The 57,671-nt window shown below is 68.7% G+C and carries 49 protein-coding genes and 1 pseudogene (2 of these 50 cut by a window edge); 23 read left to right on the top strand and 27 right to left on the bottom strand.

The genetic code is table 11. The features are described from left to right. The 3 genes from K7711_RS17875 to K7711_RS17865 form a co-directional block, all read right to left on the bottom strand. Positions 1-192, bottom strand: the beginning of a protein-coding gene (locus K7711_RS17875) for a class I SAM-dependent methyltransferase (protein WP_222970551.1). 492 nt of this gene lie to the left of the window's left edge; 192 of the gene's 684 nt are visible here — the first part of the coding sequence; its start codon is at positions 190-192; the stop codon falls past the left edge of the window. A gap of 68 nt (positions 193-260) precedes the next feature. After that, complete coding sequence (locus K7711_RS17870) at positions 261-623, bottom strand: MmcQ/YjbR family DNA-binding protein (protein WP_222970885.1); 363 nt, start codon at positions 621-623, stop codon at positions 261-263. Between the two features lie 57 nt (positions 624-680). Continuing rightward, positions 681-1,592, bottom strand: a complete 912-nt coding sequence (locus tag K7711_RS17865) for an LLM class F420-dependent oxidoreductase (protein WP_222970550.1) — start codon at positions 1,590-1,592, stop codon at positions 681-683. 154 nt (positions 1,593-1,746) lie between these two features. Here K7711_RS17865 and K7711_RS17860 point away from each other — a divergent pair, with 154 nt between their 5' ends. Next, positions 1,747-4,059 (top strand): LuxR C-terminal-related transcriptional regulator, encoded by a 2,313-nt coding sequence (locus tag K7711_RS17860; RefSeq protein WP_222970549.1) that lies wholly within the window; start codon positions 1,747-1,749, stop codon positions 4,057-4,059. 3 nt (positions 4,060-4,062) lie between these two features. On the opposite strand, the gene K7711_RS17855 is transcribed toward K7711_RS17860, so the two are convergent. Continuing rightward, complete coding sequence (locus tag K7711_RS17855) at positions 4,063-4,584, bottom strand: DinB family protein (protein ID WP_222970548.1); 522 nt, start codon at positions 4,582-4,584, stop codon at positions 4,063-4,065. A gap of 125 nt (positions 4,585-4,709) precedes the next feature. On the opposite strand from K7711_RS17855, the gene K7711_RS17850 reads away from it, so the two are divergent. Next, positions 4,710-5,741 carry a glycoside hydrolase family 172 protein gene (locus K7711_RS17850; RefSeq protein WP_235747360.1) on the top strand — a complete coding sequence of 344 codons (1,032 nt, stop codon included), beginning with the start codon at positions 4,710-4,712 and terminating at the stop codon, positions 5,739-5,741. Between the two features lie 28 nt (positions 5,742-5,769). Here K7711_RS17850 and K7711_RS17845 read toward each other — a convergent pair whose 3' ends face one another. Next, positions 5,770-6,774, bottom strand: a complete 1,005-nt coding sequence (locus tag K7711_RS17845; RefSeq protein ID WP_222970547.1) for a GlxA family transcriptional regulator — start codon at positions 6,772-6,774, stop codon at positions 5,770-5,772. A gap of 71 nt (positions 6,775-6,845) precedes the next feature. Between K7711_RS17845 and K7711_RS17840 the strand changes: the two genes are divergently transcribed. Then, complete coding sequence (locus tag K7711_RS17840; protein ID WP_222970546.1) at positions 6,846-8,291, top strand: MFS transporter; 1,446 nt, start codon at positions 6,846-6,848, stop codon at positions 8,289-8,291. Here the strand turns inward: K7711_RS17840 and K7711_RS17835 are convergent. From K7711_RS17835 to K7711_RS17820, 4 genes are all read right to left on the bottom strand, one after another. After that, positions 8,252-8,722 (bottom strand): thioredoxin family protein, encoded by a 471-nt coding sequence (locus K7711_RS17835; RefSeq protein ID WP_222970545.1) that lies wholly within the window; start codon positions 8,720-8,722, stop codon positions 8,252-8,254. The genes K7711_RS17840 and K7711_RS17835 overlap by 40 nt on opposite strands. 100 nt (positions 8,723-8,822) lie before the next feature. Next, positions 8,823-9,353 (bottom strand): SRPBCC family protein, encoded by a 531-nt coding sequence (locus K7711_RS17830; RefSeq protein ID WP_222970544.1) that lies wholly within the window; start codon positions 9,351-9,353, stop codon positions 8,823-8,825. Positions 9,354-9,491: 138 nt separating this feature from the next. Next, on the bottom strand, positions 9,492-10,970 hold the full coding sequence (locus K7711_RS17825; RefSeq protein ID WP_222970543.1) for an FGGY-family carbohydrate kinase: 1,479 nt from the start codon (positions 10,968-10,970) through the stop codon (positions 9,492-9,494). A gap of 230 nt (positions 10,971-11,200) precedes the next feature. Beyond that, positions 11,201-12,046, bottom strand: a complete 846-nt coding sequence (locus K7711_RS17820) for a glycoside hydrolase family 32 protein (protein WP_222970542.1) — start codon at positions 12,044-12,046, stop codon at positions 11,201-11,203. Positions 12,047-12,142: 96 nt separating this feature from the next. Here K7711_RS17820 and K7711_RS17815 point away from each other — a divergent pair, with 96 nt between their 5' ends. Next, on the top strand, positions 12,143-12,319 hold the full coding sequence (locus K7711_RS17815; protein ID WP_222970541.1) for a hypothetical protein: 177 nt from the start codon (positions 12,143-12,145) through the stop codon (positions 12,317-12,319). 3 nt (positions 12,320-12,322) lie between these two features. Here the strand turns inward: K7711_RS17815 and K7711_RS17810 are convergent, their stop codons facing one another. Next, positions 12,323-12,805 carry a hypothetical protein gene (locus tag K7711_RS17810; RefSeq protein WP_040820301.1) on the bottom strand — a complete coding sequence of 161 codons (483 nt, stop codon included), beginning with the start codon at positions 12,803-12,805 and terminating at the stop codon, positions 12,323-12,325. A gap of 144 nt (positions 12,806-12,949) precedes the next feature. On the opposite strand from K7711_RS17810, the gene K7711_RS17805 reads away from it, so the two are divergent. Continuing rightward, positions 12,950-13,831 (top strand): alpha/beta fold hydrolase, encoded by an 882-nt coding sequence (locus tag K7711_RS17805; protein WP_222970540.1) that lies wholly within the window; start codon positions 12,950-12,952, stop codon positions 13,829-13,831. A gap of 89 nt (positions 13,832-13,920) precedes the next feature. On the opposite strand, the gene K7711_RS17800 is transcribed toward K7711_RS17805, so the two are convergent. After that, positions 13,921-15,096 carry a PDDEXK family nuclease gene (locus K7711_RS17800; protein ID WP_235747359.1) on the bottom strand — a complete coding sequence of 392 codons (1,176 nt, stop codon included), beginning with the start codon at positions 15,094-15,096 and terminating at the stop codon, positions 13,921-13,923. A 527-nt stretch (positions 15,097-15,623) separates the two neighbouring features. Here K7711_RS17800 and K7711_RS17795 point away from each other — a divergent pair. From K7711_RS17795 to K7711_RS17785, 3 genes are all read left to right on the top strand, one after another. Beyond that, a complete protein-coding gene (locus K7711_RS17795) occupies positions 15,624-17,732 on the top strand; it encodes a RecQ family ATP-dependent DNA helicase (RefSeq protein WP_222970882.1) in 2,109 nt (702 codons plus the stop codon). A gap of 238 nt (positions 17,733-17,970) precedes the next feature. Continuing rightward, positions 17,971-18,951 carry a non-homologous end-joining DNA ligase gene (ligD, locus tag K7711_RS17790; protein ID WP_372460152.1) on the top strand — a complete coding sequence of 327 codons (981 nt, stop codon included), beginning with the start codon at positions 17,971-17,973 and terminating at the stop codon, positions 18,949-18,951. Positions 18,952-18,992: 41 nt separating this feature from the next. After that, positions 18,993-19,922, top strand: a complete 930-nt coding sequence (locus K7711_RS17785; protein ID WP_222970539.1) for a D-isomer specific 2-hydroxyacid dehydrogenase family protein — start codon at positions 18,993-18,995, stop codon at positions 19,920-19,922. Positions 19,923-19,933: 11 nt separating this feature from the next. On the opposite strand, the gene K7711_RS17780 is transcribed toward K7711_RS17785, so the two are convergent. After that, a complete protein-coding gene (locus K7711_RS17780) occupies positions 19,934-20,440 on the bottom strand; it encodes a pyridoxamine 5'-phosphate oxidase family protein (protein WP_218008755.1) in 507 nt (168 codons plus the stop codon). Positions 20,441-20,586: 146 nt separating this feature from the next. Then, the gene (locus K7711_RS17775; protein WP_222970538.1) at positions 20,587-21,081 is read right to left on the bottom strand and encodes a DUF4254 domain-containing protein; all 495 of its coding nucleotides are present in this window, start codon (positions 21,079-21,081) and stop codon (positions 20,587-20,589) included. Positions 21,082-21,446: 365 nt separating this feature from the next. Between K7711_RS17775 and K7711_RS17770 the strand changes: the two genes are divergently transcribed. The 3 genes from K7711_RS17770 (at position 21,447) to K7711_RS17760 (ending at position 23,673) form a co-directional block, all read left to right on the top strand. Beyond that, on the top strand, positions 21,447-22,151 hold the full coding sequence (locus K7711_RS17770) for an ESX secretion-associated protein EspG (RefSeq protein ID WP_222970537.1): 705 nt from the start codon (positions 21,447-21,449) through the stop codon (positions 22,149-22,151). Between the two features lie 84 nt (positions 22,152-22,235). Then, a complete protein-coding gene (locus tag K7711_RS17765; RefSeq protein WP_040820295.1) occupies positions 22,236-22,610 on the top strand; it encodes a hypothetical protein in 375 nt (124 codons plus the stop codon). 52 nt (positions 22,611-22,662) lie between these two features. After that, the gene (locus tag K7711_RS17760; protein ID WP_222970536.1) at positions 22,663-23,673 is read left to right on the top strand and encodes a hypothetical protein; all 1,011 of its coding nucleotides are present in this window, start codon (positions 22,663-22,665) and stop codon (positions 23,671-23,673) included. A 416-nt stretch (positions 23,674-24,089) separates the two neighbouring features. On the opposite strand, the gene proB is transcribed toward K7711_RS17760, so the two are convergent. The 9 genes and pseudogenes from proB to K7711_RS17715 all read right to left on the bottom strand — a co-directional run. Continuing rightward, complete coding sequence (proB, locus tag K7711_RS17755; RefSeq protein ID WP_040820388.1) at positions 24,090-25,190, bottom strand: glutamate 5-kinase; 1,101 nt, start codon at positions 25,188-25,190, stop codon at positions 24,090-24,092. 203 nt (positions 25,191-25,393) lie between these two features. Next, entirely contained in the window at positions 25,394-26,854 is a 1,461-nt protein-coding gene (gene obgE, locus K7711_RS17750; protein WP_222970535.1) for a GTPase ObgE, read from the bottom strand. A gap of 629 nt (positions 26,855-27,483) precedes the next feature. Then, positions 27,484-27,750, bottom strand: coding sequence for a 50S ribosomal protein L27 (gene rpmA / locus K7711_RS17745; RefSeq protein ID WP_067665147.1), 267 nt, complete (start codon positions 27,748-27,750; stop codon positions 27,484-27,486). An 82-nt stretch (positions 27,751-27,832) separates the two neighbouring features. Beyond that, positions 27,833-28,144 (bottom strand): 50S ribosomal protein L21, encoded by a 312-nt coding sequence (rplU, locus tag K7711_RS17740; protein ID WP_040820290.1) that lies wholly within the window; start codon positions 28,142-28,144, stop codon positions 27,833-27,835. 342 nt (positions 28,145-28,486) lie between these two features. Beyond that, positions 28,487-32,035 (bottom strand): translation initiation factor IF-2 N-terminal domain-containing protein, encoded by a 3,549-nt coding sequence (locus K7711_RS17735; protein WP_222970534.1) that lies wholly within the window; start codon positions 32,033-32,035, stop codon positions 28,487-28,489. A 588-nt stretch (positions 32,036-32,623) separates the two neighbouring features. Next, the gene (ndk, locus tag K7711_RS17730) at positions 32,624-33,040 is read right to left on the bottom strand and encodes a nucleoside-diphosphate kinase (protein ID WP_222970533.1); all 417 of its coding nucleotides are present in this window, start codon (positions 33,038-33,040) and stop codon (positions 32,624-32,626) included. 233 nt (positions 33,041-33,273) lie between these two features. Continuing rightward, positions 33,274-33,663 (bottom strand): DUF4233 domain-containing protein, encoded by a 390-nt coding sequence (locus tag K7711_RS17725; protein WP_222970532.1) that lies wholly within the window; start codon positions 33,661-33,663, stop codon positions 33,274-33,276. After that, positions 33,660-35,033: a bifunctional tetrahydrofolate synthase/dihydrofolate synthase gene (folC, locus tag K7711_RS17720; RefSeq protein WP_222970880.1), complete on the bottom strand. Its 1,374-nt coding sequence runs from the start codon at positions 35,031-35,033 to the stop codon at positions 33,660-33,662. Before folC ends, K7711_RS17725 begins: the two co-directional genes overlap by 4 nt. A 170-nt stretch (positions 35,034-35,203) precedes the next feature. Beyond that, a pseudogene (locus K7711_RS17715) lies at positions 35,204-37,882 on the bottom strand (valine--tRNA ligase); the annotation flags it as partial. 439 nt (positions 37,883-38,321) lie between these two features. On the opposite strand from K7711_RS17715, the gene K7711_RS17710 reads away from it, so the two are divergent. Next, on the top strand, positions 38,322-38,693 hold the full coding sequence (locus tag K7711_RS17710; RefSeq protein WP_222970530.1) for a hypothetical protein: 372 nt from the start codon (positions 38,322-38,324) through the stop codon (positions 38,691-38,693). A gap of 10 nt (positions 38,694-38,703) precedes the next feature. Here the strand turns inward: K7711_RS17710 and K7711_RS17705 are convergent, their stop codons facing one another. Both K7711_RS17705 and K7711_RS17700 read right to left on the bottom strand, forming a co-directional pair. Next, positions 38,704-39,687 (bottom strand): diacylglycerol kinase family protein, encoded by a 984-nt coding sequence (locus K7711_RS17705; protein WP_308014804.1) that lies wholly within the window; start codon positions 39,685-39,687, stop codon positions 38,704-38,706. After that, on the bottom strand, positions 39,684-41,261 hold the full coding sequence (locus tag K7711_RS17700; protein ID WP_222970878.1) for an FAD-binding oxidoreductase: 1,578 nt from the start codon (positions 41,259-41,261) through the stop codon (positions 39,684-39,686). The genes K7711_RS17705 and K7711_RS17700 overlap by 4 nt, the downstream gene beginning before the upstream one ends. Positions 41,262-41,413: 152 nt before the next feature. On the opposite strand from K7711_RS17700, the gene K7711_RS17695 reads away from it, so the two are divergent. From K7711_RS17695 to K7711_RS17685, 3 genes are all read left to right on the top strand, one after another. After that, positions 41,414-42,034 carry a TetR/AcrR family transcriptional regulator gene (locus K7711_RS17695; RefSeq protein ID WP_222970529.1) on the top strand — a complete coding sequence of 207 codons (621 nt, stop codon included), beginning with the start codon at positions 41,414-41,416 and terminating at the stop codon, positions 42,032-42,034. Between the two features lies 1 nt (position 42,035). Beyond that, on the top strand, positions 42,036-43,577 hold the full coding sequence (locus K7711_RS17690; RefSeq protein ID WP_222970528.1) for a glycerol-3-phosphate dehydrogenase/oxidase: 1,542 nt from the start codon (positions 42,036-42,038) through the stop codon (positions 43,575-43,577). Between the two features lie 117 nt (positions 43,578-43,694). Then, entirely contained in the window at positions 43,695-44,330 is a 636-nt protein-coding gene (locus K7711_RS17685; protein WP_308014803.1) for a DinB family protein, read from the top strand. Positions 44,331-44,367: 37 nt separating this feature from the next. Here K7711_RS17685 and K7711_RS17680 read toward each other — a convergent pair whose 3' ends face one another. Next, entirely contained in the window at positions 44,368-45,165 is a 798-nt protein-coding gene (locus K7711_RS17680; RefSeq protein ID WP_222970527.1) for a VOC family protein, read from the bottom strand. Between the two features lie 167 nt (positions 45,166-45,332). On the opposite strand from K7711_RS17680, the gene K7711_RS17675 reads away from it, so the two are divergent. Together K7711_RS17675 and K7711_RS17670 are read left to right on the top strand one after the other, a co-directional pair. Further along, positions 45,333-46,022, top strand: coding sequence for an SDR family NAD(P)-dependent oxidoreductase (locus tag K7711_RS17675; RefSeq protein ID WP_222970526.1), 690 nt, complete (start codon positions 45,333-45,335; stop codon positions 46,020-46,022). A 62-nt stretch (positions 46,023-46,084) separates the two neighbouring features. Continuing rightward, positions 46,085-47,113 carry an S-adenosylmethionine:tRNA ribosyltransferase-isomerase gene (locus K7711_RS17670; RefSeq protein WP_222970525.1) on the top strand — a complete coding sequence of 343 codons (1,029 nt, stop codon included), beginning with the start codon at positions 46,085-46,087 and terminating at the stop codon, positions 47,111-47,113. Positions 47,114-47,209: 96 nt separating this feature from the next. Here K7711_RS17670 and K7711_RS17665 read toward each other — a convergent pair whose 3' ends face one another. Beyond that, positions 47,210-47,647: a MarR family winged helix-turn-helix transcriptional regulator gene (locus K7711_RS17665; RefSeq protein ID WP_222970524.1), complete on the bottom strand. Its 438-nt coding sequence runs from the start codon at positions 47,645-47,647 to the stop codon at positions 47,210-47,212. A 100-nt stretch (positions 47,648-47,747) separates the two neighbouring features. On the opposite strand from K7711_RS17665, the gene K7711_RS17660 reads away from it, so the two are divergent. After that, positions 47,748-49,181 carry an MFS transporter gene (locus K7711_RS17660; protein ID WP_222970523.1) on the top strand — a complete coding sequence of 478 codons (1,434 nt, stop codon included), beginning with the start codon at positions 47,748-47,750 and terminating at the stop codon, positions 49,179-49,181. A gap of 78 nt (positions 49,182-49,259) precedes the next feature. Beyond that, entirely contained in the window at positions 49,260-52,523 is a 3,264-nt protein-coding gene (locus K7711_RS17655) for an arabinosyltransferase domain-containing protein (protein ID WP_372460151.1), read from the top strand. Between the two features lie 137 nt (positions 52,524-52,660). On the opposite strand, the gene K7711_RS17650 is transcribed toward K7711_RS17655, so the two are convergent. Continuing rightward, positions 52,661-53,101, bottom strand: coding sequence for a hypothetical protein (locus tag K7711_RS17650; RefSeq protein ID WP_222970522.1), 441 nt, complete (start codon positions 53,099-53,101; stop codon positions 52,661-52,663). Positions 53,102-53,373: 272 nt separating this feature from the next. On the opposite strand from K7711_RS17650, the gene K7711_RS17645 reads away from it, so the two are divergent. From K7711_RS17645 to K7711_RS17630, 4 genes are all read left to right on the top strand, one after another. Then, complete coding sequence (locus K7711_RS17645; protein ID WP_222970875.1) at positions 53,374-55,677, top strand: FdhF/YdeP family oxidoreductase; 2,304 nt, start codon at positions 53,374-53,376, stop codon at positions 55,675-55,677. A 75-nt stretch (positions 55,678-55,752) separates the two neighbouring features. Continuing rightward, positions 55,753-56,655, top strand: a complete 903-nt coding sequence (fdhD, locus tag K7711_RS17640; RefSeq protein WP_222970521.1) for a formate dehydrogenase accessory sulfurtransferase FdhD — start codon at positions 55,753-55,755, stop codon at positions 56,653-56,655. A 63-nt stretch (positions 56,656-56,718) separates the two neighbouring features. After that, positions 56,719-57,093, top strand: a complete 375-nt coding sequence (locus K7711_RS17635; protein ID WP_222970520.1) for a nuclear transport factor 2 family protein — start codon at positions 56,719-56,721, stop codon at positions 57,091-57,093. Positions 57,094-57,193: 100 nt separating this feature from the next. Continuing rightward, on the top strand, positions 57,194-57,671 hold the 5' portion of the coding sequence (locus K7711_RS17630; RefSeq protein WP_222970519.1) for a hypothetical protein. Its footprint extends 56 nt past the window's final position; only the first 478 of its 534 coding nucleotides appear in the window; it begins with the start codon at positions 57,194-57,196; its stop codon lies beyond the right edge, outside the window.

Below are 57,671 nucleotides of genomic sequence, written 5' to 3'. Positions count from 1 at the left end.
GCCGAGCACGTCGTAGCCGAGGGAGGTCAGTGCAATGGTGTGCTCACCCGCGCCGCACCCGGGATCCAGGACACGACCACGGATCCAGCCCTCCCGCTCCAAGGCCAGCACCTGCGGCTGCGGCTCCCCGATCACCCAGGGGGCGGTGTCGTTGTCGTAGACGGTGTTCCAGGTCTCTGCGGACTGAGTCATGAGTCCAGCCTGCAACCTCAACCACGGTAGAGGTCAACCGATCGTGGACGAAATTGTCTCCGAGCAGTTCAGAGCCTGTTCTCGGCCAGCCAGCGCTTGGCCCGCGTCGCCGAGGCCCGGGACAACCAGGCGTCCTGCACGACCTCGCGCAACTCGTCCAGGTGCAGTTCGCCGAGCCGGCCCGCGCGGACCAGGACCGAGGAATGCCCGTCGAAATGCGCGGTGCTGAACCAGGGCGACTCCTGATCCTGCACCAGTGCCAGCTTGTCGGACTCGGAGGGAACCCAGATCACGATCACATCCGGATAGCGGTCCCCGGCGTCCGGATCGACCGCGTCCGGGCGCGGGGTCCGGAAGAAGATGAACGACTTGCGCCCGACCTGATAGATCGGATTCTCCTGCGGACCGTACTCGACCGTGACGTGCGGCATGGCCAGCGCCAACTCGTGCACGTCCTCGACCCGGGCGCGCCGTGATCGGGGCACGGGTCAGTCCGCCAGCCCGGTGAGCAGGGCTCGGGTGCGGACCGCCTCCTCGCCGCCGACGAAGACAGCGCCGACGAATTCGGTGGCGCCTGCGTGGAAGATGGACCGAATGCGTTCGGCGACATACTCTTCCGAACCGATGATGGCCAGATCCGCCGGGCCCTCGGCGCCTTCGCGATCCATCATCGCCCGGTACGAGGGCAGCGAACCGTAGGCGGCGTAGACCTTGGCCGCCTGCTCCCGGGCGCCGTCCACGTCATCGGTGACGCACACCGGCAGCGGGCACACCACACGCGGTGCGGGGCGTCCCGCCTCGGCCGCGGCGGCCGTGATCGCCGGTGCGACGTGATCGCGAACGGTCGCCGGACCCGTCATCCACAGCACGGTGCCGTCGGTGACCCGGCCCGCGAGTTTGAGCATCGCCGGACCCATCGCGGCCAGCAACACCGGCACCGATCCCTCGTTCGGCACCGACAGCGCCAGATTGGCCTTCACCGTCTCGCCGGCGAAAGAGACCGGCTTGTTCTCCAGCAGCGGCATCAGCACCGACAGGTATTCGCGCATGTGCCGGGCCGGGCGTTCGAAGCTGTACCCGAACATGTTCTCGATCACGATCTTGTGCGACAGGCCGAGACCGAGCGTGAGCCGCCCCGGACCGACCGCGAGCGCTGTCGTGCGCGCCTGCTGGGCCAGCGCGCCGGGATGACGCGGATAGCTCGGCACGACGCCGGTGCCGATATCGATCCCCGGCACCTGACTGCCCGCGACGGCCAGCGCGGTGAGCGCGTCCACGCCGAAGATGTGCGTCATCCAGGCGGAGTTGAAGCCCTCGTCCGCAGCGCGGCGCAGCTCGTCGGTCAGGCCGCGCAGGCCCTCGGGCCCGGTCGGTTCGTTCAACAGGATGCCGATACGCACAGCGGGCCTCCTCGGTCGTCGGATGCTTCTCGCTCGTGGCCCGCACCGGCGCCGACCACGCATCGGCAAGCCTATGCCCGCCGGATCGGTGGCCCGCAGCCGGTTCGCCGCGAGGTCGATTCGAGCGATCCGGGCACGCGCTAGTGTGGCGGATATGGCGCGGCGTGTCAGCGGGAACCTTCCCGCCGAGGTCACCAGCTTCGTCGGCCGCCACGACGAACTGGCAGCCGCGAAGCGTCTGCTGTCGACCACGCGAGTGCTGACGCTGCTCGGGCCGGGCGGCGTCGGCAAGACGCGCCTGTCGCGTCGACTCGGCGCATCGGTCGGACGGGCCTTCCGCGACGGGGTCTGGGTGGTCGAACTCGCCGACGTGCGGGATCCGGATCTGGTGACGCTCAGCGTCGCCGAGGCGCTGCACCTGGGCGACGACACCAGCGATCCGCTGCCACGACTGCTGAAATTCCTCGCCACTCAGCGAATGCTGCTGGTCCTGGACAACTGCGAGCACCTGATCGACGCCTGCGCCGAACTGGTCGAGCGCATCGTCACCGCCACCCCGGCGGTGCAGGTGGTCGCGACCAGCCGTGAGGTGCTCGGTATCGCGGGCGAACAGGTGATGCCGGTGCCGCCGCTGCCGGTCGGTGGCCAGCCCCGCGGACGCGAGGAGCCGGGCGGCGACAGCGATGCGGTGCGGCTGCTGGTCGAGCGGGCCGGTGCGGTCGATCCCGGTTTCACCAGCACCACCGCCAACCGCGCGACGCTCGCCGCGATCTGCCGTCGTCTGGACGGGATGCCGCTGGCACTCGAGTTGGCGGCCTTGCGTTTTCGCGTCTTCACCCCCGCGCAGATCCTGGACCGTCTCGACAACACGATGACTCTGCTCAGCGCCGGTCCGCGCACCGCGCCGCGCCGTCAGCAGACCATCGAGGGCGCGATCCGCTGGAGCTATCAGCTGTGCACCGACGCGGAACAGACGCTGTGGCAACAACTCTCGGTCTTCGCCGGTGGGCTGGACATCGATGCCGCAGAGGCGGTGTGCGCGCTGTCCGCCGAGGGGCAGGATCTCGTCGGCGCACTCACCGGACTGGTCGACAAATCGGTGCTGCTGCTGCGTCAGGACGACGAGAAGGCCAGATATTCGATGCTGGAACCGATTCGGCAGTTCGGCCATGACCGGCTGATCGAATCCGGCACGGAGGCGGCTGTGCGGGCGCGCCATCGCGACCACTATCGACGGCTGGCATTGCGCGGACCGCGCGCCTACTGCAGCTCCGAGGATGTCGCCTGGTTCCGGGACCTGTCCCGCGAACACGCGAATCTCCGTTCGGCCCTGCAATTCTCGATGTCCGATGCGCCGCGCCTGGCCCTGGACACCGCCACCGCGCTGCGCCCGTACTGGGAGCACTACCGGTTCCTGTCCGAAGGCCGCCGCTGGCTCACCGACGCCCTGATGCGCACCCCGACGACGCCCTCGCGCGAGCGGGCACGCGGTCTGTCCTCGGCAGCGTCGCTCGCCGCGCTGCTGTCCGATCGCGAATCCGCGGCCGGATTCGTCGAAGAGAGCCTGGCGCTGGCGACCGAACTGGGCGCGGCGGACGTCCTCGCCGAGAACCGGCTGGACAGCGCCTTGATCGCATTCACCGACGGCGACACGCGGCGCGCGCTGACGATGGCCGAGCAGGCCGCCGCACTGGCCCGCGACGCCGGGCACACCACCACCGAAATGGACAGTCTCTCTTTCGGATTCATGTGCGCGACCTTGCTCGAGGACGACCGGTCGACCACCATCGCCGAAACCCTGCGAGCGTTGACCGAACGGCACGGCGTGCACCTGCTGGGCGGCCTGGCGCTGTGGACGGTCGGGGTCGATCATTGGCGGCACGGCAATCAGGAGGCGGCCGCGGCGTACATGAGTCGCGCGGTGGAGATGTTCGCCGAATTCGACCGATGTATCTGGCTGGCTTCGGCATTCGACGGTATGGCCTGGTCGGCGGCGGCCCGCGGCGATATGGTGCGCGCAGCACGGCTGATGGGCGCGGCGCAGACCCTACAGCGCGACACCGTGCGCCTGGCCCACGCCATCGCCACCGCGGTCGGTGAGAAGGTACGTGTCCAGGTCCTGGAAGAATTGGGCGAGAAGGGATTCCGCGAGGCGTACGACAGCGGCGCGGCCCTGACGCTGCCGGCCGCCATCGACTACGCGCTGGGCCGCACCGCCGCCCCCGCGCAGACCGAGCCGAGACCATTGCGCGCCGAACCGGTCGACGATGCGGCCGTCGACGTGCTCACCCGCCGGGAGAAGGACGTCACCCGGCTGGTCGCGGCCGGTCACAGCAACAAACGCATCGCCACGGATCTGGTGATCTCGGTGCGTACCGCCGAAACCCACGTCGAGCACATCCTGACCAAACTCGGCTTCACCTCCCGCACCCAGATCGCCGCCTGGGCCCGCGATCACGGTCTGTGAGAGTTATTCGCCGGTCACACCGTCGATCCGTTCGCGCAGCAGGTCGGCATGGCCGTTGTGGCGGGCATACTCCTCGATCATGTGCAGGTAGATCCAGCGCAGGCTGATCTCGCGACCGGTGCGCGGGTGGACGAAGGTGTAGTCCAGCGCGAGCGGGGCGACCGCGGCGTCGCACTGGTCGATCTCGTTGCGGTACAGCGCGAAATCGTGTGCCGCGTCGGCGGTGTCGACGTCGTCGAAATCGCCGTCCTGGTTCTGCTCGGTGGTGTGCTGGTATGGCACGTCCTGCGCCGCCGCACGTTTGCGGAACCAAGCTCGTTCCACCTCGGTCATATGCCTGACCAGGCCCAGCAACGTCATCGAGGATGGTTCGACACTGCGGATCACCAACTGTTCGGCGGTCAGGCCACGGCATTTCCACAGCAACGTCGCACGATGGTGATCGAGCCTGTTCTGCAGCATCGAACGCTCGTCCCCCACCACGAGTTGCGGCGAACGCGCTGTCTCCGGGGCGGTCCACGTCATCCCCCGAGGCTAAGCGGCCGGTCGTCGCGGCGAAACCGAATTCCGTAGCGCCCCGACGCGCCGAGCACGGACCACCGGCGGAGCCGATCCAGCCCCGCGAGCACCGGTGGCATGCAAAAATCACAATGGTGCACGAGATATGGCGGATCGATCAGGCCCGGACCCGCTCCATCAGCCCGGAGAACCCGACCGGCGCACCGGGCGGGGGCGGGCGCGCCACGGAGGGCACCGGCGCGCATGCGGCCGCGGAGCTGGGCGTCGGCTGGAAGATGTCGCCGTCGATCGATCTCTCGCCCGGCGAAACCGCCACCCTGGCCGACGTTTCCGGCCCCGGCGTGGTCCGGCACTTCTGGCTGACCACCGACCGCGCGGTGCTCAACGAGATGACGCTGCGGGTGTACTGGGACAACGATGCCGAACCAGCCATCGAGGTGCCGCTGGGGTCGTTCTTCTGCAACGCCTGGGAAGAACTGGCGCAGGTGAATTCGGAGATGGTGGTGGTCGCCCCGGCGGGCGGGCTGAACAGCTTCTGGCCCATGCCGTTTCGCGCGCACGCCCGCTTCACCCTGCACAACGGCGGCGATCGCTCGGTGCCGGTCTACTACCAGATCACCTATCTGGAAGAGGATGTGCCGCGCACCGCGGGCTATCTGCACGCATGGCGGCGGCTGAGCAATCCGCTGGGCAATCCGGCGATTCACACTGTGCTGGAGGATATTCCGGGACCGGGTCGCTATGTCGGCACCTATCTGGCGATCGTGCCCAACGCGCCGGGCTGGTGGGGTGAGGGCGAGATGAAGTTCTATCTCGACGGCGACACCGAATACCCCACCATCTGCGGCACCGGCACCGAGGATTTCTTCGGCGGCGCATGGAATTTCGACATGCAGGACGCCTACCACACCTACTCCACGCCCTATCTCGGCCTGGTGCAGGTACTGCCGCCGGACCAGATCTACCAGCCGCAGCAGCGTTTCGGCATGTACCGCTGGCATGTGCGCGACCCGATCTGCTTCGACCGGAGTCTGCGCGTCACCCTGCAGGCGCTCGGCTGGCGTGACGGCGGCCGGTATCTGCCACTGGAGGACGCCGAGGTCGCGACCACCTCGTGGTGGTATCAACACCGGTCGGTCACCGGGCGACGCCACCGTCTCTGAATCGGAATCCGCTGCCCGGCAGTGAAATTCATGATCGGGAGTCGGCGGTGACCACCTCGTGCCGGTGGGAGCGGTGCGAGCGCCGGTACTCGCTGGGCGAGATGCCGACCTCCCGGCCGAAGTGCGCGCGCAGGTTGGCCGCACTGCCGAGGCCGCAACGTCCGGCGACGACGTCCACCGAGAAGTCGGTGGCCTCCAACAACTCTCGCGCCCGGATCAACCGCTGGGTGAGCAGCCATCGCAGCGGTGTCGCACCGAGTTCGGCATGGAAACGCCGGGCCAGGGTCCGCTCACTCATCCCGGCCCGCTTGGCCAGATCGCCGACGGTGAGCGGAGTGTCGAGCCGTTCCAGCGCCCATTGCAGGGTCGCGGTGAGACCGGGATCGGTGGCCTGGGCGGGCACCGGCGCGGCCAGGAATTGGGCCTGGCCGCCCGCGCGATGCGGCGGGACGACCAGATTCCGGGCGACGGCATTGGCGATGCGTGAGCCGAGATCCTTGCGGACCAGGTGAATACACAGATCCATCCCCGCCATCGTGCCCGCGCTGGTGAGGATGCGGCCGTCATCGATGTAGAGCACCGACGGGTCGACGTCCATGCCGGGAAACCGGTCCAGCAGGACATCGACGTGCTTCCAGTGCGTGGTCATCCGCCGGCCGTCGAGCAGTCCCGCCGCGGCCAGTACGAAGGCTCCCGAGCACAGCGCCACGATCCGCGCCCCGCCCGCATAGGCCGCGCGCACGGCCTCGACCAGCTCGGCGGGCGGATCCTGCCGGACGTTCGGCGTGCTGGGGACGATGACGGTGCCGGCGGTGAGCAGGTCGTCGTAGTCGTAATCGGTGAGCGTGACGAACGGATCGCGAAGTGTCGCATGCCGAGTCCCGCGCGGGCCGCACAGCCGCAGGTCGTACCAGTCCGCTGCGTCGACACCGGGCGGCGGTTCGAAGAACACCTGATACGGAATCGCCACCTCGAACATCGGCTGCCCGGGAGCGACGGCGATGGCGACGGTCCGCTCGCGACGATCGGTCATGTCGGTAATCTAGCGCATATTGTCGATTCTGCCACTGGCTGCGCTTGGTTCGTGACGGGATAGTTGCACCCATGACTGTTTCCGCCAGTGTCAATGGGCTTGCACGAGTCGAGTTCGTGCCCCTGTCCGCATCATCGCGCCGATGGCGGGTGCTGGCGGTCGCGGCCGTCGCCCAATATCTGGCCATCCTGGATCTGTTCGCCGTCACGGTCGCCTTCCCCACCCTGCAGACATCCTTCGGCCACGCCTCGGCGAGCACCGTGTCCTGGGTGCTCAACGCCTACACGATCGTCATGGCCGCGCTGCTGGTTCCCGCGGGCCGTCTCGCCGACGACACCGGCCGCAAACGCGGATTCCTGCTCGGCATAGCGCTTTTCGGGCTGTCCTCGATCGCCTGCGCGGCCGCGCCCGGCCTGGGCGCGCTGATCGCCGCCCGCATCGTGCAGGCCGTGGCCGCGGCGCTGCTGGTACCGACCGGTCTCGGACTCGTACTGCCCTCGTTCGACAGGCGCGAACACCCGACCGTGATGGGCATCTGGACCGCGATCGCCGCCGCGGGCGCGGGCAGCGGACCGGTGATCGGCGGACTGCTGCTGCAGGCGGGCTGGCGCTGGATCTTCCTGCTCAACATCCCGTTCACGGTGGCGGCCTTCGTATTCGGGCTGCGCGTATTGCCCGATATCCGCGGGCAGAAGGGACGGAAACTCGACATGTTCGGCGCGGCACTGATTCTCGCCGCCACCGCCGCCCTGACCACCGTCTTCGTGCAGGCATCGGACTGGGGATACACCTCGCCCGCCACGATCGGCACGCTCCTGGCCGCGCTGGCGCTCGCGGGCGTTTTCGGCTGGCACGTGCGACGTCACCCGGATCCGGTCGTGAGCCCGGCTGTCCTGCGGCACAAGATGTTTCGCATCGCGACGGCCGGTGTGTTCGCCTACTACCTGGCCTTCGCCGCGCTGATCCTGGAGGGCACCCTGTTCCTGACCCGGCAGTGGCACTACTCGCAATTGGCCGCGAGCCTGGGCATCGCGCCAATCCCGATCAGCTGCCTGCTGCTCTCACCGCTGTCCGGACGCCTCGTGGCCCGGTTCGGTGCGCGGACCTGCGCGGCGCTGGGTGGGGCGACCATCGCGCTGGGCGCGGCATGGTGGATCCTCACGGCCGGAATCACCACGTCGTATCCGATCATGTTCCTGCCCGGCGCGATCCTCGCGGGGGCGAGTACCGCGCTGTTGCAGCCGCCGCTGTTCGGAGCCTCGGCACTGCTGCCCGTCGATCAGCTCTCGCTGGGTTCGGGGACGTTGATGATGGCGCGGCAGACCAGTTCCGCACTGGGCGTGGCGATTCTGACCGCCATTCTCGCGCGGGCGGCCGTTCCCGGACTCGGCGACTATCGCGCCGGATGGATGTACATGGTCGCGGTCGGTCTGCTCGCTGCCGTGGCCGGGCTGGCGTACCGGCCCGAGGCACGGGCTCAGCTCACCGCGGCGCCCCGCAGCCCCGGCCAGCCGTAAAGGCGCGGTCCGTCGGCCAGTCCGGCGATCGGATGCTGCTGCTGAGCCAACTCCGGGACCTGCGCGAGTTCCGGATTCTGCTTCACCAGCTCGCGCCGAACCTCGTCCATGTCCAGCCACATGATCTCCTGCACAACGTTTTCCAGTTGTTCGGAGGTCTTGAAACCGGGCTCGGCGTAGACCGGCAGGCCGTCACGGAAGGCCAGCAGCATCGGCAGGCTGCTGACCTGCGCGACGGCCGCCAACTGCTGTTCGACGTCGGCATCGACGGTGGCGTGCACGATATCCGGGTGCATCCGCGCGGATTCCTCGTACACCGGCGCGAATCTGGTGCACCACCCGCACCAGGTCGCCCAGAAGTCCACCAGAACGATGCCGCCGCGCGAGACGACCTGCTGGAAATTCTGCTGGTTCAGCGCCTGCGTAGGCATGCGGCCCTCCCGATATCACAACTCGCCTGCATGGCATCGGATTCTTCCACGAAACCCCGGCCACGTCACTGTCCGGGACACCCACCCCGGATCACTCGGCTCACACCGCGTGAGCTGCGGCCCGAGGTGCGGGAGTTCCGGTCCGCCCCAGCGCGGCTCGCAGCAGTCGCACATAGCGGTTCCAGCGCGCCGGGGTGCGCACGGATCCGGTGAGTTCGAATTCGGCGCGATCGAGCAGATCCTCGATCAGCGCATCGTGCAGCCAGCGCACGGCCAGTGGCCAGAGCAGCCGGAACCGGCCGCCGAGCCGGGCCGCCAACTGATGGACCAGCAGCGTCTCGCCGTCGGCGTCGAGGATCAGGAATTCATGGCAGCCCTCGACGTCCGTCGAGCCGAAGACACTGTCGAATCGGCAGTTCAGCCACCTGCCCGGCTGATATCCCTGCACCGTGTAGCGGACCACGCCGTGGCCTCCGGACGCGCCGACCGACAGCGGCCGGTCCAGCGCCACGGGCGGCCAGGAGTCGCTGGGCCACAGTGCGTCGTGCGGACCGGCGAGCGTGTCGAGTAGAGCTCCCGCCTGCGCGGCAGGCACCGGAATGCGGCGGGTGTGGGTATTGAGCACGGCCATCGTGAATCACCCTCTCGGCCGGACCCGCGGGTCGCGGCCGGTTCGATATGGAATGTTCCCTCTATATCGAATTAGAGCATATATTCCATATCAACACCATGGCGCTGGCCGTGAGCCGGGACACGGGGTGCGCGAGAGTCAGCTCGAAGCGGTGCGATGCTGCTCGGCGGCGAGGAAATGCGCTGTGTCGCTGGTGGATTCATAGAGTGCGCGATAGTGCCGGTAGTACTGCCCATACAGTTCGGTGTGTGCCGGATCCGGCTCGACCGTGGTGACCACCGGATTCCACCGGGTGGTGTCCACCCCGGCAGCCTCGGCGGCGAGCATGGCGTCACCGAGGCAGGCGCCGACGGTCTCGGCCGGGAGCTGCTGCGGCAAGCCGGTGATATCGGAGACGATCCGCGTCCACAGACCGCCCTTGGTGCCACCCCCGACCGCGACCAGCCGGTGCGCCTGGCCACCGGCCTCTGTCATCGCCTCGAGATTGTGCCGCACGCCGTAGCCGATGCCCTCGAGCGCCGCGCGATAGAGCTCGGCGCGACCGTGCGTCAACGTCAGTCCGGCGACGATGCCGCGAGCGTCCGGATCGAACAGCGGCGTGCGCTCACCGGCGAAATAGGGCACCACGATCAGCCCGCGACTGCCCGCCGGAACCTGGCCCGCCTCGGCGACCAGATCGGTGAAATCCCCGCCGACCAGGCGGCGCAACCAGTCGGTCACCGCGCCGGAGGTGGCCATACCGGCCGCGAGAGTGTATGTGCCGGGCCAGGTTCCGCACGTGCCCCACAGACCCGGATGCGGATGCGGATCGGTCAGCACCTGCACCAGGAACATGGTGGTGCCGTACATCACCATGGCGTCCCCGGGCGCGCGCACCCCGACGCTGGTGGCCTCGGCCCAGGCGTCGATCGTCCCGGTGGTGACGGGCAGACCGACCGGAAGTCCGGTCGCGGCGGCCGCGGTCCGGCTCACCTGCCCGACGATCTCGGTGGGCCAGCACAATTCGGGCAGTTCGAGTCCGGGCGCGACCGAATCCGCCCAGTCCGCGGCCCATTCGCGGCGGCGCAGATCGTACATCGGCACGCACTGGCTCGCCGATTGGTGATCGAGTACGTAGCGACCGGTGAGCCGATGCACCAGAAAGGAACTCGCCATCAAGAACATGCGGGTGCGGGCGTAGATCTCCGGCTCGTGCCGCGCCAGCCAGCGCACCTTCGGCCCTACGGCCTGACTGGTGAGCGGCGAGCCCGAACGCGAAAGTACCTGTTCCGCACCCAATTCCGCGTTCAGTTCCGCGATTTCGGTGGTTGCGCGAGTGTCCACGCCGTAGAGGATGGCCGGACGCAGCGGAGTTCCGGTGGCGTCGGCGGGCAGCAGACACGGACCGATACCGCTGACCGCCAGCCCGCGAACGGATTCCGGCCCCGCGGCATCGAGCAGTTCCCGTGTGACCGCGACGAAGTCGGCCCACCACACCGTCTCCGCATCGTGTTCGACCCACCCGGGCCGCGGCGTCGAAACACCGTGCACCCGTTCGGCTCTGGCCACGATCGTGCCATCCGCGGCAACCAGCACACCCTTGGAACCCGAGGTGCCGATATCGATCCCGAGAAACATCAGCGCTCCCCTTCCTCGCATGCCCGGACACATCGTCCCGATCCCGCGCGGATCAGTCGGCCGACGCCACCAGAATTACAGGTCCACGGCTCGGTCGGCCGCAATTCTGTCGAACTCGGCGCAGATTGCACCTCGAGGGATTGCACGTACACCCGCCGCTCGGCTTGCATACCGAACAATGGGGACGAATCTCGCACGCCCGGGGATATCGAGACGGGCCCGGCGCTCGTTCAGGTCGGGTCGGCGAAATGCAGGGGTGCGATGTGCACGCCACCCTGGCCCCAGCCCGCAGTCGTGATCCACCAGTCGCCGTCGTCGGTGACGATCTCGGCGGCGTGGGCATCGACGTGGCCGACGCGGTCCTGGACGCGAAAGTGCAGCGGATCGGAGCTGCGGAACACGTCGGTGCCGACGTAGTCGGGGCGCGGGCCGACGAACAGATACCAGAAATCGTTGTGCCGCACCACGAATGGCGATTCGGTCGGTCCGGCGCCGGTGCCGGTGGCCGGATCGGTGTAGGCGATCGCGCGCTCGCTCCAGTGCACGAGATCGGTGCTGGTGCGGTAGGCGACCACATGGTTGCCACCCGCCGGTTCGCTGGTCGCGCAGTAGTACATCACCCAGCGGTCCGCCAGGCGCAGCACCATCGGATCGCGGGCGTCGTAGCCGTCGCGGAACACCGGGCCCTGCGGATGACGTGTCCACTGCCGCAGATCGGTGGAAGTTGCCAGATTCATCGCGGTTCCGGTGCGGTCCTCGCCGCCGCCGTCGTAGAACATGGCGTAGCCCGCGCCGCCGTCGACGACGTACGGGGCCCACAGATGCGTCTCGCCGTACTCGCGGTCGACATTCAGCGCGGGCGGCTGCTTCGTCCACGGACCCAGCAGATGTTCGGCGGTCGCGTGCGCGAACTGCGTCTCGTCCCACGGATCGGCGGGCTCGGGGTGGGTGATCCCGAACAGGTGCCAGAGCCCGGCCCCATCGCGAATCACGGTGTGGTCGTTGATGTACCACGGATGCGTCTCGCCGTCACTCGGATCGTAGATACGCCGGAAGGGGCCTGCGGTCACCTGCATACGGCTACCGTGCCGCCTCCACCGAACGGGTACACGCCGACACGCCGTCGGCCCTGCGGTGGGAGGAATCCGCGTTCGTTCGGGTACCCGGTCAGCATGGCAGGACATCCGCGCCGGACTGCGTTCCTGGGAACGCTGATGATGCTGGTCGCCTTCGTCACCGGGCTGTGGGTGCACGAACTGCCGACGACCGCGCTGCGAGTGAGCGCGTACGTCCTGCTGTTCCTGCTCGCCGCCCTCGGATTCGTGCTGAGCTTCCGCGACTACTCCTGACGCTCAACGTCTGCGGATCAGACCGGCGAAGCCCGCTCCCATCAGCATGAATCCGGAGATCAACGCGAATCCGTTGGTGACCCAGGAGTGCAGTGCCACCTGCCAGGTGGAATCGATCGACGGTAGATCGCCGATCAGTCGGAAGGTGTCGTCCGGGAACAGGATGTGCAGAATCCCCGGGAACACGCCGTACACCAGCCCGGCCGCGAAGGTGCCCGCCGGGGAGAACGCCGCCATTGCCGCCACCAGCATCAATATCACCGAACCGACGATGATCTCACCGGCCGCGGTCCAGCGGTCCGTGACACCGCCGATGATCACCCAATACCGGATGTCCGCGCCGCCCTTGGCCGCGAAGGCGATACCGATCGGCGTCACCACCAGCCCGATCAACACACCGATCACGGTGCGGCCGGTTACGCCATGGCTCTGGAACTGCGCACCGGGCGGCGCCCAGCCCGGGGGTGACTCGAACTTGTTCGGCATCGCCCGTCCTCCCTGCTCCCGCGGTGCTCGAGGGCTCATCGCCTCTCCCGCACCCATTGTCGCGCCCGGCGCCTGAATTATCCTCGCGGACGCCGAAATCCTTTGCGCGACGACTCGCCGGGTTGCGGACGGTTAGCATCGGATATGCCCGATGCGATCTCACAGCCCCCCGACATCGCCGGAGTGCGCCGCAGCCACATCACCGCCCGCGGTGTGCGATTCCACGTCACCGAGGCGGGCCCGGCCGAGGGCCGCCCGGTCCTGGTATTGCACGGCTGGCCCCAGCACCACTACGCCTACCGGCACCTGCTCGCCGACCCGCCGCCCGGACTGCGGATCATCGCGCCGGATCTACCCGGCTACGGCTGGTCCGGACCGGCGCCGCACCGCTGGTTCAAAGAAGAGGTCGCCAGTGATGTGCTGGCCCTGCTGGATTCGCTGACCTCCGACCGCACGCTACTGGTCGGTCACGACTGGGGCGGGTACATCGGATTCCTGATGGCGCTGCGCGAACCCGAGCGGTTCTCCGGATTCGCACCGCTGAACATCGTGCACCCCTGGCAGACCCCGCGCACCCTCGCACCGCACCTGTGGCGATTCCTGCTGTATCAACCTCTCGTCGCGGCACTGGGTATGCCACTGCAACAGCACACTCCGTTCCTGAACCAGCTGTTCCGGCTCGCGGTCGCCGACTCCACCGAATTCACACCGGATGTGGTGCACGCCTATACCGATCGTTTCCGCGATCCGATCCCCGCCCGCGCGGCCACCGACACCTACCGCACCTTCCTGCTGCGCGAGGTCCCCGCACTGCGACGCGGTGAACGACGTCGCGCCACCCTCCCGATCCGCGCCCTGTTCGGTACCGCCGACGGCGCCATCCACCGTTCGCTGGCCGCCGCCGAAACCGCCGACGCCACCGACTACACCGTCGAATACGTCCCCGGCTGCGGGCATTTCATCCCCGAGGAACGTCCCGACCTGGTCCGGGCGCACCTGCTGGCCCTGGCCGCCGAAACCGCCTGAGCGCGAGAGCGCGACCCCGGCTCGGGCGGTTGTCGCCGCCCGAGCTGCCGCCGTACCGGTGTGCCTTCCGGTGCGAATACCGCTGTCGGTCAGAGACTTCGGATCACCAGGGGTCTGGGCTCGGGTAGGGAGGAGCGGCGGATGTGTCCGTGCGGGCGTTGCCGGCCGATGCGGGTCAGTGCGGCGCGGAAGCGGGCGGCCACCGCGGCGGTGGGCAGCTCGTCCCAGGTCCAGCGGATGACGTGAAACCCCGTGCTGCGCAGGGCATCCTCACGTCGGCGCTCGGCCGCGGCGGTGTCCGACGAATCGTGCCCGGGGTGTGACCGGCGGCCGTAGCGAGTGCGGCCGTCGAACTCGCCGACGACGCCCGTGTCACCGAAATAGAAGTCGACCCGGCCCAGGAATCTGCCCTCGGCGGTGAAGACGTCGCCCTGCGACTGCGGTATCGGCAGACCGAGTTCGCGCAGCATCACCCGGCTGCGCGACTCGCCGACGCTCTCGCTGTGCGGATTCAGGAAGTTCGCCACCTGCCGTGCTCGATCGATACCCCGACGGCGACCGGCGGCCGCCAACTCCACCTCGAGATCGGCTGCGGTGACACCGTATTCACGAGCCAGCCAGTCGCCCGCGACAACCGCGGACTCGAACGGAACCGTGCGACCCAGATCGACGATGGTGCGCGCGGGGGTGCTCAGTACCAGACCGCCCACCTCGGCCACGGCGTCGATCGGCGCGCAGTGCACCTTCAGATCCGGCTTGATCCGACCGCCGTTGCGCCGGTTACGGGTGACGCACAGGCGGTCCATCGGCGCGGCCCAGATCGGCGCGCCGTAGAGCGCCGCCGCCGACTGGTGACTCACCACCGCGTCGGCCGCCATATCGGGCAATACCGCCGCGGCCAGAATGCGATGGCGGGCAACCACATCCAGTTCGGCGTAGACCGCCTCCTCGGAATAGATCCCGCGCCGCAGCCGCCGCCACCGCCCGCCGGTGCACATTCGGCGGATCTGATCGTCGGTCACGCCTCGGGCGAGCGCGTCGCGCCGCCGATGGATCCGGGCCTGCTCGTCGGACGCCGAACACGGCTGCACGGCGGCGCGGTCATGCGGCGCGGCGACCTCTCCCCCATCGTCTTCCACGGTCACCGGACCGAACGGCGGACGACAGCCCGGACTCGTCGACAACCCGGCGGGACGAGCCGGCCGATCGCCCGGACGCGGGCCGGATCCGGAACCGAAAACCGGATGCAACCTCGTGACGCTCATCGGAGATCGGTCTCCGGGCGCGAGCGCCGCGTGGGGCGCGAGGTGAACCGCTCACAGAGCTCACCGTGCCGGAGGACGGGGCGTACCCGCGGTGTGCGAGAGCTGATTCCGTTCCGCCACGAGGTGCGGCAACCTGGACAATTCTTCACGCTCGAACCTCCCCATACGAATTGAGTCGAACCGGGTTTGTTCTAGTTCGACGCGAGGTGGCTCGATCCGGTTCCATAGTCATTTGACCAGGTCACAGCCGCACCCGCTGGCATCATTCGCATACTTCGCAGCCCGGCCGAAACCGTGCGGATTCGGACACAAGGTGCGGCCGGTCAGCGCCCGACTCGGCACGATGCGAAGTCTTGGACGGTGTACAGACGACCAGTTCGCGCGATCCCGTCGCCGACGCAACCGATCGCCGACCCGCACCCTTTACCGACACCCGCACTCGAAGCAGGTTCTCCGAACGGGTGCACGCCCCGGCATCGGGTGCGTGTGCCGCCGGGCGGTGGAGTGTGTCGGTGGGGTCGGGCACCATGGTCGGCGTGACTACAACCGACCTGCGTGAATCCGCCGAGGCACTGCTGCGTGACCTGGCCGGGCCACAGGCTCGCCTGCGAGAGGACCAGTGGACCGCCATCGATGCGCTGGTCCGGGAGCGGCGGCGAGCCCTGGTCGTACAGCGCACCGGCTGGGGTAAGTCGGCGGTGTACTTCATCGCCGCCAAACTTCTGCGCGCGGCGGGCCGCGGGCCGACGGTGATCGTCTCGCCACTGCTCGCGCTGATGCGCAACCAGGTCGCGTCGGCTCGCCGGGCGGGTGTCGTCGCCGCGACGATCAATTCCGGCAACATGACCGAGTGGGACGATATCCACGCGCAGGTGGCAGCCGGTGCGGTCGATGTCCTGCTGGTCAGCCCGGAACGCTTGAACAACCCCGATTTTCGCGATGCGGTCCTGCCCGAACTGGCCGCCGACGCCGGACTGGTCGTGATCGACGAGGCCCACTGTGTCTCGGACTGGGGTCACGATTTCCGGCCCGACTACCGCCGGATCCGCACCCTGGTCGCCGACCTCGGCGACGATGTGCCGGTCCTGGCCACCACGGCCACGGCGAACGACCGCGTGGTCACCGATGTGGCCGGTCAGATCGGTACCGACACACTGGTTCTGCGCGGCACCCTGGACCGCGAATCGCTACACATGTCCGTCGTCCACATCGAGGACGCGACCGCACGCACCGCATGGCTCAGCAGATATCTGCACGAGCTTCCCGGCTCGGGCATCATCTACACCCTCACCGTGGCCGCGGCCCACGACCTCGCGGACGTCCTCGGCTCGCACGGCCACCGGGTCGGCGCGTACACCGGCCGGACCGATCCGGCCGAGCGGGAGGTGCTCGAACAGGCCCTGCTCGACAACGAGGTGAAAGCACTGGTGGCGACCTCGGCCCTGGGCATGGGTTTCGACAAGCCGGATCTTGGTTTCGTCGTGCACATCGGCGCGCCGTCCTCGCCGATCGCCTACTACCAGCAGGTGGGCCGCGCGGGCCGCGGCACCGCACGCGCGGAGGTCGTGCTGCTGCCCGGTCCGGAGGACAGGCGGATCTGGAGTTACTTCGCCTCCGTCGCCTTCCCGCGCGAACATATCGTCCGTGCCGTCCTGGACGCGCTGGATTCCGAGCGCCCGCTGTCCACTTCCGCACTCGAACCGCTGGTCGAGCTGAATCGCTCCCGGCTCGAGATGGTGCTCAAGGTCCTCGATGTCGACGGGGCCGTGCGCCGGGTCCGAGGCGGCTGGCTCGCCACCGGCCAACCGTGGACCTACGACACCGAACGCTACGAGCGCCTGTCCCGAGCGCGCGAAGCCGAGCAGCAGGCGATGATCGACTACCAGTCGAGCACCGAATGCCGCATGAGTTTCCTGCGCCGTCAGCTCGACGATCCGGCGCTTCCGGCACTGTCGGGAGCCGTCGCCGATGCACACGACTGCGGACGTTGCGACAACTGCACCGGCACCCGTCCCGATACGACGGTCGACACCGCGGATCTGGCCGCCATCCGCACCCGCCTGGACCGGCCCGGTATCGATCTGTCCCCACGCAAGCAGTGGCCGACCGGTATGGCGAAACTCGGAATTTCGCTGTCCGGCAAGATCACCGCCGGTCCGGCAACCGGCCGGATACTGGGCCGACTCAGCGATCTGGGCTGGGGCCAACGCCTGCGCCCCCTGCTCGACGGCCCCGATGCCCCGGTCCCCGATCACATCGTCGAGGCCTGCATCGCCGTCCTGCGCGACTGGGACTGGGAGCAACGCCCCACCTCCGTCCTGGCCATGGAATCGCCCACCCACCCGAAACTCACCGCCGACCTGGCCGCCCGCCTGGCCCACATCGGCCGCCTCCGTGACCTGGGCACCCTGCACATCCGCCCTGGCCGCCCGCCGGTCTCCGCCGCCAACTCGGCCCACCGGGTAGCGGCCCTGCACGATTCCTGGGAGATCCCGCCCCTCGACGACCTCGACGGCCCGGTCCTGCTCGTCGACGCCCTCACCGAGACGGGCTGGACCCTCACCCTCGCCGCCCACACTCTCCGAGCCGCCGGAGCCCCCGCCGTCCTCCCTTTCGCCTTGGCCACCCCCACCTGACACGTCCACGAGCCCGACTTTCCCGAGCATCGGCAGCAACCGAATCGACGGGTGACAGCCCGATTTCGAACGCCCGGCCGGAGGGACGATTCGGCACGGGCCGAGTACTCGGCCGGACGAACCCGCGAGACGCGGCTGTGGTTCGCCGTCAGCGCTGACCGGCCCCGGTGACAGTCGAGCATGGCGAGTGGGCATGTTCACGTGCGGTGAGCGTGATCGAGTCGCTATCGTCGGTCGGGTGGCCAGTAAGTCTGCCTCGCCGGCGGTGGAGTTGCCGGTCGGTGAGCATACGGTGCGGGTGTCCAACCCCGATCGGGTCTACTTCCCCGAGATCGGGGCCACCAAGCTGGATCTGGTGCAGTACTACCTCGGGGTGGGCGACGGGATCGTGAATGCGCTGCGGGATCGGCCCTGCATGTTGCATCGGTTTCCGAAGGGGTTGCCGGGCGGGAAGGTACATCAGAAGCGGCTGCCCGCCGGAGCGCCGGACTGGATTTCCACTGTGCGCGTGTATTTTCCGCGTTACGGGCGGCATGCCGACGAGCTGTGTGTCCGTGAGCTCGCGGACATCGTGTGGGCCGTGCAGATGTCCACCGTGGAGTTCCACCCGTGGAACTCGCGCCGGTTCGACACCGAGAGCCCCGACGAGTGGCGGATCGATCTTGATCCGATGCCCGACTGCCCGTGGTCACGGGTACAGCGGGTTGCCGGGGTGGTGCATGAGGTGCTGGACGAGATCGGTGCCGTCGGCTGGCCGAAGACCTCCGGGGGTAAAGGGCTGCACGTGTACGTCCGGATCGCGCCGGAATGGGGTTTCGCCGACGTGCGCAGGGCCGCACTGGCATTCGCCCGCGAGGTGGAACGCCGCGCGCCCGACGACGTGACCACCACCTGGTGGCGCAAGGACCGCGATCCCGCACTGCTGTTCGTCGACTACAACCAGAACGCCCGCGACCACACCATCGCCGCCGCCTACTCGGTGCGCGGCGTCCCGGAGGCGACCGTCTCCACCCCGGTGCGCTGGAACGAGATCCCGGATATCGAACCCCGCGACTTCACCATCGCCACCGTGCCCGCCCGCTACGCCGAACTGGGCGATCTGCACGCAGGCATCGACGACGCGGTCTTCCGGATCGATCAGCTGCTGGAATGGGCCGATCGCGAACCCGTCGACCTGGACGAGGACACCGCCGACGCCGAATCGGACGCATCCGGCTAACGTCGGATCCGACCGGCCCCGGACATCGCACAGGAGACCTCATGACGGCGACCCCCATCGCGCTCGGACCGACCCGCACTCCGCTGTTGGAAGGCGCGATCACCGGGGCCGGGGGCGCACTGGCCGACCTGGACGCCGCACGGGCCCTGATCTGGGACGCGGGTCCGGAGGGATTCCCGGAACATCTGCCCGAGAACATCGAATGGGTGCAACTGTTCTCCGCGGGCGTCGAGGAGTGGTTCGACACGCCGATCTTCGACCGGCACCCGAACGTCCTGTTCACCTCCGCGGCAGGCGCTTTCGCCAGGACCGTGGCCGAACACACGCTGATGCTGCTGCTCGCGGGTGTGCGCGCACTGCCCGAACATCTCGCGGCCCGCACCTGGCGCCGGCAGGAACTCGGCCGGAGCATCGGCACCCTGCGCAACGCTACGGTGGCCGTCGTCGGCGCCGGGGGCATCGGCCGCGAACTGATCACCCTGCTGGCCCCGCTCGGTTCCCGGGTGATCGCGGTGAACCGTTCGGGCACCCCGGTCGACCTGCCCGGTGTGGTGGAAACCCTTCCCGCACAGCGGCTCCCGGAGGTCTGGTCACGCACCGACCACGTGGTGATCGCCGCACCGGCCACCCCCGGCACCCGGCATCTGCTCGGCAAGGCCGAACTCGCCCAGCTCAAACCCGATTCGTGGGTGATCAACATCGCCCGCGGCAGCCTCGTGGACACCGACGCGCTGGTCGAGGCGCTGCGTGCGGGCACGATCGGCGGCGCCGGGCTGGACGTGACCGACCCCGAACCGCTGCCCGAGGGCCATCCGCTGTGGGATCTGCCCAATGCCCTGATCACACCGCACGATTCGAATCCGCCGCAGCTGCGCACCGTCGCCTTCGCCGAACATGTCGCGGAGAATGTGAGCCGTTTCACCCACGGCCGGGAGCTGATCGCCGGTATCGACGTCGCGGCGGGGTACTGACCGGACGGTTACTACTCGGCGTCCTCGGGATCGACGAATTCGAGTCCGGTGACCATATCGGGCAGGATGCGCACGAGATGTTCCCGCGGCCCCGGCAGCCACGGCTGCAGCAGCCCGCGGCAACGCTCGATCTCGTCCGGATCCTGCACCGGTTCGGCGGAACCGGTCACGATCACGCACCACCCGCGGCGGGTGTTCTCGTCGATGACATCCGCCTCGTACGCGACCATCTGCCGCTCGGCCGACAGCGCCGCGGCGCGATTGGCGTGCACCACGATCGTGTCACCGTCGACGATGTGATTGACCGGGCGAATGATGGGTAATGCGTAGCGCGCGAACACGATCCGCCCGTATCGCACCAGCCCCAGTCGTCGCAGCGACTCGGCGGAGGTCAGATCGCGCGATGCCTGCGGTGCCAGGGCATCCATATCGGCGATCATTCCCGCACCGTGCCCACCGCCCGGGGGCATGCCGGATCCACCCGACTGCCCGGGGTATTCCTCGGCTCGGTTGTCCATTTGCGCTATCTGCCCCGCTGATCATGAACCTGTTGTTCCGGGTCACCACAAGATTCCCGCAATCGGCAACGATCAAACCCATCCCAGGCCACGCGCACGGAAACGGTGGGCGAACAGCACTGCCTTTCCTCGGCCCTGCCACTGCCTCACTGTCCGGCAGCGCGCGGCGGCAGGATCTGTTCCGGGGGCGGGACCGGCGTCGTCCGGCGAACCAGCTCGGCCCACTCGTCCGCCAGGGCGGCCAGCAGGGACCACGCGGTATGGATGCGTTCGTCGCCGATGTCCTCACCGCCGCGCAGCAGTGCGACCGCGCGCACCTGAGCCGCGGCCATCGCGTCCACGACCGCGCCGAGCGATTGCGGAGCCGGACGCCGGGTGTGCGTGACCACGGCGATCCAGTCGTCGATGTGGGCGACGATTTCGGCACGGCGACAATCGATCCCGGCGGTGCGCAGGGGCGATTCCCGTCGGGTCAGGTGGAGTTCGGCGAGTGCGCGGGCCCAGCTCGTGACCGGATGGGCGTCGGGTTCCTCGCCGATGTGCCCGCAGAAAGCAGCGAGCAATTCGTGCCAATCCGGCAGGCGGGCAGCGGAATCGCCGCCCTGCCACTGTGCCGGATCGTCGGGTTGCGGTACGTACATGACGTGTACCTCCAAGACCGCGGCGAGCCGGTCCGGCGGCCTGCGTGCCCCGCAGGCAGTACCTCGCCCACCTTCACTACGTACACACCCGGCGCCACAAACGCGGGAACCGGACCGCGAGCCCGGTGTGGTAAGGGCGGACCACACCGGATCCGGTTGCGCCGCAATCTGCGAAGGGGACATCTCCTTGCGGCGCCGGGTGCACTTCCAGCATGCACTTTTCCGGCGGCCCTCCCACTGCCCTTTCCATGGCCTTCCGGTGACTGTCGAATCGCGGAATCGGCGACGTCGTCTGGCCGCCCCCGCGGTGCCCCGTTACGCTTGTTCGGGTTCGGGGGATGGAACGGTGAAGGGTGAGTCTGGGCGTGAGTTGGTCTTTCACTCCGGATGAGTTCGCACACATCTGGCGAGAGACCGACCTGGACCGGTACCCCTTCCCGATCCGGATTCTGGAGACCCCGCGCACCGAGCAGGAGGCGGCCGCACGGCGTCGCACGCTGGCCGAACGCATGCCGCTGGGGTCGGATCCGGATCTGTCCGCATGCCTGCGCATCCTCGCCCAGCCGCATACCCGGGTCGTGGCCATCGGCGGCGCACACGATCCGGGTTCGCAGATCCGGGCGCTGGGAGCCGCGGTCTACGACCACGCCGTGCTGGCCGTGCAGGACACCGGCTCATCGCCGGATTTCGGTGGGCAGGTGCATATTTCGATCGGCCACAGCGGCAAACTGGGCGCGCGCATCGCCGCACTGCTGCCCGAAGCTCCCGCCGGGCACGAACCGGCCCGCTCGGCGACCGCGGCCGCGGTGCGCGACGAGGAGACCGTGATCGCCGGTGACCGGCTGGCCGCGCGCATCCGCCGGCTCCTGCTCAAACCGCACAGCGCCGAGGGGCAGATCCGGATCGAACCGCGGCTGGACCGTCCGACCCCGCCTCCGCCGGTCTACTACACCTGGATCGATGTCGCCGGTGACGGCCGCTATCTGATCCGCGCCGGCGAACAGGTGCACCTGACCCCTGCCTCGACCCAGCAGATCGGCGCCCACCTGCAGAAACGTATTCCACGATGATGCCGTCGAAGCCGTCATCGCCTCACCGCGGTCGTACCCTGCGGTTACGCTTGGCACGACCGACCGATCCTCGAGGGGTGCGCATTGACTATCGATACCAGTCAGGCCGAAATCGCCCGGTTCATGCAGGCGGCGCGCAGCGGCACGGTCCGTTTCGATCCGGACGCGGCGCGGCGGTGCGCGGAACAGTACGAGGAGCAGGCCGAGGGGCTCATCGCCCTGCAGCAGCAGTTGGAGTCGGTGTCGCAGCTGCACGGTTTCGGTGGATTCTTCTCCGCGGAGCAGTTGCAGGCCGGGTTCTCCCGCAAGGCGCGCGACGCGGCAGCACAGCTGGATCGGTACATCTCCGCCTCCTATCGGATGAAGGAAGCCTTCCTGATCAGCGCCGGACTGTACGAGGAGGCCGATATCGCGCACGCGGCCGCTCTGCGCACGCTGTCGTCGAGGCAGCCGTGGTGAGCGAGTTCGAGCGTGGTCGCTGGTCGGTTCGGGTGCGGACAGGGGGCGTGTCATGAGTGAGCGCGTCCTGGGTTCCGCGCGGTTCGGCCCCCAGTCGCGGCCCGCCGATCCCGAATACATCAGCGCGATGGAACATTTCGAGTCCGTACCGCACGAGCGGATCTACGCGGGCACCCAGCAGATCGATGCCGGGGAGATCGCACGGGCGTCACTGGTGTGGCTGAACGGCGCCGCCACGATCGGCACGGCGATGCCGATCACCCGGTCCACGACGGACGGGGTGATGAATTCGGCCGGTTGGGAGGGCGCCGCGGCCGACGCCGCCTATGCCAGCACGCGCAGCTTCGCCGAATCGCTGGACGATCTGGCCGAGGTCATGGCCGAGGTCGGCGCGCGATTGGGTGCGGTCGCCGCCGCGGCCGAGGCGGTGAAACTGGCCGTCGTCCCACCCGGCGCATCCGGACCGATCGGCGCGGTCGCCCGCGCACTCGAAGCGGCGAACGTCATCGATGCCCAACTGGCGCAGGAGACACTGCGTCAGGAGGCCGTGCTGGCGATGAACATGATCTACAAACCGGCGTATTCGGGTGCGGGAACCGGAATTCCGGCACTGCCCGAACCGCCCGCACTGCCCGGAGACACCTCGCCGAAAGCTTCCGGCACGAATCACACTGCACCACAATCACTCCCGCCCCAACAGCAACACCCCGCGACGCCACAGCACCCCGAAGCGCCGCAAACCCCCACTCCCCCGGCAACTCCCACGCCTCCGACCGAATCCACGCCCTCGCCGACTCCCCCCGAGTCCACCCAACCCCCCTCGTCAGCTCCGACCCCGGCGCCCCCATCACCGAGCCCCTCGGCCGCCCCCGCACCTCCAGCTTCCCCCGCACCGGCACCCCCGGCCTCCCCGGCACCGGCACCCCCGGCCTCGCAGGCTCCTGCGCCCCCGGCAGACCCGAAACTCAGCGACCCGGGCGGCCAACCCGGCATCACCGGCCCCATCCCGCACAACACCACCCCGACCACTCCGGACCAACCCGGCATCTCTCCGGACCACTGACCCACCGGATTCGCAGCCGACCACAGCCGGGCCCTCAACTACCGAACGCTCGGCCACGATCCGCCGAATTCCCCTCGCACCCAACTCCACTCGACTCGGTCTCGGCAACTGAGACTCGCCGACGGCGGCGCAGTGCGGCCGACGGGCCCCTCCCGCGCGAGATACCACCGGCCCGGCCTCGGGCCCCGACTCGCATCGCGGCGGCCGAATCGTCGCATTCGGCCCACGGCTCATCGACTTACAGGCTCACCGATTGCCGCAATGCGCACTCCGGCAAACAGTGGGTGGGCCGATCCAACGGTGTTCTGCGAGCTTCGAGTCGCCGCACAGAAGGAAAGACTTGTCGCGGTGGGTGATTCATTGTCCAGTCGGCAGCGGTATCAGTGTGAGACCGATGCCGGACCGACTGACGAGGGTCAGACCTTGACCAGGTCGTCGGCGTGGATGACGGGGCGCTGCATGCCATCCGGGAGTTCGCTGGTGGAGCGGCCGACCATGGTCTCCAGTTCGGAGCTGTCGTATTCGACGACGCCGCGCGCGACGAGGGCGCCGTCCGGAGCGATGAGATCGATCACGTCGCCGCCGGAGAAGCGGCCGCGAACGCCGGTGATTCCCGCAGCCAGCAGAGAGCGGCGGCACTTGGCGACCGCGCGCACGGCACCGGCGTCCAGCAGCACCGAACCGCGGCTGTCCGCGGCGTGCCGAACCCAGAACTTCCTGGCGGACAGGCGAATCGGACGGGCGGCGAACGCGGTGCCGACCGTCGCCGAGGTCAGCGCGGCAGCGGCGTCGGAGGCAGCGGCCAGCAGCACCGGGACCCCGGCGTCGGCGGCCAGGCGCGCCGCGGACAGTTTCGAGGCCATTCCGCCCGTGCCCAGCGCACCACCACTTCCGGCGATCACGCCGTCCAGATCGGCGCTGCTGCGCACCTCCGGGATGAACGTCGCACCACCCCTGCGCGGATCGCCGTCGTAGAGGCCGTCCACATCCGAGAGCAGCACCAGCGCATCGGCGCCGACCAGATGCGCGACCAGGGCGGCCAGTCGATCGTTGTCACCGAAGCGGATCTCGTCGGTGGCGATGGTGTCGTTCTCGTTGACCACCGCGATCGCGTGCAGCGACCGCAGCCGGTCCAGGGTGCGCTGTGCATTGCGATGGTGCTCGCGCCGGGAGAAATCACCGGCGGTCAGCAACACCTGCCCGACCGTGCGGCCGTAACGTTGGAACGAGGTGCCCCAGGCATGTGCCAAGGCCAGCTGGCCGACGCTCGCCGCGGCCTGTTTGGTCGCGAGATCCTTCGGCCGCGAGGTCAATCCGAGTGGCGCGATACCCGCGCCGATGGCCCCCGAGGACACCACGACCACATCGGATCCGGCACGCATCCGCGCCTCCACCGCATCAGCCAGCCGATCCAGCCGCCCGGTGTCGAGCCCGCCCTCGAGACTGGTCAGCGCCGAGGATCCGATCTTCACCACCACACTGCGCGCCGACGCGATCACCTGCCGCGTCTCACTCAGCGCATGATCCGAATCCGCCTGCGTCATACCGGAACTCATCAAACCTCACCTGAACCGATCAACACCACAACATTTTTCGGACTGCTGTGTCCGAACACCGCTCCCCGGCACACCACGCCGCACGAGCAGTGGCGGCCGGGCCACCGACCGCCCACCACTCCGTACGGAAAACGGAGTGGCGGAAGCGGTTCGGCGGACAGCGATCATTCGGTGATCTCGTCCTCGGAGACCAGACCACGACGGACCCGGGACGCGTGCTTACGCTCGGATGCGGAGATGCGGTCGGACTGGTCCAGGCGCGGATCGGTGCCGCGACCGGTCATCACCATGTCGACACCCGCGGAAACCTGCGGCTCCCACTCGAAGGTGACATCGCCGATCGTGACAGGCGCACCCGGTACGGCGCCGAGCTTCTCGAGCTTCTCCTCGACCCCGAGACGAGCCAGCCGGTCCGCCAGATAGCCGACGGCCTCGTCGTTGTCGAACTGCGTCTGATGCACCCAGCGCTCGGGACGTTCACCGCGCACGATGAAACCACCCTCGATCTCACCATCGCGCTCGACACTGAAACCGCTCTCGCCCGCGGCGACCGGACGAATCACCTGCCGCGGCGGGGCCGCCTTCGGATGCGCCGCACGATACTCGAGCACCATCTCCGCGAGCGCGAAAGTCAACGGCCGCAACCCTTCCCGACTCACCGTCGAGATCGTGTACACCGGCCAGCCGCGCTCGGAGAATTCGGCGTTCACCATCTCGGCCAGTTCGGCGGCGTCGGGGATATCGGCCTTGTTGAGGATCACCACGCGCGGGCGGTCGGCCAGATCCCCGAGTTCGGCATCGGCCTTCAACGCGGGCTTGTAGGCGGCCAACTCCGCCTCGAGCGCGTCCACATCGGACACCGGATCGCGGCCGGGCTCGAGCGTCGCGCAGTCCACCACATGAGCGAGGACCGCACAGCGTTCGAGATGGCGCAGGAATTCCAGCCCCAGGCCGCGCCCCTCGCTCGCCCCCGGAATCAGGCCGGGCACATCGGCGACGGTGAACGTGGTGTCACCACTGGACACCACACCGAGATTGGGCACCAGCGTCGTGAACGGATAGTCCGCCACCTTCGGCTTCGCCGCCGAGAGCACCGAGACCAGCGAGGATTTACCGGCCGACGGGAAACCGACCAGGCCCACATCGGCGACCGACTTCAGCTCCAGAACGACATCGCGTTCCTCACCGTCCTCGCCCAACAGCGCGAATCCGGGCGCCTTGCGCGCCTTGGACGCCAGCGCCGCATTGCCGAGTCCGCCGCGACCACCACGGGCGGCGACATAGGTGGTGCCGACGCCGACCAAGTCGGCGAGCACCTCGCCGTCGGAACCGATCACCACCGTCCCGTCCGGAACCTGCAACAGCAGATCCGCCCCCTGTTTGCCGTCACGGTTACCACCCTCGCCGGGTTTGCCATTACCACCCTTGGCGTGCGGATGGAAGTGGAAGTCCAGCAGAGTGTGCACATTCGGGTCGACCTCGAGGATCACATTCCCGCCGTGCCCCCCGTTCCCACCGTCGGGGCCGCCCAGCGGCTTGTACTTCTCCCGGTGCACCGAAGCACACCCGTGCCCGCCCTTACCCGCGCGGACATGCAGCACGACGCGGTCGATGAACTTCGACATGCTGTTGATCATCCTCCTGTGTCTTCGGCCTCCGCTTCGCTCCGGCGAGGCCGCGGCCCCCTGGGGGCCGATTCTTCCCTCCCTCCGCTCCCCCGCTTCGCTCCTGGCGCTCCGGTCAGTCCAGAATCGACCCGGGCCGCGGCCTTTCGAGTCGGCGTTGTTCGAGGCGGGTGGAACTTGGCACTCCAGCGTGTAGCGACACTCTGGAGGTGATTCTTCCCTACTGCGTCTTCGGCCTCCGCTTTGCTCCGGCGGGGGGCCGCGTTTCCCAGAGGCCCATTCTTCCCCGCTTCGCTCCTCCGTTCCGGTGAGTCCGGAATCATTCGAAGTGGGCGGAGCCGGGTGACCTGCGGTTGCGTTGCCAGGAATGGATGCGCCGAAACCGTGAGTCGCTGGGCTCCATCGGAGCCGCAACCTCGTCGTCGGTGTCACTCGAGGTCGGTGAGCCCGAGGCAGCGACAACTACGATGCGGTTTCGGTGGGCAGCAACTCCATCGTGACTGCGGTCAGGTGTGTTCACCCCCGGTCTGGCGTGATGTTCGGCCGACGGCTGCCCCGGACGCACGAAGCGGGTCAGGGTTACTCACCCTGACCCGCTTCGAAGAATGTGTGGAAGGCTCCGGTGCGGCTCAGGCCTGCACCGGCTCCGGAACCACGATGTTCACGGTCTTGCGGCCACGCTTGGTGCCGAACTGGACCGCGCCCGCCTCGAGGGCGAACAGCGTGTCGTCACCGCCACGGCCGACGTTCACGCCGGGGTGGAAGTGGGTTCCGCGCTGACGCACCAGGATCTCACCGGCCTGAACGGCCTGGCCGCCGAAGCGCTTCACGCCCAGCCGCTGGGCGTTGGAATCACGACCGTTACGGGAGCTGGACGCACCCTTCTTATGTGCCATTGCTGGTTACTCCTCGTAGCCCGGGATGGTTGGTCCCGGGAATCCTGACGGACGTGTGCGGGGTGGAGTCCCCGCAGGCCGCTTATTTGATGCCGGTGACCTTCAGGACCGTCAGCTTCTGACGGTGGCCCTGACGCTTGTGGTAGCCGGTCTTGTTCTTGAACTTGTGGATGCGGATCTTCGGACCCTTGGTCTGGTCCACGATCTCGGCGGAAACCGAGACCTTGGCCAGCTTGTCCGCATCGGTGGTCAGCTCAGCGCCATCGACGACGAGCACCGGGGAAAGCGACACTGCGCTACCCGTCTCGCCCTCGATCTTCTCGACCTTCACCAGGTCACCGACCGCGACCTTGTACTGCTTTCCGCCGGTCTTGACGATCGCGTACGTTGCCATCGGTCGGCTGCCCTCTTTCTCTACTAGTGCTCGGCACTCTGCTCACACGGCAGCTTGTCCGGCTGATGCCGGAAAACCGTCGTACGACTGGTCTGGTATTCACCGCCGCCTCAGCGCCTGTGGCTCTCGTCGGAACCGGGCCACGGGCCAGCGCACAAGGCAGTGCTGACGCCGAGCAGCGACTGACCAAGGTTACAGGACGCGCACCCCAGCAACCAAACCAGGGCTACGTCGGTCGTCCACTCGGACAAGGCAGGACGCGGGGTCCGGGCGTTCGTGCGCCCGGACCCCGCGTCCCTGATCAGCTTGCCTGTTACCGACCGCTCAGTCGGTCACCTCGGCTCAGTCGCCCTGTTCCGGAGCTCCTGCAGCGCGTCCGGAGCTACGGCGGCGGGGACGGCTGCGCGGCACCACGACCGGCGTGAAATCCGTCACCGAGGTCGCCGGACCGTCCGACTGCTCGGAGCTGGACAGTACGAATACCGCCGCAGCGCTGTCGGTGCTGAGCGCGGCCGAGGAGCGAGCCACCCGGCGACGCCCCTTGCGGGCGGAATCCGACAGAGAGCTGTCGGCTGCCGCCTCGGCGGCGACGTCGCCGTGGTCAGCGGCCTCCTCGTCGGAAGTTGTGGCCACAGTGGATTCGGAGGTCCGCGCCGACCGGCTCGCGTCCTCGGCGGCATTCGCGCCCGCCGACACGGCCTCGGGCTCGGTGTAGGCCGCCGTCTCATCGGCATGAACCGAACCAGCCACAGCCACCCGATCCTCGTGCGCCGAGCCGACCGCCGCAGCGGACTCGGCCTGCGCCGACTCGTCCGGACGACCCGATTCCTCGGCATGCGCCGACTCGTTCGCACGCTCCCGCGCAGCCTCACGACCGGACCGCGAACGACGTCGACGCGACGGCCGCTCGGTGGTCTCCTCCGGCGCGACCGCGGCCTTCTCCGGCTCGGCGGACGAATCCACCGTCACCACGTCGACCCGTGCCTCGCCATCCTCGCCGTGGTGCGCGGCCATCGCCAGCGCCACCGGATGTGCGCGCTTGACAGCGGCATCCTCCTCGGCGTGCGCGTCGACGGGGGCCGCAGCCGCGGCGGGCGCGGGCGTACCGGACTTGTCCTTGTCCTTGCGACGACGACGGCCCTCGCGACGACCGACGCCCTCGTCCGCGGGTGCGGACTCGACCGGATAGTCGTGCACGACGATGCCGCGACCGTGGCAGTGCTCACAGGTGGTGGAGAACGCCTCGACCAACCCGGTGCCCAGCTTCTTGCGGGTCATCTGGACCAGGCCCAGCGAGGTCACCTCGGACACCTGGTGGCGGGTCCGGTCGCGGCCCAGCGCCTCGGTCAGCCGACGCAGCACCAGGTCACGGTTGGATTCGAGCACCATGTCGATGAAGTCGACGACGATCATGCCGCCGATGTCCCGCAGGCGCATCTGCCGCACGATCTCCTCGGCCGCCTCGAGGTTGTTGCGGGTGACCGTCTCCTCGAGGTTGCTGCCGCCCGCGCCGGTGAACTTGCCGGTGTTGACGTCGATGACGGTCATCGCCTCGGTGCGGTCGATGACCAGCGTGCCGCCCGAGGGCAGCCACACCTTGCGATCCAGGGCCTTGGACAGCTGCTCGTCGATACGGAAGCTGCCGAACACGTCGACGTTGTCGTTGTCGTAGCGCTCCACGCGCACCAGCAGATCCGGTGCGACGGTGCGGATGTAGTTCTCGACGGTCTTCCAGGAGCGCTCGCCCTCGATGACGAGCTTGGAGAAGTCCTCGTTGAACAGGTCACGGATGACCTTGACCAGCAGGTCCGGCTCCTCGTAGAGCGTCTTGGGCGCACCCGAACCGCCCTTGGACTGCTCCTCGATGGTCTTCCAGGTCGCCTGCAGCCGCTCGACGTCGCGAGCCAGTTCGGCCTCGGCCACGCCCTCGGACGCGGTCCGGATGATCACACCGGCGTCCTGCGGGACGATATCGCGCAGGATCTCCTTCAGGCGCTTGCGCTCGGTATCGGGCAGTTTGCGGCTGATCCCGGTCGACGTCCCGCCCGGCACGTACACCAGGAAACGTCCGGCCAGGCTGATCTGCGTGGTCAGTCGAGCGCCCTTGTGACCGACCGGATCCTTGCTGACCTGCACCAACACGGTGTCGCCGGGTTTGAGCGCCTGTTCGATCTTGCGCTCTCTACCGCCGAGCCCGGCGGCCTCCCAGTTGACCTCACCGGCGTAGAGCACACCGTTGCGGCCTCGGCCGATGTCGACGAACGCCGCTTCCATGCTGGGCAGCACGTTCTGCACCTTGCCCAGATACACGTTGCCGACCATGGACGCCGACCCCGTGCTGGTCACGAAGTGCTCGACGAGGATGTTGTCCTCGAGCACCGCGACCTGGGTGACCGCGTTCGGGTGATCGACGAAAGCCTTCTCGCGCACCACCATCACCCGATCCACCGACTCGCGGCGGGCCAGGAACTCCGATTCGGTCAGGATCGGCGGACGGCGACGTCCGGCCTCACGACCGTCCCGACGACGCTGACGCTTGGCCTCGAGCCGCGTCGAACCGCTGATGCCCTGCACCTCGTCCACGGACGCGGCGGCGACCCGGCGCTTGTTGCGCGGTTCGCGCTCGTGCACGACGGTGTTCGGCGGATCGTCCTCCGACACCTCGTTCTCGGCATCCTCACCGGCCTTGCGGCGACGACGGCGACGGCGACGGCGGGTCGAACCCTCGGGCACCGCGTCGCCGTCCTCGGCGCCGCTCTCGGCGGACTCGGATTCGGCGCTACCGGACTCCTCGGTGGAATCCTCGTTCTCCTCGGAGTCCTCCGACTCGTCGGCATCGTTGTCCGCGGACTGCTCGCCGCGGCCCCGGCCACGGCCACGACGACCCCGACGCCGACGGCGCGAACGGCCGCCGTCCTCGGAGTCCTCCCGGGACTGGTCGTCCTCCCAGTCGCCCGACTCGGTCTCGGTCTCGGCCTCGATGGTTTCGGTGGTGCCGGTGTCCTCGGCGGTCGCGCGGTCGGCGGCGGGCTCGGTCCGGGCCGCCTCCTGCTGGGCGGCAGCCTCCTCGGCCGCGGCCTGCTCCTCGGCGGCCTTGGCCTGACGAGCGGCGCGACGCTGCCGCCGGGCCTCCTCCGCGGCCGCGGCATCGGGCGGCAGGAACAGCGGTGCGGCGACCATCGCGGGCGGCTCGAAGGCCACCGGTTCCGGGGTCTGCGGCTGGTGCGCCTGGAAGGGGCTGGTGAACAGCGATTGCCGCTGCGGCGGCGCGGCCGGGGCAGCGGGTTCGGGCTGTGGCGTCTCGGCGACGGATGCCGGCTGCGAGGTGGTCACCTCGGCGACGGGGGTCTCGGTCGTCGAGGCGGGCGCACTCACCACTGTCTCGGGCGTAGGCGTCACCGTCTCGGCGGTGCTTGTCACCGGCTCGGGTGTATGCACCGACGGCTCGGATCCACCCGGCGCCGTCTCCGCGACATTCGTCACAGCGGTGGCCGCTGCCACCGGCTCGACGGCCGCCGGTTCGGCACTCGGGGCGTCCGGAGTGACAGTCGCCACCGGCGCGGGCGCGGCTTCCTGCTGTGGCTCGGCAGCCTGTTGTGCTTGTGGTTCGGCAGGCGCGGGGGTTTGCTCCGGCGCCTGCTCGGCGGGGACGAAGGCTTCACGCACCGACTCGGCGACCGTGCGATCCAGGCTCGACTGCGCGCTGCGGGCCTCGGCCCCCAACTCGGTCAGATGGGCCAGAATGCGTTTGCTGGTAGTTCCCAGCAGCTTCGCCAGCGCGTGTACCCGGATACGTTCCGGCAACTGCGCCGCCTCCCCTACCCCTGGCGCCTGCTGCGGCGCGTGTCCATTCGTATCGTGCGACGTTTCCTGCGGCTCTTGATCGGCCACGAAATCTCCTCGGACCCCCGGGCGCGTCCCACTCGACCGAGAGTGACGCGGCCAACGCGGGGGCGCTGTCCGTTCGCCTCACGCCCCGTGGACGCAAGGCCAAGTGGTCTCCGCCCCGCGTGACCCGTTGTCACCTTGTCGGTCGTCGTTCGGGTAACCGGTCACGCGGCGCCTGGCTGTTGGCTCCGACACCGAGTCCGAGCGCTCATCCAGCGTGCGGCCGGACAGCCGAGTCTTGGTAACCGTCCGGGGCAGCGATGATCGGCGTCGAGCCGCGGTGCCATTCGGTCGTACCCGCACCGGCCTCGTCGGCCGATCTCGAGCACTTCCACAGCCAGTATCCCACACGCTCCAGATGAAATGGCTTCCGTGTCTAATTGCCTGCGCTTCGCTCCGGCGTGTTCACGACCCCCGGGAGCGGCGCCCTCCGGGCACGGCCCCACACCGCATCGGCCCCGGCCCTGGGCGCACGAGAACCCGCCGAGGCGGCAACGCCGCTCCTCGGACGGGGTTCGTGCGGGAAACGAAGTGGATTCGGGACTCGGGGCAGACCGGGACTCGACCCGATCCGGCGGAAAGATCCGGCGACTACTGGGCGAACTCCGGGAACCAGAGCGCGATCTCACGCTTGGCCGATTCGGGCGCATCCGAACCGTGGACGAGGTTGTACTGGGTCTCCAGGGCGTAGTCGCCACGGATGCTGCCGGGCACGGCCTTCTCGACCGGATCGGTGCCACCGGCGATCTGCCGGAATGCGGGGATGGCGCGCGGCCCCTCGAGGACGGCGGCCACGACCGGACCCGAGGTGATGAACTCGATCAGCGAACCGTAGAACGGCCGCTCGGCATGCTCGGCGTAGTGCGCCGCAGCAAGCTCCTGCGATACCTGCTTGAACTCCAGCGCGGCAATCTTCAGACCCTTGCGCTCGATGCGGGTGATGATCTCACCGACCAGGCCACGGGCAACGCCATCCGGCTTGATGAGTATCAACGTCTGCTCAGTCACGGTGTCATTATTGCCTCCGCTTCGCTCCGGCGTGTTCGCGGCCCCGAAGGCTCGCCGTTCAGCCCTCGAGACTCGGGCTTCGCCCATGCGCTTCGAGGGCTGAACGGCGAGCCGGCCGCGAACTCCTCGCTCGAAGGCTCGCTCCGTGCGAATTGCGTTGGGAGGGCAGGTGACCGGGACGGGGGGCGTTGTCCTAGGGACTGCGTCGGATCAGGGCCGGCCGAAAATACAACTCAGGCTCGCTGGCTGGGGAGCAGGCCGCGGTCCATTCGCTTCTTGACATCGGAGCGCAGGACCAGGATGAACGCCCAGACCGCGACGAACACCACGCCGATGATGCCGATCGACAAGTGGACGAACGTGCCGAGCAGGAGCAGCACCTGCATGGCGATGTTGAACTGCATGGCCCAGGAACGCCGCTGCAGTCCGGCGCCGAGGAACATCAGGACGGCCAGGCCGACCAGATAGGTGATCGACCACCAACTCAACCCGCCGCCGACCGAGGCGACCACCGGCAGCGCCAGCAGTACGGTGATGGCCTCGAGGACCAGCGCGCCGGCCATCACACCGCGGAAACCCTTCCACGGATCGGTCGCCGGGGGTGGCACCGGATTCTCACTCATGCGGGATCCTTTCCGAACAGCGAACGCGCGGCCCCCGCGGTGACGACCGATCCGGTGATGACGATCCCCGCACCGGAAACCGGCTCCCCGGACTCGCCCGCCTCCTCCGCGATGGCGATGGCGGTCTCCACCGCATCGGCGAGCGTCGCCGCGGTGACCACCCGCTCGTCCCCGAACCGCTGTACCGCGATATCGGCCAGATCGTCGACCGGCAGGGCGCGCGGTGAACCGTTCGTGGTCACCACGACCTCGTCCAGCACCGGCTCGAGCGCGGACAGAATACCCGCGGCGTCCTTGTCGCCGAGCACCGCGACCACACCGACCAGTTTACGGAAGTCGAACTCGTCGGTCAGGGTCGCCGCGAGGGCCTGCGCGCCGTGCGGGTTGTGCGCGGCGTCCAGGAAGATCGTGGGCGCGTTGCGCATGCGCTCCATCCGCCCCGGACTGATCGCGTTCGCGAACCCGGCGCGCACGGCGTCGATGTCCAGCTGCCGATCCGCGCCCGCACCGAAGAACGCCTCCACCGCTGCCAGCGCGACCACGGCATTGTGTGCCTGATGCTCGCCGTGCAGGGGCAGGAAGATCTCGTCGTACACCCCGCCCAGGCCCTGCAGCTCGAGCACCTGCCCGCCGACCGCGGTCCGGCGCGACAGCAGCCGGAATTCCGCACCCTCGCGCGCGACCGCGGCATCGGCCTGCACCGTGCGGCGCAGCAGCACGTCCATCGCCTCGGGATCCTGTTCGGCGATGATGGCCACGGTCTCGCGCGGGGCCAGCGGATCCTCGGGAGCCTTCTTGATGATCCCGGCCTTCTCCCCGGCGATCGAGGTCAGATCCGGACCCAGATAGTCCATGTGATCCAGGCCGATCGGCGTGATCACCGCGACCTGGCCGTCCACCACGTTGGTGGCGTCCCAGGTGCCGCCCATCCCGGTCTCGACCACCGCGACGTCGATCGGCGCCTCGGCGAACGCCGCATAGGACATCGCCACCAGCACCTCGAACTTGCTCAGCTTCGGCCCGCCCGCGGCCTCGGACTGCTGGTCGATCATCTCGATGTACGGCTGGATCTCCCGATAGATCTCGACATATTTCGCCGGGCTGATCGGCTCGTTGTCGATGGCGATGCGCTCGGTGGCCAGTTGCAGGTGCGGACTGGTGATCCGGCCGGTGCGGCGGTGCAGCGCGGTCAGCAGCGCATCGATCATGCGGGTGACCGAGGTCTTGCCGTTCGTCCCGGCCACCTGGATGGCCGGGTACGCGCCCTGCGGGGAGCCGAGCAGATCGAGCAACGTGACGATCCGGGTCAGCGACGGTTCGAGTTTGGTCTCTCCCCAACGCTTGTCGAGTTCGGCCTCGACCAGCGCCATCTCCGCCAGATCCACCGGGGACGGCCCGGAGTGCAGCCGCTCGGACGACCCCTGCTGGAATTCCGGCTCGGAGTTCACTTGGTCGCCGCCGTATCCGATGCGGCGTCCGCGGGGCCCTGCGTGGTTACGCGAGCTGCCGCCTCCGGGCCTGCCACTCCCGCCGTGCGTGCGATCTCCTCGAGCCGCGCGCCGATGCGGGCGACCTCGGATTCGGCGACCTCCCGGCGGGTGCGGATCTTGGCGACCACCTCGTCGGGGGCCTTGGCCAGGAACGCCTCGTTGCCGAGTTTGGCCGTGGTGCTGGTCAGATCCTTCTGCGCCGCACCGAGATCCTTCTCCAGACGACGACGCTCGGCGTCCAGGTCGACCGTGCCGGAGGTGTCGAGTTCGACGGTGACCGTCGCCCCGGACAGTCGCACCTGCACCGAGGCGGTCGCGCTGAAATCGTCGCCGGGCTCGGTGAGCCGGGCCAGATTCCCGATCTGGACCGACAGCCCGGTCAGCTCGGCGTCCTCGATGCCGATCAGTGCGGCGGCCACCTTCTGCTTGTCGGTCAGGCCCTGATCGCTGCGGAAACGGCGGATCTCGGTGATCAGGCGCTGTGCGTCCGCGACGCGGGACGCGGCCGCCTCGTCGGCGGCGACGCCCGAGGACTGCGGCCAGGACGCGACCACGATGGACGCACCCTCCGCACCGCCGGTCAGCGCCTGCCACAGCGATTCGGTGACGAACGGGATGACCGGATGCAGCAGGCGCAGCACCGAATCCAGCACGGCGCCCAGCACCGTGCGGGTGCTCGCGGCGCGCTCGTCCGATTCGGCGAACTGGACCTTGGCCAGTTCCAGATACCAGTCACACAGCTCGTCCCACGCGAAGTGGTACAGCGCCTCGCATGCCTTGCCGATCTCGTATCGGTCGAACGCCGAATCCACTTCCGCGCGAACCTGTTCCAGGCGATCCAGGATCCACCGATCGGCATCGGTGAGGGCGGCGCGATCGGTGATCTCGCCCGGGGCCGCACCGTTCATCAGCGCGAACTTGGTGGCGTTGAACAGCTTGGTGACGAAACTGCGCGAGGCGGTCACGTGCGGCGGGCCGACCGACAGGTCACTGCCCGGCTGCGCACCGCGCGCGAGGGTGAAACGCGTTGCGTCCGCGCCGTATTCGACGATCCACAGCAGCGGGTCCACGCCGATGCCCTTGGACTTGGAGTACTTGCGGCCGAATTCGTCGCGGATCAGGCCGTGCAGGAACACGTCCCGGAACGGCACCTGCACCGAATCGGTCGGTTTACCGGCGGTGATGACCGGATCGTCGGCGACGAACGTGCCGAACATCATCATCCGGGCCACCCAGAAGAACAGGATGTCGTAACCGGTGACGAGAACGCTTGTCGGATAGAACTTCTCGAGCTCCGGGGTGGCGTCGGGCCAGCCCATCGTGGAGAACGGCCACAGACCCGAGGAGAACCAGGTGTCCAGCACGTCCGGATCCTGGACGTAGCCCTCGGGAGACTGCTCGTCCGGGCCCACGCAGACGACCTCGCCCTCGGGGCCGTACCAGATCGGGATGCGGTGCCCCCACCACAGCTGACGCGAGATGCACCAGTCGTGCATGTCGTCCACCCAGTCGAACCAGCGCGGTTCCTGGCTGGCGGGATGAATCACGGTGTCCCCGTTGCGAACCGCGTCGCCCGCGGCCTTGGCGAGGGATTCCACCTTCACCCACCACTGCATGGACAGCCGGGGTTCGATGGGCTCGCCGGAACGTTCGGAATGCCCGACGCTGTGCACGTACGGCCGCTTCTCCGCGACGATGCGGCCCTCGTCGGACAGCCGCTCGCGGATCTTCACCCGCGCCTCGAACCGGTCCATACCGTCGAATTCGGTTCCGGTATCGGCGATCTTGCCGGTCTTGTCCATGATGGTCGGCATCGGGAGGTTGTGCCGCATGCCGAGCTCGAAGTCGTTCGGATCGTGCGCCGGGGTGATCTTCACTGCGCCGGAGCCGAATTCGGGATCGACGTAGTCGTCGGCGACGACCGGGATCTGCCGTCCGGTGATCGGGTGGTAGATCGTCGTGCCGATCAGGCTCGCGTACCGGGCGTCCTCGGGATGCACCGCGACGGCGGTGTCGCCGAGCATGGTCTCCACCCGGGTGGTCGCCACGATGATGTGCGGCTCGTCGTCCTTCAGCGAGCCGTAGCGCAGGGAGACCAGCTCACCCTCGACGTCCTCGTATTTGACCTCGACGTCGGAGATCGCGGTCTCCAGGACGGGCGACCAGTTCACCAGGCGCTCGGCGCGGTAGATCAGGCCCGCATCGAACAGGCGCTTGAAGATGGTCTGCACCGCGCGGGACAGACCCTCGTCCATGGTGAAGCGGTCCCGCGCCCAGTCCACGCCGACGCCGAGGCGGCGCATCTGGCCCTGGATCGCACCACCGGACTCGCGCTTCCAATCCCAGACCTTGTCGACGAACAGTTCGCGGCCGAAGTCCTCCTTGGTCTTGCCGTCCCGCGAGAGCTGCTTCTCCACCACGGACTGAGTGGCGATACCGGCGTGGTCCATACCCGGCAGCCACAGCACCTCGTAGCCCTGCATGCGCTTGCGGCGGGTGAGCAGATCCATGATGGTGTGGTCGAAGGCGTGGCCCATGTGCAGATTGCCGGTGACGTTGGGCGGCGGCAGCACGATCGAGTAGGGCGCCTTCGGACTCTTCGCGTCGGCGGCGAAGTAACCAGCGGCTACCCAGCCCTCGTACAGGTCCGACTCCACATCGCCGGGATTCCAGCTCTTGGGGAGGGCATCGGCACGATTTCGTGAGTTCTCAGAGGCTGTGCTGGTCACCGTGTGATTCTAAGGAGTTGGGTCCAGGCCCGGACGACGGCCCCGGCAGAGTAGTACCGCATCGGCTCGCAGGCGGCTCCGCAGCGATCACGCCCGCGTGCCGAACGGGGGTGTGGATACCCGAGAGGGCGGGGGTTTCGGCGGATGAGGGACACCGAAAACCCCGCCCACAGACTCAGGTTACCGCCGATTCACGCCGTATTCCCATTTCCATATCGAATTCTCAGGTTCGGCGCCGAATCCTTTGTGTTCGTGCAGGATTGCCCCTCAGGCGCACCTCAGGTATCCACGCACCCGGGCCGCGCCGCGCACCGCTCGAGTTGCCGCCCGGCCCGCGATCCGGCCTACTTGGGTCGAACAGTGCAGATCTGCCTGTCCTGCTCCGGAAATTCGCTCGCGCCGTGATCGGACCGCCGATCACTCACGAAAGAGGATTCTCATGCGTGCTCGGACTGTTGTCATGGCCACCGTGGCCACCGCGGCGGGTATCACCGCTGGATGCGTCGGCGCCGGATCGGCCGCGGCGGTCGTTCCGTTCACCGTGCCGCGGACCGGCGGAGTCGGGGTGGAGCTGAACCACGGCGAGACGCAGACGTTCGCCAACGGTCCGATCCCCGCGCTGATCGATCAGGCCCTGCCGCCCGACGCCATCGCCGTCGGCATCGGACGCGGTTCGCAACTGCCCAGGACCGGCGACCACGTCCGGTCCGATCTGCCCGGCATCGTCACCGAGGCCGCGGGCAGGCCCGACGGCCGCGTCGCGCTGGTTCTGCAGCCGGGACCGGAACTGGCCGTGGTGCAGATCTGGTAGCCGAACCCGGTCAGGGAACCAGTACCGGCAGGGCGCCCGGTAAGGCGCGGAAGGTCGTCGGCAGCATGCCGACCGGTTCACCGTCCGCGGTCACCGGCGCGCCCGGCGCCCGCAGTTCGACGGCGGCCGCGCGATATTGGCTCAGCGCCGGATGGTCGATGCGCTTTCCCGCGGACAGCGCCGGAAGCAGGCGCACCATGTCCCGACGGGACATCGCGCCGACCACGGTCACCTCGAGCAGCCCGTCGTCGACCATCGCGTCGGGGCAGATCAGCATGCCGCCCCCGTAGGTGCGGGTATTGCCCACCGCGACCATCACCGCCTCGGTCTCGACCACCGAGTTCACCGATTGCCCTGGTACGCCTGATAATTCGAGACGGTAGGGGACGGCCAGCCGCCCGGCCAGTTCCCGCACGGCGGCGAAGGTGTAGCGCAGCCGTCCCCTCGGAAAACCCATCAGATTGGCGCGCAGGGTGACCCGGGCGTCGAATCCGGTACCGGCCACGGTCGCGAACCTGATCGGTCCGGGAATGCCGAATCCGATTCCCGCCGTGCCGGATTCGGATGAACCGGCCTCGGGAGCCGCGGCTTCCGCCGCGCCGAGATCGATGGTGCGCACCGTTCCGCCCAGCACGATGTCGGCCGCGGAGATCGGATCGTCCTGTGGCACACCGAGTTCGCGAGCCAGGTCGTTACCGGTGCCGCCCGGCACCAGGCCCAGCGGCACACCGGTCCCGGCCAGCGCCTGCAGCGTGATGCACACCAGTCCGTCACCGCCCGCGCAGACCACCACATCGGGCGCGGCATCGCCGGTGAGCCGATCCCGAACCAGGCGAACCGATTCCGCGGCACTGGCACCGCACACCTCGGTCACCGTCACACCGCGCGCCCGCAGCCGCGCCGCAGCCACGGCGCCCGCTGCCTGCCCCTTGCCATGACCCGACAACGGATTGGTCACCATCAGGACCGAACCCACCCCGGTGGATCCGTTCACGGGATCAGCTTTCCGGGATTGAGGATTCCGGCGGGGTCGACCGTCTGCTTGACCGCGCGCAACACCTGCACGCCCAGGTCGCCGATCTCTCCGGACATCCAGGGCCGGTGGTCCCGGCCGACGGCGTGGTGGTGGGTGATGGTTCCCCCGGCGGCGGCGATGGCGTCGCCGACCGCTCGTTTGGCGGTGTGCCACTGGGTGATCGGATCGTCGAGCTGTTTGGCGATGATCGTGAAGTACAGCGAGGCGCCGGTCGGGTAGGTGTGCGAGATATGGCACATGACCAGCGGCGGGGTGCCCTGGCCGCCCAGCGAGTCGGCCAGCGCCGCGGTCACCTTCGCCTTGAGTTCGGCGAGGTCGGACCAGTTCGTCGCGGTCTCCAGGGTTTCGCAGAGAATTCCGGTGTCCAGCAGCGCATCGCGCAGGTAGGGCGCGGCGAAACGGCCGTGCTCCCACTCCCGCGCGGGTTGTTCACCCAACGCGGTCCCACCGGCCGCGGCGAGCAGCGCACGCGCCTCGGCGCCGCGTGCCTCGACATGGGCCGCGGTGCCCTCGAACGTGGTCACCGCGAGACATCCGGTCACCGGCGCGCCGCCGATATCGCCCGCGCGGGCCAGATTCAGGCCGGTCTCGGCCTCATCGGACAGTCGCAGCACGGTCGGGGCGGCCCCGGTCTGGATCACGCTGCGCAGTGCCGCCGCGCCGGTCGCGAAATCCGGAAACGACCAGGCTTGATACGCAACGGTTTCCGGGACCGGATGCACCCGCAGGGTGACCTCGGTGATCACGCCGAGCGCGCCCTCCGAACCCGAGAACAGCTCGCGCAGATCGGGTCCCGCGGCCGAGGCCGGAGCGCGGCCGAGATCCAGTGTGCCGCGCGGAGTCGCGACCCGCAGATGCTGGATCATGTCATCGAAGCGGCCGTATCCGGCCGATGCCTGCCCGCTCGAGCGGGTCGCGGCGAAACCGCCGATACTGGCGAATTCGAAACTCTGCGGAAAGTGCCCGAGGGAGAAGCCGCGCGCCGAGAGCAGCGCCTCGGCCTGCGGTCCGGTCAGTCCGGCTCCGAGCGTCGCGGTGTGGCTGACCTCGTCCAGCGCCGTCATCGCGGACAGCCGCCGAAGATCCAGGGCGACAACGGCTTCGAAGCCGTCGCGGGCGGGATCCACGCCGCCGACGACGCTCGTGCCGCCACCGAAGGGCACCACCGCGACACCACGCTCGGCGCAGTAGCTCAGAACGCCCAGGACCTCGTCGTGATCCGCCGGGAAGACGACCGCATCGGGTGCGTCCTGTGGATCGGCGGAACGACGGCGCAGCAGATCCGGGGTGCTCTTGCCACCGGCGCGCAACAAGCGGGCGCGGTGGTCGGTGCGGACGTGCTCCGGGCCGACCACCGCGGACAACCCTGTGAGGTGCGCCTGCGACAGGGCCGAGGCACGCAATGGCACATTGCCCTCATCGCGACGCGCCATCGACTCACCGGACACTCCGAACACCTGCACCAGCAAGGTCCGGATCTTCTCCGGGAGCGGCGCATGTCCGGACGGAATGCCCCAGGCGTCCCACACCATACTCGGGCGGGAGGACAACTCGCCCGGCATTGCCACAGAAGACCCGCTCTGCCGTTCATCGACCATGCGTTACAGTCTTACATAGAATGTCAAGCAGTAATCAGCCGACGCGCGGACCGTCGACGCCCGCGCCCGACCCGACAAGTGATCCGATGCAGACAATCGACGTCGCCGGCACCGGCGACGAACCGTCCGAAATCGACCTGGCGATCCTGGACGCCGCCCGCGCCTGCGTGGAGGAGTTCGGAGTGCGCCGCACCACACTGACCGAGGTGGCCCGCCGCGCCGGCGTGAGCCGTCCCACGGTCTATCGCCGCTGGCCCGATACCGGCTCACTGCTCGCCGAACTGCTGGTGCGGGAACTGCGCAAGATCGTCGGGCGCACCATGCCCGGCAGCGGCCCGGCACGGACTCGCCTGGTCGACGGCGTCGTGTCCGGGGCGTCGACCGTTCGCGCGAATCCGTTGTTCGCCAAGATATTCCGCACCGACACCGATCTGATGCTGACCTACGTCTTCGGCCGCCTCGGTCGCAACCAGCGTGAGCTGATCCTGCTGTTCGCCGCCCTGATCCGGGAGGGCCAGCGGGACGGCTCGGTGCGTCCCGGCGATCCGGACGAACTGGCCACCATGGTCCTGCTGATGTCCCAGTCCGCGGTCCAATCCGCCGGAATGGTCGGTCACATCCTGTCCGAATCCCGGCTGGACGCGGAACTGTCCCGCGCCCTCGACGGCTACCTCGTGCCCGACGACCGCCGAGATGTGGAGTGGTGAGATGAACTCGAGCGCAAGAGCTCTCGGAGACTCCGCGCTGAATTCCGCACGCCGGGAACGGGAGTTGCGGGAGCTGGGCGACGGTGGAGTCGTCGATGTGCTGGTGATCGGCGGCGGGGTCACCGGCACCGGGGTGGCATTGGACGCCGCCTCCCGGGGACTGCGCACGGTTCTGGTGGAGGCGCGTGATCTGGCCTTCGGCACGAGCCGGTGGAGTTCCAAGCTGGTGCACGGCGGGCTGCGGTATCTGGCCAGTGGCGGAGTCGGGATCGCACACGAGAGCGCCGTGGAACGGCATATCCTGCTCACCTCGACCGCACCTCATCTGACCCGGCCGATTCCCCAGCTCGTGCCGTTGCTGCCGGATATCGGTGCGGCACAGCGGATGCTGGTGCGCGCGGGATTCGCCGCCGGAGACGTATTGCGGCGCAGCGCCGGAACTCCGGCCTCGGTACTGCCGCGCTCGCGCCGGGCCGCTGCCGCCGAGGCGTTGCGGCTGGCTCCCACGGTGCGCCGCGCCGGATTACGCGGCGGACTGCTGGCCTGGGACGGCCAACTGGTCGACGACGCGCGCCTGGTGGTGACCCTCGCGCGCACCGCGGCGGCATACGGGGCGAGCGTGCTCACCCGGGTCCGGGCCGAGCAGGTGAGCGGCGATTCCGCAGTGCTGCACGATGCGCTGTCCGGTGAAACCCTCACCGTCCGAGCGCGTTCGGTGATCAATGCCACCGGCGTGTGGGCGGATCGGCTGGATCCCTCCATCGAGCTGCGGCCCAGTCGCGGCGCCCACCTGGTATTCGACGCGGCCGCTTTCGGCGGGCTCACCGCCTCGCTCACGGTGCCGATTCCGGGCAGCACCAGCCGTTTCGTCTTCGCGTTCCCGGCCGCGCACGGCCGGGTGTATCTGGGCCTGACCGACGAGGACGCGCCCGGTCCGGTGCCCGACGAACCCGAACCTACCGACGCCGAGATCGACTTCCTGCTCGACACCGTCAACACGGTCCTGCGGGAGCCGTTGCACCGCAGCGATATCCGCGGCCGGTTCGCGGGGCTGCGCCCGCTGCTGCGCACCGCCGAGGGCAGCACCGCCGACATCTCCCGCGAACACGCGGTCCTGCACTCCCCCGGCGGCCCGATCACGATAGTCGGCGGCAAACTCACCACCTATCGCAAGATGGCGCAGGACACCGTCGACGCCGCGGTCGCCCACGCGGGCCTGACCGCGGGCCCGTGCCGGACCCGGCGAATCCCCCTCACCGGTGCGGTATCCGGCGCGGCACGCGATCGTCTGGACGCGCCGCCGACGCTGATCGAACGCTACGGCAGCCAGGCGACCGCGATCCTCGCTCTGGCGCAGGACGATCCGGACCTCGCCACACCCGTGGCTCCCGGAATCGATGTGCTGCGCGCCGAATTCGCGTATTCGATCAGCCACGAGGGCGCACTCGACGCGGACGATCTGCTCGATCGCCGCACCCGGATCGGCCTGGTCGCCGCGGACCGCGCGGCCGCGGCGCCCGCCGCGGCGCAGATGTTCCGATGATCCGCCGCCGATAGCGGCGCGGCTGCTGTCCGGCGCGGCGGCGTTTTCCTCCGTACGCTGAGAGCGATGTGCCGCCGAACGTTCCGATGAACCGCCACACGCGATATCGTCCCGATCGTGCCCGATCGGTCGAGCCCCAGGTTTGCCGGTGCGGGCAGCTGGAACAATGCGAAGGAGGCGGGTGTGGCCGATACCCGGCAGACGCCGACCGATACCCGACGGGCCGAGATGTTCGTTGCCCCCGAACACGATCCGCGCACCCGCCTCCACACCACCGGTGACGAACGCAGCGTCCTGACCGAGATACTGGGCGGTCAGCGCGCCACGCTGGAACTGAAGTGCGCGGGTCTGGGCAGCGAACTGGCCCGTCGGTCGGTCGCGCCGTCCACCCTGTCCTTACTGGGACTGGTACGGCATCTGGCCGATATCGAGCGGCACTGGTTCCGCCGGGTGCTCGCCGGTGAGAAGGCCCCGCCGCTGTTCACCTCCGCGGAACGCCCCGATGACGATTTCGACGGGGCGAACACCGATCCCGGATCGATCACCGCCGCCTGGGGCGCGTGGCGGGCCGAGGTCGCCTTCGCCGACCGCTTCACCACAGCCGCATCCGATCTGGGACTGACCGGCGAGGACCCCGGGCTCGGCAAGGTGTCGCTGCGCTGGGTGCTGGCGCACATGATCGAGGAGTACGCGCGCCACAACGGCCATGCCGATCTGCTGCGCGAGCGAATCGATGGTGCGGTGGGCCTGTAGTGGCGCCGGACGTCGCGGTGACGCCCGGCGTCGGAGTTCAGGAGTTGTTGCCGCCCAGGCTGAATCGCACGCCGCCCGGATCGATCACGGCGGCCATCCGCCCGTACGGGGAGTTCTCGGGTTCGCGTTCCACCGAACCGCCCAGGGACACCAGGGTTTTCACCGACGCGTCGACATCCTCGACGCCGAAGTAGACCCGCCAGCCACCCGGGGACCCGTCTGGCAGGAAGGCCGCGGAGTCCATCACGCCGCCCAGCATCGGGCTGGTCGAATGGATTGTGGTGTAACGGAATTCCGGGATGTCGGAGACGGTGAACGGGTCCTGCCAGCCGAATACCTCGCGGTAGAACTTCAGCGCCTGGTCGTAGGCGGGAGTGTGCAGTTCGAACCAGGACGGGTTGCCCACGTGCTCGCTCCACCGACCGCCGCTGACCTCACCGAGCGCACCGAATCCCGGATGCCCGCCCGGCTGCCACACGCCGATCCCGGCGCCGCTGGGGTCACCGAGAACGGCCATCGTGCCGAGTTCGCCGACCTGCATCGGGGGTACCACCACCCGACCGCCGTTGGCGGTCGCGGCCGCGGTGGTCGCCTCGGCGTCGGTGCTGGCCAGATAGATCGTCCACTGATCCGGCCCGCCGGAGGAGCCGTCGTTGCGCATACCGCCCGCGACGGGTTCGCCGTCTTTGCTGAAGGTGATGTATCCGCCGTATTCGGGCCCGGCCTGTTCGGCGGTCCAGCCGAGTAGTTCGCCGTAGAAGGCGATGGAACGCTCCGGATCGGAGGTGAACAGCTCGACCCAGCAGGGATCTCCGGGTTTGAAGGTGTAGGTCATGGTGGCTCCTGGGAAGACGTTGGGGACTTCGCATTGTTGAGACGGCACCGCGACAACATTTTCATCGGCCGCGCGTCGCACCGGCCGGCCACATATCGGGCAGAGTTCACTGTAGGCGGAAATCCTCTCCTTGACCTGAAGTTCGCTTCAGGTTTCACGATGGGGTCATGTCCGAAACATCCACAGCCCTCATCACCGGCGCATCGGCTGGACTCGGCCGCGCGACGGCCTTGGCCCTGGCCGAACGCGGCTGGGATCTGATCATCACCGCCCGCCGGGCCGAACCACTGGAGCAGGTGCGCCGGGCGACCGGCGCGACGGCCGTGCCGGGCGATGTGGCCGACCCGGCGCATCGCGCCCGGCTGGCCGCGGTACTCGCCGAGCGCGATCGGCTCGATCTGGCGCTCAACAATGCCAGTGCTCTGGGCCCGAGCCCGCTGCCGCACCTCGCGGATCTTCCACTCGACGCATTCGGCGCGGTGCTCCAGACCAATGTCGTCGCACCGCTGGCGGTCCTGCAACTGGCACTGCCGACACTGCGCGCCTGCGACGGCGCGGTGATCGATATCAGTTCCGACGCCGCGGTCGTGCCGTACGAGGGCTGGGGTGGTTACGGCGCGTCCAAGGCGGCCCTGGACCAGCTGACCGCCGTCTTCGCCGCCGAGAACCCGCGACTGCGCGTCTACAGCTTCGATCCCGGCGATATGCGCAGCGCCATGCACCAGGCCGCATTTCCGGGTGAGGACATCTCCGATCGCCCCGAACCGCAGACCGTCGTCCCGGCGCTGCTGCGGCTGATCGACACCCGGCCGCCCAGCGGCCGATACACCGCCGCGGAACTGTCCGTCGCGCACTGACCCCATCTACCACTCGGGACCGGGCCACACCCGCCGATTCCGGCCGAACATCGGAGGCAGCCATGACAGCCGTCCCACGCGAATTCGTCCTTCCCGCCGACCGCGCGGCGACCGCTCCCGCGGAGGCACGCGGACTCGCCCGCGACGAGGTCCGCCTGCTGGTGTCCGGCAGCACGGGCATCACCCATGCCAGGTTCCGGGAACTGCCGCAGTTCCTGCGACCGGGAGACCTTGTCGTGGTGAACAATTCGTCGACACTGGCCGCGGCGGTCGACGCACGGTATCGGGGCGTCCCCGCAGTCCTGCATTTCGCCGCGCGACTGGATCACGGCGGCTGGGCGGTCGAACTCCGCACCCCCGAGGGCACTCCGTTCACCGCAGCCGAGCCGGAATCCGGTGCCCACGTGGAACTTCCAGGCGCCTCGGCAACCCTGCGCGCCCCCTGGCTACCGCCCGCCCGACGCCTCTGGATCGCCGAGGTCGACACCGAGGTCACCGATCTGCTGGCCCGCCACGGTCGCCCGATCACCTATTCCTATGTGACGCAACGATGGTCGCCGGAGTTCTACCGCACGGTGTTCGGCCGTGAACCAGGCAGCGCCGAGATGCCCAGCGCCGCAAGACCATTCACCGACACCCTGGTCACCGACCTGGTGACGGCCGGAATCACGCTGGCGCCGATCACCCTGCACACCGGCGTCTCCTCCCCCGAAACCGGCGAACCGCCGAGCCCGGAACGTTACCGCGTCTCCGAAACCACTGCCCGCCTGGTGAATTCGGCCCACGCCACGGGCGGTCGTGTGATCGCAGTCGGCACGACCGTCACCCGCGCCCTGGAGTCCGCTGCCACCCCCTCCGGCCTGGTCCGCCCGGCCGCCGGATGGACGGATCTGATTCTCGGCGCGGACCGCCCCGCCCGTACGGTCGACGCCCTCATCACCGGATGGCACGAACCCGGCGCCTCCCACCTCCAGCTCCTCGAGGCGGTCGCCGGATCGGAACGCGTCGACACCGCATACCGCACAGCACTCGAAACCGGCTACCTCTGGCACGAATTCGGCGACACCGCCCTGCTGTTCGCCGATCGCTGAGCCGTATTCGCACTCGTCCGCACTACCGATCCAGATCGAGGAGTTCGGGACGCCTGCCGGTCCCAGCGCGCAGTGACCGCACGAGCGAATTCGGTCTTACTCCGCCGCTTCGAGTTTCGGCACCAGACGCTCGAGCATGCCCTCGAGCAGTCCTTCCTCCTCCGGCGTCAGCTCGGCGAGCGCCCGATAGGCCCGCACCTGCGAACCGCGGATCTGCGCGGCCAGGGCGCGGCCCTGGTCGGTGGCGGCCAGATATTTCACCCGGCGGTCGGCGGGGTTCACCGTGCGCAGGACCAGACCGCGGGACTCCATGCGGTCCGCGACGCCGGTCAGATTGGACGGGTCGCAGGCCAGGCGTCCGGCCAGTTCGCGCATGGGCAGTTCGGCGGGGGGTTCGTTGAGTGCCAGCAGGAGTTTGGCCTGGGTGAGGGTCAGGCCGTGTTCCTCTGCGGCGGTCAGGAAGTCCTGCAGGTAGGCCGAGACGAACCGTCCGATCAGTAACGCAAGGGGACTCGGTTCTGTGGCCTGACTCATAGCGGCGATCCTACCGGCGCGATTGACAACGAATATATTTGAAGCCTTAAATACTTGAGGACTTCAAACATATCTGTTCTCAAGTTTATGGAGGTGTCACATGACGCGGAGCAGTTCGCTGCTGACCGGCGTCCTCGCATTCGCCGCGATGATCGTCACCGTCATGCAGACCCAGGCGGTACCGATCCTGGGTCTGATCGCGACGAGACTGCACGTCTCCACGACGTCGGTGAGCTGGGTGACCACCGCGACCCTGCTGTCCGCTGCCGTGTTCACCCCGCTGCTGGGCCGGATCGGCGATCTGTACGGCCGCAAGCCCACGCTGCTGGGCACGCTGGTGATCGCGGTGATCGGCTCGGTGGTGTCCGCGACCGCCGGCTCACTGGGTGTCCTGCTGGCCGGGCGCACGCTGCAGGGCGTGGCGACGGCGATCTTCCCGCTGGCGCTGTCGGTGCTGCGCGACGAGATCCCGGCCGAACGGCTGAACGGCGCGATGGCCATCGTCAGCGGCACCCTCGCCTTCGGCGGCGGCATCGGACTGGTCACCACCGGTCTGCTCACCCAGGGCAGTGATCCCGGCTACCACGTGGTCTTCTGGTTCACCGCCGGGCTGGCGGTGGTCGCACTGGCCCTGGCGGCGATCGTCGTGCCCGCGACGGGCACCCGCCATCCCGGCAGCGTCGACCTACCCGGTGCGATCACCCTCGGCGGCGCACTGATCCTGCTGCTCCTGCCGATCTCCCAAGGCCACGAATGGGGATGGACCTCGGCCGCGACGCTGGGCTGCTTCGGCGGCGCGATCGTCATGGCCGCGCTGTGGGTGCTGATCGAACGTCGCTCGGCCGCACCGCTGGTGGACCTGGAGATGTTCACCCACCGGCCGGTGCTGTTCACCAACCTGTCCGGCGTCTTCATCGGATTCGCGATGTTCCTGCTGTTCATGGGGGTGTCGTATCTGGCGCAGATGCCCGCGCGGATCGCCGGATACGGCTTCACCGCCTCGATCCTGCGCGCCTCGGTGGAATATCTACTGCCCAGCACGATCGCCTCGATGCTCGCCGCTCCACTGGGCGGACTGCTGGTCGGGCGCATCGGCGGGCGGTACGTGCTGGCCCTGTCCGGCATCGTCGGCACGGCCGGATTCGCCTGGATGGCCCTGGCGCACGAGACGACCGGCACCGTGATCACCGCCAGTGTGGTGGTCGGCATCGCGATCAGCTTCGCCTACGCCGCCATGCCCGCCCTGATCGCCGCGAGCGTGCCGCATCGGCACAACGGCGTGGCCAACGGGATCAACTCCATCTCCCGCACCGTCGGCAGTGCGCTGGGCAGCGCCGTCATCACCACGCTGCTGACCGCGAAGCTGCTCCCGCATCTGCCGCTGCCGCAGGAAGGCCAGTTCACGGTCGCATTCTGGGTGGGCGCGGGAGCCTGTGCGGCGACCATCGCCGCGGCCCTGCTCGGGTTACGCCCGCAAACCCGCTCGGCCACAACCGAACCCGCCGCATCACAGCTGGTGAGCGCGGTCGGCTGAGCGCGACGCCGCAGAGCATCGGCCGTGGTGTCAGTGAGCTGGACGCGGTCTCAGTTCCGGTTGATAGCATGCCCGACCGTGACCCAGACGCTCAGTCGACACCCGGCCGATGATCGGCCGCTGGACCAACCCGCCCCCCGACGTGGGGGCGGTCGACTGTGGCGGATCCTCGCAATCGTGACCGGCATCCTCGGCGCGCTGCTGGCCGTGGCGGTGCCACTGCTGCCGGTGCATCAGGAGCAGTCCTCGCTGTCCTGGCCGCAGGCGGGCCGCGCAAGCAGCGTCACCGCGCCACTGGTGTCCTACTCCCCGACCAGCGTGCACGCCGACATCCCGTGCAGCGCCGCCACGGCGCTGGGACCGCGCGGCGGCACCCTGCTGGCCACGGTCCCGGCGGCGTCCGGATCGTCCTGGCACTACGGCCTGAACGTCCTGGTCGCCGCCGCACCCACCGGCGACCGATTGCAGGTGGTGCTGCGCGATCAGACGCTGATCGATACTCCGGTGCGCGACCTGCCGCGCGGCTGCACCATCACGATCTCCTCCGACAGCACCGCCACCACGGTCCAGGCGGGCGGCGCGCCCGTCACGCTGGCCGGTGAGCACCGCCCGCAACTGGTCGGCCTGTTCACCGATCTGACCGGCGCCGCACCGTCGGGTATGCACGCCGACGTGGTGATCGACTCGCGATTCACCACCTCCCCGACCGTGCTGAAACTGATCGCGATCATCGGCGCGATCATCGCCACCGCCGTGGCCCTGTACTCGCTGCACCGGCTGGACGGCCTGGACGGCCGCGGCAACCGTCGCGTACTGCCGCGTCGCTGGTGGCGGCCGCGGCTGGTCGACTTCGCCGTACTGGGCACGCTGATCCTGTGGTACTTCATCGGCGTCGGCACCGCGGACGACGGCTACATCTTCGGGATGGCCCGCACCGCCGGGCCCGCCCGATATCTGGCGAACTACTTCGCCTACTTCGGCGTCCCCGAGACGCCGATCGGCATCCCGTACGACAACCTGTTCGAACTGCTCGCCCGCGTGTCCACCGCGAGCATCGTGGTCCGACTGCCCGAGCTCATCTTCGGCATCGCGTGCTGGTTCCTGATCAGCCGCGAGGTGGTGCCGCGCCTGGGCGTCGGCGCACGCACCGAACGCTCGGCGATCTGGGCCGGTGGGCTGGTCCTGCTGGCGTTCTGGCTGCCCTACAACAACGGTCTGCGGCCCGAGCCGGCGATCGCGCTGGCCGTCCTGCTGACCTGGGTGTCGATGGAACGCGCACTGGCCACCCGGCGCCTGGCCCCGGCCGCGGTCGCGCTGATCCCCGCGGCGCTGGCCGTGGTCACCAACCCGTCCGGTCTGATCTGCTTCGCCGCCCTGCTGGCCGGGGCGCGCCCGCTGGTGCAGATCATCGTGCAACGCGCCCGCACCTCGGGTTATGTGGCGTTGATCGCACCCGCGCTGGCCGCGGGTCTGGTCGTGCTGACCATCGTGTTCGCCGGGCAGCCGCTGTCCGAGGTCTCGGCGATGCAGCAGGCGCACAAGGTCGTCGGGCCCGATATGCCTTGGTACACCGACTATCTCGTCTATCAGGATCTGCTCCAGCCGACCCCGGACGGCTCGCTCGCGCGGCGGTTCGCGATGCTGGTGATGTTCCTGGCCCTGGCCGCCGCGGTGATCACGCTGCTGTACAAGCGGGGCCGGATTCCCGGACTCGCCGCCGGACCCACCCGGCGCATCCTGGGCACCACGGTCGCCGCGGTGCCGCTGATGATGTTCTCCCCCACCAAGTTCACCCATCACCTCGGCGTTTTCGCCGGACTGGGCGGCGCGGTCGCAGTGGTCGCCGCGGTCGCGGTCGGATCGCGGTCGCTACGATCCGCGCGCAACCGCACCCTGTTCGCCGCGGCCGTATTCGCCATGCTGGGACTGTCCTTCGCCAGCTCCAACGGCTGGTGGTACGTCGCGAGTTACCGAATCTCGTGGTGGGACAAGCCGATCTCGGTGCACGGAATCAAGGCGGGCACGGTGCTGCTGGCGATCTCGCTGCTGCTGATCGCCGTGGCGGGCTGGTTCCACATCCGCGAACCGTTCCGCGCCGAACGACGCGCACCGCGACGCCCGATCCCGATCCTGACGATCGCGACGGCGCTGGTCGTGCTGTTCGAGGTGCTCTCGTTCGTCAAGGCGGCCGTCGCGCAGTATCCGGCGTACTCGCTCGCCACCTCGAACTTCCGGGCACTGACCGGCAATACGTGCGGTATGGCCAACGACGTTCTGGTCGAGCCGGACGCCAATGCCGGTGTGCTGCAACCACTGTCGGGTCGCCCCGGAGCCGCGCTGGGTGCCGGGACCAACGACGGATTCACCCCCGACGGCCTGAACCTCGCCGACCTGACCCCCGACGGTTCGGCCGCCGCGGCCGCCTCGGTCGGCCAGTCCCTGGGCAGTGCGGGCACCACGACCAAGACCGGCAAGGACAGCACCGGGACCGGGGGCGAGGCCGCGAAGCCGGGGATCAACGGCAGCACCATCCCGCTGCCGTTCGGCCTGAGTCCCGCGACGACGCCCATGCTCGGCAGTTACGGCAGCCCCGGCGCAGAGAAGTCGCTGACCTCGGGCTGGTACCGCCTGCCCGCGCCGGACTCCTCGGGCAGCCGCGGCCAGATCGTCTCGATCGCCGCCGCCGGGCGCGTCGCCTCCACCGATATCGACAACCTGCCCGTCGCCGGGCAGAACGTCCAGCTCGAATACGGCGTCGCCGGTTCGGGCGGAGTGCAGTCGCTGGGCCGGGTCACCCCGGACGACGTGAGCGTGCTGCAACCGTCCTGGCGTAACCTGCGAGTTCCGTTGCAGCAGTTGCCTTCCCAGGCCGACGTCGTGCGCGTGGTCGCCTCGGTGAACAGCTCGGACCCGCTGCAGTGGGTCGCGGTGACACCGCCGCGCGTGCCGCATCTGCAGACCCTCGACTCGCTCGTCGGGCACACCGATCCGGTGATGCTGGACTGGCTGGTCGGCCTGCAGTTCCCGTGCCAGCAGCCGTTCCGGCACCGGGAGGGTGTCGCGGAGATCCCGCAGTACCGCATCACCCCGGACTTCGCGGCCGCGATCATGACCACCAACTGGCAGAGCCACGCCTCGGGCGGTCCGCTGGGCTACGTCCAGCTGCTCACTCGTCCGGAGGTCATGTCCTCGTATCTGAAGGACGACTGGAAGCGCAACTGGGGCGAGATCGAACGCCTCGTCCCGCTGGATCCGAAGGCGACCCCCGCACAGCTGGACACGGTCACCGAACAGCGGTCCGCCCGGTGGAAACCGGGTCCGCTGAACTTCGACATCCGATAGACACCCGATAGACGAAGCAGTGCGGGCGGTTCCCCCGGAGGGGAACCGCCCGCACTCGTCTTCGAGCCTTCAGCGCCCGGCGGGCACGATCCGCGCGTTCACGAAGCGTCCGCCGCGCGCCTGGAAACCATTGCCGCTCAACCGAAAACGGCGCAGTTGTTGCCCATGTGCGCACCGTTGGCGACGCGAACGTCGACGTACGGCGTCGGCGCGCCGGCCGGTGTCGCGGCCTGCACGGCGGTGATGTGGTGCCAGCCGACCGTCGCCGGAGTCCAGGGTGCGACGACCGTGCCGCCCGAGGGCCGGAACCAGCCGATCGAGCCGTTGTTGTCGAAGACCTGGACCGGCTGCACGGGGTCGGAGACCGTCACCTGCACCGCGGACTGGCAGCCCACCGCGTAGTTGGTGCCCAGACCGTAGTTCATACCCGGTTCCGCACCGACCTGTGTGGCGGTCGCACCGGCGGGCGCGGTGAGCAGCGCGACCGGGGTGAGCAGCAGCGCCGCCACCCCCAGGCCCGCCGCAGCGGGACGTGCGAGGCGCCGGCGAATCCGCGCGGTCCTGAGTCCTTTGTCCATCCTGTTCCGATCCTTGCTGTCCGGTTCCGAGGCAGTTGCCCCGGCGGTCGCATCGATACTTGCCTCCCGAGGGCCGCCGTGGGGGCGATTCGCGGCATCCGCGGCAAGTGTGTCGTCACCGGACACCGCACGATCGTGCCGATTCGTGAACGATCCCAAACATCGTCCGCGACCACCGTGACACCGCGCGTAGGCTCGGCATTCGGCCTGCGATCGCCGATCGGCGCATGGGCCGTTTGTCCTAGTCGTTCGGTCAGGAGGACGATGGAATGATGCATCGCCGCGCGCCATCTCACGACATCGACGAATCCAAGGTCGCCCTCACCCCACCGAAACAGCAGGCGGCCGGCGTCACGGCCGTGGCGATCGCACTCGAGCGGGCCGTCGAGGAGATGGGCGTGCTGCGCACCGCGCGCACCCTGACCAGGGTGAATCAGCGGCACGGCTTCGACTGTCCCGGCTGTGCCTGGCCGGAGCCGAGCGATCATCGCCGCCCCGCGGAGTTCTGTGAGAACGGGGCCAAGGCGGTCGCCGAGGAGGCGACACTGCGCACGGTCGATCCGGAGTTCTTCGCGCGGCATTCGATCGCGGACCTGTCCGGCAAGTCCGGCTACTGGCTCGGGCAGCAGGGCCGGCTCACTCGTCCGATGGTGCTGCGCCCCGGCGAGGACCACTACAGCCCCATCGCGTGGGACGAGGCGTATCGGCTGATCGCCGAGGAGCTGCGCGCCCTGGACTCCCCCGACGAGGCCCTGTTCTACACCTCCGGCCGCACCGCCAACGAGACCGCCTTCCTGTATCAGCTGCTGGTGCGCAGCTACGGCACCAACAACCTGCCGGACTGCTCGAACATGTGCCACGAATCCTCGGGCACCGCGCTGAGCGCCTCGATCGGCATCGGCAAGGGTTCGGTGACGATCGACGACTTCTCCGCTGCCGAGGTGATCGTGGTGGCCGGGCAGAATCCGGGCACCAATCATCCGCGCATGCTCTCGGCGCTGCAGAAGGCCAAGGAGCACGGAGCCCGCGTGATCGCGATCAATCCGCTGCCCGAGACGGGTCTGCTGGGCTTCCGCGATCCGCAGACCCTGCGCGGCCTGACCACCGGGATCGATATCGCCGACGACTTCCTGCAGATCCGCCTCGGCGGGGATATGGCCCTGTTCCAGGGTCTGGGCAGGCTGCTGTTCGAGGCCGAGGACCGCGCACCCGGCACGGTCGTGGACCGCGCCTTCGTCGACGCGCACACCGCGGGTTTCGCCGAATACGAGAAGCAGATGCGCGCGGTGGATCTCGCCACGGTCCTCGAGGCGACCGGCCTGACCGGCGAGGATCTCGATCGCACCGCCGAACTGCTGGCCACCTCGAAGTCCACGATCTTCTGCTGGGCGATGGGCCTGACCCAGCAGCGACACGGGGTGGCCACCATCGAGGAGGCCACGAATCTGCTGCTGATGTGCGGCATGATCGGCAAGCCGGGTGCGGGCGTGTGCCCGGTGCGCGGACACTCCAACGTGCAGGGCGACCGCACGATGGGCATCTGGGAGAAGATGCCCGAAACCTTCCTTGCCGCACTGGATTCCGAGTTCGGCATCACCAGCCCGCGCACACACGGCTACGACACCGTCGATGCCATCCGCGCGCTGCACGAGGGCCGCGCGAAGGTCTTCTTCGGTATGGGCGGCAATTTCGTTTCGGCCACCCCCGACACCGCGGTCACCGAGGCCGGACTTCGGCAGTGCGCGCTGACCGTGCAGGTCTCCACCAAACTCAATCGCAGCCACGTCGTGCACGGACGCACCGCGCTGATCCTGCCCACCCTGGGCCGCACCGATCTGGACCTTTCGCCCGGCGGGGTGAAACAGCAGGTGTCCGTGGAGGATTCGATGTCGATGGTGCATCTGTCGACCGGCCGCCTCACACCGGTGAGCCCGGAGCTGCGCAGCGAGGTGGCCATCGTCTGCGAACTCGCGCAGGAGCTGCTCGGTCCCGAACATCCCGTGCCGTGGGCGAAATTCCGCGAAGACTACGACGCGATCCGCGACTCGATCTCCCGGGTGGTTCCGGGCTGCGCGGACTACAACGCGAAAGTCCGCGGCCGCAACGGTTTCCAGCTGCCGCATCCCCCGCGCGACGCCCGCGAGTTCCGAACCGCTACGGGCAAGGCGAATTTCGCGGTCAACGAGTTGCAGTGGCTGCCGGTGCCCGAGGGCAGGCTGATCCTGCAGACCCTGCGCAGCCACGACCAGTACAACACCACCATCTACGGCCTGGACGACCGTTATCGCGGCATCCACAACGGCCGCCGGGTGGTCCTGGTCAACGCCGAGGACATCGCCGAATTCGGTTTCGCCGAGGGCGATCTGGTGGATCTGATCTCGGAGTGGACCGACGGCGTGGAACGCAGGGTCACCGGTTTCCGCCTGGTCGCCTACTCCACTCCGCGCGGTAACGCGGCCGCCTACTACCCCGAGACCAACCCGCTGGTCCCGCTGAACCACGTGGCCGAACGCTCCAACACTCCGGTCTCCAAGGCCGTCACCATCCGGCTCGAACCGCACGTTCACACCGCGTGAGCAGCTACACCACATGACCGCGCCACGGGACCCGGAACCGATGACACGGGGCGAGAAAAGGAACGAGGCACAACCATGAGCAGGGTGACTGCCCGTCGCAAGACGCTGCGAATCACCGCCCACGGCCAGGTGCACCGCCCGGACACCCTGGCCGTGGAGGAACCGCTCGAACTGCGCGTCGACGGCGAGTCACTGACGGTGACCATGCGCACCCCGGGCAACGATATCGACCTCGCGCACGGATTCCTGTTGAGCGAGAACATCATCGGCTCGGCACAGGACGTCGTCTCGGCTCGATACTGCGCCGGTGCGGACCGCTGCGCGCCCGGCGCGAGCAATATGCGCAACCATCTCGGCTTCCCGGAGTCACCGCCGGACAGCACCGCCGGGCAGAACACCTACAACATCCTCGATATCGAACTACGCACGCCCACACCGATTTCCACCCGCAACGTGCTGACCACCAGCGCCTGTGGCCTGTGCGGCAGAACCACCCTCGACGAGGTCCGCACCCGCAGCCGCTACGCTCTGCCCGCGAACGGCCCGACCGTGGACACCGCGACCCTGGCCACCCTGCCGGACGAATTGCGGGACCGCCAGAAGGTTTTCGCCTCCACCGGCGGCCTGCACGCGGCAGGTCTGTTCACCGCCGACGGCGAGGCGGTGGCCGTGCGCGAGGACGTCGGCCGCCACAACGCGGTGGACAAGGTGATCGGCTGGGCCATGCGGGAGAATCGGATCCCCGCGCACGATCTGGTGCTGATCGTGAGCGGCCGCGCCTCGTTCGAACTCGTGCAGAAAGCCGTGATGGCCGGTATCCCGATGCTCGGCGCGGTGTCCGCACCCAGTTCCCTGGCGGTGGATCTGGCCCTGGAGACCGGGCTGACGCTGGTCGGCTTCCTGCGCGGAGAGACCATGAACGTCTACTCCGGACCCGAACGCCTCACCGCCCTCCCACTCACCGCACACGTCGACTGATCCGGGTCACCGCGACTGTTACGCTGCGAAACTGGAACACGTTTCAATCCACTGGGAGCAGTCATGGGTACGCAGCAGAGTCGCGCGACGGTCGAACGGTACATCGAGCTGGTGGGCGGCGGTACGGCCGCACAGATCCTCGAGCTCTACGCTCCCGAGGCGGTCGTGGAGGATCCGATCGGCAGCGAACCGCGTCGCGGACTCGAGGCCATCCGCGAGTTGTACGCGGTCCTGGAACCCTTGCAGCGCAAGGCCGAACCCACCACGATCCGCGTCTCGGGCAACCACGCCGCGGTCGCGTTCACCATGGTCTCCGAGGGACACGGACATCGGATGACCATCTCCCCGATCGACATCATGGAATTCGACGACGAGGGCCGCATCCTGAGCATGCGCGCCTACTGGAGCCAGGACGACCTGCAGGTCGACCCCATCTGACGCCACGCCACGCCGCCCGCCACGCCAACGCTCTTGTCCGCGGCATTCGCCCGAATTACCGTGACTGTGCAACGCGAGTGCGGCGAGGCGGGAGGATCGGATGCGGATCTCGTTCGAGCGTGCAGGGGACAACCTGCGGGTGCGAATGCGACTGGACGTCAACCGGCGACGCTGGCTGATCACCCGAATCACCTTGTGGATCCTGGCGATCGTGGGCATCCTGGTCGGGCTCTGGGGTGTTCTGGCACCCGGGCCGTTCTATCGGAGTATGCCCGGCCTCGGCCTGAACTGGGTCGCGATGGACGGCCCGTACAACCACCACCTCGTCGCGGACACGGGCGCATTCTTCCTCGCACTCGGCGCGATGACCGCCGCCGCGCTGTTCTACGGCGACAGCCTGCTGGCGCGGGTGGCCGGTGGCGGCTGGGTGGTGTTCGGGGTGCCGCACGCGATCTACCACCTCACCCACCGCCCGGACGGAATGTCCACGGGCAACTACGTTCTCGAAATCCTCGCCGCGCTCCTGCCGCCGTTGCTCGGCCTGGTCGCGGCGCTGGCCGCACCCCGCGAACGCACCC

It is taken from the genome of Nocardia coffeae (assembly GCF_019890715.1).
In the GTDB taxonomy this organism is placed as follows: Bacteria; Actinomycetota; Actinomycetes; order Mycobacteriales; family Mycobacteriaceae; genus Nocardia; species Nocardia jiangxiensis.
Note: the sequence above shows the minus strand (reverse complement) of the source record. Positions and strands in the feature narration are given on the sequence as shown.

Coding starts and splice junctions, on each gene's coding strand:
- K7711_RS17810 (WP_040820301.1), bottom strand. CDS start 12,805: ATGCCGAACAAGTTCGAGTCACCCCCGGGCTGGGCGCCGCCCGGTGCG.
- rpmA (WP_067665147.1), bottom strand. CDS start 27,750: ATGGCACATAAGAAGGGTGCGTCCAGCTCCCGTAACGGTCGTGATTCC.
- K7711_RS17775 (WP_222970538.1), bottom strand. CDS start 21,081: ATGTACGTACCGCAACCCGACGATCCGGCACAGTGGCAGGGCGGCGAT.
- K7711_RS17785 (WP_222970539.1), top strand. CDS start 18,993: ATGACGGCGACCCCCATCGCGCTCGGACCGACCCGCACTCCGCTGTTG.
- rplU (WP_040820290.1), bottom strand. CDS start 28,144: ATGGCAACGTACGCGATCGTCAAGACCGGCGGAAAGCAGTACAAGGTC.
- K7711_RS17835 (WP_222970545.1), bottom strand. CDS start 8,722: ATGCCTACGCAGGCGCTGAACCAGCAGAATTTCCAGCAGGTCGTCTCG.
- K7711_RS17805 (WP_222970540.1), top strand. CDS start 12,950: ATGCCCGATGCGATCTCACAGCCCCCCGACATCGCCGGAGTGCGCCGC.
- K7711_RS17795 (WP_222970882.1), top strand. CDS start 15,624: ATGGTCGGCGTGACTACAACCGACCTGCGTGAATCCGCCGAGGCACTG.
- K7711_RS17840 (WP_222970546.1), top strand. CDS start 6,846: ATGACTGTTTCCGCCAGTGTCAATGGGCTTGCACGAGTCGAGTTCGTG.
- K7711_RS17650 (WP_222970522.1), bottom strand. CDS start 53,101: ATGGACAAAGGACTCAGGACCGCGCGGATTCGCCGGCGCCTCGCACGT.
- K7711_RS17870 (WP_222970885.1), bottom strand. CDS start 623: ATGCCGCACGTCACGGTCGAGTACGGTCCGCAGGAGAATCCGATCTAT.
- K7711_RS17860 (WP_222970549.1), top strand. CDS start 1,747: ATGGCGCGGCGTGTCAGCGGGAACCTTCCCGCCGAGGTCACCAGCTTC.
- K7711_RS17820 (WP_222970542.1), bottom strand. CDS start 12,046: ATGCAGGTGACCGCAGGCCCCTTCCGGCGTATCTACGATCCGAGTGAC.
- K7711_RS17675 (WP_222970526.1), top strand. CDS start 45,333: ATGTCCGAAACATCCACAGCCCTCATCACCGGCGCATCGGCTGGACTC.
- K7711_RS17825 (WP_222970543.1), bottom strand. CDS start 10,970: ATGTTTCTCGGGATCGATATCGGCACCTCGGGTTCCAAGGGTGTGCTG.
- K7711_RS17635 (WP_222970520.1), top strand. CDS start 56,719: ATGGGTACGCAGCAGAGTCGCGCGACGGTCGAACGGTACATCGAGCTG.
- K7711_RS17725 (WP_222970532.1), bottom strand. CDS start 33,663: ATGAGTGAGAATCCGGTGCCACCCCCGGCGACCGATCCGTGGAAGGGT.
- K7711_RS17660 (WP_222970523.1), top strand. CDS start 47,748: ATGACGCGGAGCAGTTCGCTGCTGACCGGCGTCCTCGCATTCGCCGCG.
- K7711_RS17845 (WP_222970547.1), bottom strand. CDS start 6,774: ATGACCGATCGTCGCGAGCGGACCGTCGCCATCGCCGTCGCTCCCGGG.
- fdhD (WP_222970521.1), top strand. CDS start 55,753: ATGAGCAGGGTGACTGCCCGTCGCAAGACGCTGCGAATCACCGCCCAC.
- K7711_RS17665 (WP_222970524.1), bottom strand. CDS start 47,647: ATGAGTCAGGCCACAGAACCGAGTCCCCTTGCGTTACTGATCGGACGG.
- folC (WP_222970880.1), bottom strand. CDS start 35,033: ATGGCGCTGGTCGAGGCCGAACTCGACAAGCGTTGGGGAGAGACCAAA.
- K7711_RS17670 (WP_222970525.1), top strand. CDS start 46,085: ATGACAGCCGTCCCACGCGAATTCGTCCTTCCCGCCGACCGCGCGGCG.
- K7711_RS17815 (WP_222970541.1), top strand. CDS start 12,143: ATGGCAGGACATCCGCGCCGGACTGCGTTCCTGGGAACGCTGATGATG.
- K7711_RS17680 (WP_222970527.1), bottom strand. CDS start 45,165: ATGACCTACACCTTCAAACCCGGAGATCCCTGCTGGGTCGAGCTGTTC.
- K7711_RS17710 (WP_222970530.1), top strand. CDS start 38,322: ATGCGTGCTCGGACTGTTGTCATGGCCACCGTGGCCACCGCGGCGGGT.
- K7711_RS17695 (WP_222970529.1), top strand. CDS start 41,414: ATGCAGACAATCGACGTCGCCGGCACCGGCGACGAACCGTCCGAAATC.
- K7711_RS17855 (WP_222970548.1), bottom strand. CDS start 4,584: ATGACGTGGACCGCCCCGGAGACAGCGCGTTCGCCGCAACTCGTGGTG.
- K7711_RS17800 (WP_235747359.1), bottom strand. CDS start 15,096: ATGAGCGTCACGAGGTTGCATCCGGTTTTCGGTTCCGGATCCGGCCCG.
- K7711_RS17780 (WP_218008755.1), bottom strand. CDS start 20,440: ATGGACAACCGAGCCGAGGAATACCCCGGGCAGTCGGGTGGATCCGGC.
- K7711_RS17690 (WP_222970528.1), top strand. CDS start 42,036: ATGAACTCGAGCGCAAGAGCTCTCGGAGACTCCGCGCTGAATTCCGCA.
- K7711_RS17830 (WP_222970544.1), bottom strand. CDS start 9,353: ATGGCCGTGCTCAATACCCACACCCGCCGCATTCCGGTGCCTGCCGCG.
- K7711_RS17645 (WP_222970875.1), top strand. CDS start 53,374: ATGCATCGCCGCGCGCCATCTCACGACATCGACGAATCCAAGGTCGCC.
- obgE (WP_222970535.1), bottom strand. CDS start 26,854: ATGTCGAAGTTCATCGACCGCGTCGTGCTGCATGTCCGCGCGGGTAAG.
- K7711_RS17760 (WP_222970536.1), top strand. CDS start 22,663: ATGAGTGAGCGCGTCCTGGGTTCCGCGCGGTTCGGCCCCCAGTCGCGG.
- K7711_RS17850 (WP_235747360.1), top strand. CDS start 4,710: ATGGTGCACGAGATATGGCGGATCGATCAGGCCCGGACCCGCTCCATC.
- K7711_RS17700 (WP_222970878.1), bottom strand. CDS start 41,261: ATGGTGTGGGACGCCTGGGGCATTCCGTCCGGACATGCGCCGCTCCCG.